This is a genomic window from Streptomyces sporangiiformans (assembly GCF_005768555.2).
Lineage (GTDB): Bacteria > Actinomycetota > Actinomycetes > Streptomycetales > Streptomycetaceae > Streptomyces > Streptomyces sporangiiformans.
This window is the reverse complement of sequence record NZ_VCHX02000083.1, coordinates 169022-226692: the sequence shown is the minus strand read 5'-3', so window position 1 is coordinate 226692 and position 57671 is coordinate 169022. Positions and strand designations below refer to the sequence as shown.

Below are 57671 nucleotides of genomic sequence, written 5' to 3'. Positions count from 1 at the left end.
CATCCCGATCAGCCTCCAGTTTTCACCGCTGTGCGATATTCGTACATGGTGTACGTTTGTTGAAAACACATGGTGTGGTGGCCTGCGGTGGGTGTCAAGGCCCGGCGTCGACCAAACCCGACCGCCGGCGAAGACACGGCACGTCGGCCACCCGGCGGACAGAACGCGGCCGCCCCCGCCGAAGTCTTTTGGCGGGGGCGGCGGTTGACCAGGGAGGAATGCGGGACGGGCGGCTCTAGCTCGGGCCCAGCAGGAACGCTCGGGCCGCTCGCGCGGCGGAGACCACTTCCGGTGTTGCCTCGTCGACGCGGTCCTGCCGGTGCGAGACGAACATGACGCAGGCGTCCAGTACGTCTCCGTCGCGGGCCAGCGGAGCGGCGACCGCGTGGGCTCCCGGTTCCACTGCGCCATGACTGGTGACCCAGCCCCTGCGGCGGGCCTCACGGACGGCGTCCGAGTCGTCGTCAGCAGGCGCCCGTCCGGCCCGGATCGCACACGGTGCGGCCCCCCGGTCCAGCGGCTGGCGAGAGCCCTTGCGGTAGGCGAGGTGATAGTCGGCGTCCTGGGGAACGGCCGTCGCCACGGCGACGACACAGTCCGGTTCCGGGAAGAACAGGATCGCCGTACCGCCGTACTGGTCCGCGAGCTGTTGCAGCAGTGGCTGGATGAACTCCGCGAGGGTGGGCCGCGAGGTGCCCGCGAGCGTATGCAGCTCCCCCCCGGGGACGTACGCGCCGTCCGCGGTCCTCGCCAGGAATCCCTCCGCGGCCAGCGTGCCCGCGAGGCGGTGGACGACGGTCCGGTGCAACCCCGTCCTGGAAGCGATCTCGGCGACCGTCAGGCCACGGGGCTGGTGAGCGACGGCCCGCAGGACGGCGAGGCCTCGGACGAGCGTCTGCGACGGTGGCTGACTGGGACGCTTCGCCTTCTCCTCGCGTTCGCCCCCTGCTCCGTTCTCCGCGCCGTTCACGGCCTCTGCCCGCACGCCGCCTACCACCTTCCGAGGTCCGCTCACGCGTTCAGCGTATGGCACGGGTCTGTTGGCCCCGGGGGTTGACGCCGGAGTCGTCCCATGCTGATGCTGTGCACTATACGCACGGATGGTGCGCATAGTGCACGGAGGAACGTCCATGACCCACGCCACCACCGTCTGGCAGGCGAACCGATCCGGCGGCCTGACGGGGGCCGAGGCCTTGATCGAGACCTCGCTCGCCGCCGGAGTCGACGTCTGCTTCGCCAATCCGGGGACCACGGAGATGCCCCTCGTTGCCGCGTTGGACTCGGTTCCCGGCACCCGCGCGGTGCTCGGGCTCTTCGAGGGTGTCTGCACCGGAGCGGCAGACGGCTACGCCCGGATCGCCGACCGGCCGGCGATGACACTGCTCCATCTGGGTCCCGGTTTCGCCAACGGCATCGCCAATCTGCACAACGCACGGCGGGCCCACTCCCCCGTCTTCAACGTCGTCGGAGATCACGCCAGTTGGCATCTCGCCTTCGACGCTCCCCTGACCTCGGACATCGTCTCCCTCGCGAGCCCTGTCTCCGGCTGGGTCGGCACCGCCGCCTCCGGCGTGGGCCTGGCCCAGCTCACCGCCCGCGCCATCGCGGCCGCCACCGCCGCACCCGGCTGCGGGGCCACGCTCATCGCCCCGGCCGACTTCCAGCAGGAAGTGCTCACGGCCCCCGTGGACGTCGAGTTGCCCCACCCCCGGAGCAGGCCGGAAGTGGCGGCGGACGTCATCGACGCCATCGCCAAGCGGCTGCGTGCCGGCGAGCGGGCTGTCCTCCTGCTGGGCGGTGCGGCACTCGACGAGCGCGGTCAACGGGCGGCGGCCCGGATCGCCGCCGCCACCGGGGCCGTCCTGTACAGCGAGACCTTCCCGGCCGCCGCCGAGCGCGGTGGCGGCCTTCCCGACCTGGACCGGCTCCCGTATTTCCCGGAGAAGGCGATCGAGGCCCTCGCCGGGGCTCAACTGGTCGTGCTGGCCGGCGCGTTGGAGCCTGTGTCGTACTTCGGCTACGAAGGGGTTCCCAGCCTGCTGGCTCCCTCCGGCACCGTGGAGGTGCTGAGCACCCCGGAGGAGGACGGCGCACTCGCACTGGAAGTCCTCGCGGACGCGCTCGGTGCTCCCGAACCCGCACCACAGCCCCGACCGGACGACGAAGGACTCCCGGACGGAGCGCTGACGCCGCAGTCGGTCGGCCGGATCGTGTCGGTGCTGCTACCCGAACAGGCCATCGTCTCGGTCGAGGGCGGCACCTGCGGCTATCCCTTCTTCACCGCGTCGTCGCGCGCCGCCCGCCACACCGCACTGACCAATACCGGAGGAGCCATCGGCCAGGGCCTGCCCGCCGCCGTCGGCGCCGCGATCGCCGCACCCGACCGCAAGGTCGTCGCCCTGCAGTCCGACGGAAGCGCGCAGTACACCATCCAGTCGCTGTGGACGATGGCCCGGGAGCAGCTGCCCGTCGTCACGCTCATCGCCTCCAACCGCGCCTACAACGTGCTGCGCACCGAACTCGGCCGGCACGGACAGAGCCGTCCGGGCCCCAACGCGACGGCGCTCACCAGCCTGGACGGACCGGCCTTCGACTGGCCCGCGCTGGCCCGTGGTTATGGCGTGCCCGGCACAAGGGTGGAGACGTGCGAGGCGCTTCGGCGCGAACTCGGCCGCGCACTCGCCGCCGACGGTCCCCAGCTCATCGAGATGGCCCTGTGAGAGGAGCCGCCATGCACAGCGCAGCAGAACCGGTCACCCGCGCGACAGACTCAGTGAGTCGGTTCCTGGCCGAGCCGCGGACCATGTTCATCGGCGGCCACTGGGTCGGGGCCCTCTCCGGCCGCTCGTTCGCGAGCATCGACCCCGCCACCGGTACGGTGCTCACCACCGTTCCCGACGGCGACGCCGCCGACATCGACCGGGCCGTCCAAGCGGCGCGCCACGCCTTCGACGACCCCGGCTGGCGTCGGATGAGCCCCATGGAGCGGGGCGCGCTGCTGAACCGTGTCGCCGACGTCGTCGAGGCGCACGCCGACGAACTGGCCCTGCTGGAGTCACGCGACAACGGCAAGCCGGTCTCGGTGGCGCGGGCCGTGGACGTGGGCACCAGTGTGAAGCTGTTCCGGTACTTCGCGGGCTGGCCTAGCAAGCTGGAAGGCAGCACGATCCCCGTCTCGCCGCGCGGCGGGCTGCGGGTGCTGAACTACACCACGCGGCAACCGGTGGGCGTGGCCGGTCTGATCGTGCCGTGGAACTTCCCCGTGTCGATGGCCTGCTGGAAGCTCGCGCCCGCACTGGCCACCGGCTGCACGGTCGTCCTCAAGCCGGCCGAGGAGACCCCGCTGTCCACGCTGCGGCTCGCCGAGCTGCTCCAGGAGGCAGGGGTGCCGGACGGTGTCGTCAATGTCGTCACCGGGCGCGGTGCCACGGCGGGCGCCGCCCTCGCCGCGCACGACGGAGTCGACAAGATCGCTTTCACCGGGTCCACCGAGACGGGCCGCGCGATCGTCCGTGCCGCCGCCGGGAACCTGAAGAAGGTCTCCCTCGAACTCGGCGGCAAGTCCCCGAACATCGTGCTTCCCGACGCCGATCCGCAGGCCGTCGCCGAGGCCGCCGCCCAGGCCGTCTTCTTCAACCAGGGCCAGGTCTGCACGGCCGGCTCCCGGCTGTACGTGCACCGCAAGATCTTCGACGAGGTGCTGGACGCCGTCGCGGAGCGCGCCCGCGGCATCGTCGTGGGGCCCGGCAGCGACCCGGCCACCGAGATGGGGCCGCTGGTCTCCGCGAGACACCACGAGAGGGTCAGCGGATACATCGCCGCCGGCCGGGAGCAGGGTGCCCGGCTGGCCGCGGGCGGCAGGCGGCCCGACCTCGACGCGCCGTACGACGGCGGCTACTTCGTCCAGCCGACGGTGTTCGTGGCGCCCGACGACGGCCTGCGCATCGTCCAGGAAGAGATCTTCGGTCCCGTGCTGGCGGCGATGAGCTGGGACGACGTGGACGATCTGGTCGAGCGGGCCAATGACTCCCCCTTCGGACTCTCAGCCGGCATCTGGACCTCCGACCTGGGCCACGCCCACCGCATCGCCGACGAACTGCAGGCGGGCACGGTGTGGATCAACTGCTACAACCTCACGGATCCCGCGTCGCCCTTCGGCGGGTTCAAGCAGTCCGGCTGGGGCCGGGAGATGGGCCGGACCGTGCTCGACCACTACACCGAGGTCAAGAGCGTCTGGGTCAACCTCAGCTGACATCCGAGGGCTCTTGTCGCCGAAACACCTTGTCGCTGAAGCCCCTCATCGCCAATCGCCTCTGTGGGAGACACGCATGGACCTGGAACTGGGCGGCAGGACCGCCATCGTCACCGGCGGCAGCCTGGGCATCGGCAAAGCCACCGCCCGCGAACTCGCCGCCGAGGGAGCGACCGTCGTCATCACCGCCCGCAGGCTGCCCCTGCTGGAAAGCACCGCCAAGGAACTCGAGGCCGAGACCGGCGGCCGGGTCGTTCCCTACGTCTCGGACACCAACGACACCGAGTCCGTACGCGCCATGGTGCGGCGCGTGGCCGACGACCTCGGGCGGATCGACATCCTCGTCAACGGCGCGGCCGCCCCTTCCGGGCTGGTGCGCAACTCGGTCGAGGAAGCCGACCCCGAACTGCTGCTGGCCGACATCAACACCAAGGTCGTCGGTTACTTCCGTTGCGCGCAGGCCGTCACCCCGCACATGAAGGCGGGCGGCTACGGCCGCATCGTCAACATCGGCGGATTGACCGGCCGTTCCAGCCACGCGCTCTCCGGCATGCGCAACCTCGCGATCGTCCATCTGACGAAGGCCCTCTCCGACCAGCTCGGCCCGTCCGGCATCACCGTCAACACCCTGCATCCCGGTGTGGTGGAAACAGAGCACATCCACGAGCTCTACGAGAAGGAGGCCGCCAAGCGCGGCATCACCGCGGCCGAGGTCGAGGCGGACTTCGTCGCCCGCACACCGATCCGCCGGGTTCTGGAGGCCGACGAGATCGCCCAGGCCGTGTGCTTCCTCGCCTCGCCGCGGGCCGCCGCGATCACCGGCGAGTCACTGGGCGTCGACGGTGGTCTCACGCGCGGCATCTTCCTCTAGCCCACGGCCACCACCCCCTCAACCCACCCGTTCGTTCCGCAGTTCCGAAAGGAAACCCACGACATGGAAGGCACCATCCTGGTCGCCACCGCGGGCCAGGGCGTTCTGCGCTCCTCCGACGACGGCGCCACCTGGTCCCGTCTGGGACTCGGGCAGGACCTGGAATTCGACGCCGTCGTCCGCTGCCTGGCCGTACACCCCGAACAGCCCGACGTCGTCTTCGCCGGCGCCGACGCGGGACTCGTGCGCAGCGCCGACGCCGGCGTCACCTGGCGCCGCGTCGACTCGCCCATGAACGACCGGACCATCTGGTCGCTGGCGATCGACCCCACCAACCCGGACACGATGCTCGTCGGAACCGGCGCCCCCTCCCGGGCCGCCATGTTCCGCACCACAGACGGCGGGGCGACCTGGGAACAACTGCCCCCTGAAATCCCGGAATTCTGCGCGGGCGTCAACCGTCCCAGGATCCTGACCTGCGTCGTCGACCGCTACGAACCCAAGAACATGTGGTTCGGCATCGAGGAGGGCGGCCTGTGGCGCAGCGGTGACCGGGGCGACACCTGGGAGCGGATCGACGGCACACCCGCCACCCTGCCCCAAGGCGTCACCAACTCCGACATCCACTGTGTGCTCGTTCTCCAGGGCCCGCCGAAGACGATCGTCGTCGCCGTCGTCAACGCGCTCTTCGTCAGCCAGGACGACGGTGCGACCTGGACCCGTACCGACTCCCGCAAGACGTTCGGCATCTACTACACCCGGCTGGTCAAGCAGCTCCCCGGCACCGACGACCTGCTGCTCGGCATCGGCGACGGCACTCCCGGGACCACCACCAGGATCCTGCGCTCCGAGGACCTGGGGCGCACCTGGCAGGACACCGCCCTGGACACGCCCGCCAACTCGACCGTCTGGGCCTTCGGCACCCACGCCGCCGGCCCACAACTGGTCTTCGCGGGAACGAAGTACGGCCATCTCTTCCGCTCCACCGACGCCGGTCGCACCTGGCGCAAGGAGTGGCGCGAGTTCAGCGAGATCACCGACGTGACCTGGACTCCGGCAGTAGCACCCGCCACGGAAGGACACTGACATTGGATCCCGACGAGCGCATACTCGACCCGAACGAGGAGCCCACGCCGATCCCCGCCGACCCGCAGGACGCTCCGAAGCCGCGGGTACGCCGTACCCATCTGTCGCTGTTCGTCCGTGACCCGGAGGCCTCGGCCAAGTGGTACGAGGACGTCCTCGGCATGGAGGTCACCGCACGCGGCCCGCAGTGGGTGTTTCTGTCCTTCGGGAAGAAGCACCACGACATCGCCCTCATCCGCGCCGAGGACGGCGCCGCCGCCGGAGGCCTCGGCCTGCAGCACTACGGTCTGGAGGTGGAGGGCGACCTCGACGAGTGGCGGCGGCTGTACGGGATGCTGCTGGCCAAGGGCGTGCCCGTGGTCAAGACCACGGATCACAAGATCGGCTTCGGCCTCTACTTCACGGATCCGGACGGCAACCGCTTCGAGTTCTTCCACGAGACGGTCACCGACGACGAGGAGGGCAAGCGCGTCCTCGGTCTTTACGGCGCACCCAGCGAACCGGTGGAGATCGAACCGCTCCGCGGTTAGTGCTGCCGCCTCCGTCCCGCCCCGCCTCTTCACGGAGCCCCCATGCCCGTATCCCATCGCCCTCCGCACCCCGAGGAAACACCCGTGCCCCAGCCCAACTTCGCCGGCTACCACATCCGCAAGTGGTTCACCCAGACCGAGGACACCCTCGCCAACGAGACAGGCGTCCTCGCGGACGGCGAGCCCGTAAGCAAGATCGTCATCGCGGCGGCGATCCACAATCCCTACGCCGGACGGTTCAGCCAGGACCTCGGCGACATCGTCGCCGATTCACCCAAGCTGGGTGAGGAGTTCGGCCGACGGATCCAGGAGGCGGCCGGCGGCCGTGCCGTCCAGAGCTACGGGAAGGCGTGCCTGGTCGGCACGGCCGGCGAGTACGAACACGGCAACGCCTTCCTCACAGCGGTCTTCGCGGACCCGGTGCGCGAGGCGGTCGGCGGCGGGAAGGCGTGGGTGCCCTCGACCGGAAAGCGGGGCGGGCCCGGTACCGTCCTCGACGTTCCGCTGGCCCACAAGGACGCTCTCTACGTCCGTTCGCACTACGACACCGTCACGGTGAGCTTCTCCGACACCCCGAACCCGGACGAGGTCGTCGTCGTGTTCGCGTTCGCCACGCGTGGCCGGCTGCACGCCCGGCTGGGCGGCATCAGCGCCGACGAGGTGCAGGGCCAGGACGGGCTGCACTGAGATGGCCGCCGACACCACCGCAGTGGGGCAGGACCGCTTCATCACACTCAACGGCCTGCGCACGCACTATGTCGAGTGGGGCGACGAGGACCTGCCCGCGATCGTCATGCTGCACGGACTGCGCAGCTACGCCCGGACGTTCGAGCCTCTGGCGCAGCGGCTCGGCGACCGCTACCGCGTCCTGGCCCCGGACGCTCGTGGGCGAGGTGAGAGCGACTGGGATCCGCGAGGCGAGTACTACCCGGAGTCCTACGTCGCCGATCTGGAGCAGTTCACCGACCGCCTCGGCCTGGACCGGTTCGTGCTGCTGGGCCATTCCATGGGCGGCACCACCACGTACGTCTACGCCGCGCGTCACCCCGAGCGGGTGGGCGCGGCGGTCGTCGAGGACATCGGACCCGGCTCATCGCAGTCCGGCGAGGGAGCCGAGCGCATCAAACGCGAAGTGGCCAACACTCCCCGGGACTTCCCCAGCCGGGAGGCGGCCCGCGCGTACTGGCGCGGCATCCGTCCGCACATCTCCGAAGACGCCCTCGAATCCAGGGTGCGGCACACGCTCGCTCCGGACGACGAGGGACGGTGGCGCTGGAAGTTCGACCTGGCGGGCATCGCGGCAGCCCGCCTCGACCCGGATCCGGCCCGGCAGGTGGACCTGTGGCCGTACGTCGAGTCCCTTCGGTGCCCGACCCTGGTCGTCCGGGGCGGGAAGTCGGACTTCCTCCCCGCCACCACCATGGCCGCGATGGCGCAGCGCAACACGCGCATCCACACGGTGGAGATCCCCGGGGCAGGCCACTACGTGCACGACGACGCCCCGGATCTCTTCCATCACCGCCTCACAAGATTCCTCAGGAGTTCGGAGGTTGTCCGATGACCGAACCCGTCGAACACCGCACCCAGGTCGCCGTCGTCGGCGCCGGGCCCGTCGGAGCGACGGTCGCGAACTACCTCGGCCTCTACGGTGTGCGCACCCTGCTGATCGACCGCAGTGAGGAAATCGTCGACTACCCGCGCGCGGTCGGCATGGACGACGAGTGCCTGCGCAGCTTCCAGGGCATCGGGCTCGCCGACGAGATGCTGGCCGACATGATCCAGAACGTTCCGCTGAGGATGTTCGCCGCGAACGGCGTCTGTCTCGCCGACATCCGGCCGGAAACCAAGGAGTACGGCTGGCCCCGGCGCAACATCTTCATGCAGCAACTCGCCGAGCGCACGCTGCGCGCCGGCCTGCAACGCTATCCCCACGTCCGGCCTCTGCTGGGGCACGAACTCATACGTGTGGAGCAGGACGGCACCGAAGCACGGCTCCACGTCACAGGCCCCCAGGGCGAACGCGTACTCGTCCACGCCGAGTACGTGGTCGCCGCCGACGGCGGCCGCAGTACCGTACGCGAGCAACTGGGCATCCCGTTGAGCGGCGACACCCACCCGCGCAAGTGGGTGGTGATCGAGTGCGACAACGATCCACTCGACGCCCCGTACACCGGGCTGCACGGCGACCCCAGGCGCCCGTACGTCTGCCTGGACCTGCCCTACAACTACCGCCGCTGGGAGTTCATGCTGTTCCCCGGCGAGGACGCCGAGGCCATGCTCCGGCCCGAGAAGGTGCGCGAACTCCTCACCGGGCACGTGCCCGACCCCACGGCGCTCAACATCATCCGAGCCCGCGTCTACACGCACCATTCGCGGGTCGCCGACCGCTTCGTGGACGGCCGGATCTGCCTCGTGGGCGACGCCGCCCACCTCATGCCCCCATGGGCAGGGCAGGGCATGAACACCGGCATACGGGACGCGACCAATGTGGCCTGGAAGCTGGCGGCGGTCGTCACCGGCCGCGCCCATCCGAGGATTCTCGCCACATACGACACCGAGCGGCGCGAGCACGCCAGGACGATGGTGAAACTGTCGGACGCCCTCGGCCGGTTCCTTTCACCGACGAGCCCCACCGTGGCCCGGGCCCGCGACACCCTGCTGCGCGGGCTCACGGTGGCACCGTCAGTGCGCGACTGGGTCATACAGATGCGGTTCAAGCCCGTACCCCGGTACAGCGAGGGCATCATGCTGCACCGCCACGGGACCGTGCGGAAGAGTTCGCCGACGGGCCGGATGCTCATCCAGCCCAGGGTCGAGATCGCCGAAGGGCGGGTGCTGCCGCTCGACGAGACACTCGGCGAGTGGTTCGCCCTCATCGGCTACGGCACTGATCCGCTCGTACATCTGGATGCCGGCTCCCGTGCCTTCTGGGACCGTATCGGCACCCGCTACATCACCGTCGTCGAATCCCGCTCCGGTCGGTCCCGTACCGAGCGGCGCACGTCGATGACCGACTCGGTGACGGTGGAGGACGTCGACGGCACGCTGCGGGACTGGTTCGCACAGCACCAGGGCACCGTCGCCGTCGTCCGCCCCGATCGCTATCTCGCGGCCCTGACCGATCCCCGCGACCTGGCGGCGGTGAGCGACGCCTTCGAACGACTGGTCGCGCCTTCGCGGTCCGCGGAGTTCAAGGATGCCTGGCGCTCGGTTCCCGTTGCGGAGGGAGAGGCGTCGTGATCATCGAGCAACGTGACTACCTTCTCAAGCCGGGGGCGGCGGCGAAGTACGTCCGGCTGTGGGAACAGTACGGCCGCGAGCCCCAGGAACGGATCCTCGGCAACCTGCTCGGCTGCTGCACCACCGAGGTCGGTGAACTCAACACGCTGGTCTACTTCTGGGGTTTCGAGAGTCTGGAAGACCGTGCCAAGAGGCGTGCCGAACTGGCGGACGACGACGACTTCGCGGCCTTCCGAGGCCGCGTGCGCGAGCTGCTCGTGCGCCAGACCAACCGCCTCCTCAGCCCCGCCACAGCCCACATCCGTACCGTCCTGCACGAAGGAGGCCGAGGATGACCGCCGACACGGCCCCCGCGAAGGCCGCACAGGAGTACATCGACGCCATGGCCCGCGACCGCGGGTACGTCCTCGACTACCACAAGGTCATGGCGCGGCACGACTTCGATGTCCTGCAGGCGACGAACGGCCTGGTCGAGGCGGCCTATCTGAGGCCCCGTGCGCTGGATCGCCGTACCAAGGAGCTGTTGTTCATCCTCAGCCTCACCGTGATGAGGGCCGGCAAGGGACACATCCAGAGCCATATCCGGGTGGCCCTCGACCTCGGGGTCACGCCGCAGGAGATCCTGGAGGCGATCGAGATCGCCCTCCCGGAGGCGGGCATCGTCGCGTTCCAGGCAGGCCTGGAGGCCTGGCGGGAGACGGTCGGTGCCACCGGAATCGAGCCGAGGGCCGCCGTTCACGAGGGCGGTTCCGGCACGACGGAGTGAGCGGCACGGATCCCGGTGCTGCAGCGCCAGGAGGGGCGGTCTCCAGGAGACCGCCCCTCCTGGCGTGCCCGGCCAGAGGCCGGTGGCGGAGGGTTGCGCCTGCCAAGCGGTACAGGAACCGGACAACCGCGCTTCGGTGACGGGCTGCGGTGATCATCCGTCAGGAGCTCCTGGTCGGTGTCCACACTGCTCGCGGCGACGGGAGCTCTGCCGGAGCCCGGGCCTGTCCGGGTGATTGACCTGCCGCCTGGCGGGCGGACCGCGTGGCCGTCATAGGTTCCCCGGGCAGCGGGCGCAGATGTGTCAGAGAGAGGAGGACACCTCGTCCGTCTGCACCGCTGCCTGAGCGTGAGCCGGACTGCTTCCAGCACCCTGGCCGCGCTGCACGAGGCCCAGAAAGACCCCCGCGACGAACACCAGTAGGACACAGAGCTCCAGGAGCAAAGCGGTGTCGCCGGAAGCGCTGATCAGCGTGGGGAAGTTGGCGATGGCCATGATCATGACGCCGAGCAGAAGCAGAACGGAGGCGCTCGGCGCGATCAGCGTGTGCCACGAGCGGGTGTCCAGGCGAGTCCGCCGGAAGAAGACCACGACGGAGAGCGACGTGAGGATGTACAGCACCAGCAGGGACAGAACCGCCACTCCACCACCCCAGGTGAGCAGTGTCACCACCGGATCGGCGCCGGCGAGGGCGAACGGCACAACCATGCAGAAGGCGAGGACGGTCTGCGTCAGGCTGGCGGTGTGGGGCGCCCCCTGACGGTTGGTGTGCGACAGCCAGGCGGGCAGGACTCCCGTGGTGCCGAGCGAGTGGAGGTAGCGATTGATGGCGTTGTGGAATGCGAGTATCCCCGCGAGCAGCGAGGAGACGAGCAGTACGGCCATCGTGTCGGTGGCCCACGGGCCGAGGGAGTCGGTCACGGCAGCAAGCACCACCGACGTGGCTTCGCCGTTCTGCAGCGCGCTGCGGGCCGCGCCTCCCACATTGTCCGCGCCGTAGTGACTCACGACCATCCAGGAGACGAAGCTGAAGAACACCGAGATCACAACGACGGAGAGATAGGTGGCCCTCGGCACGGTGCGGGCGGGATCCTTGGCCTCCTCCGAGTAGATGGCCGCGGACTCGAAGCCGATCATCGAGGCGATCGCGAAGGTCAGTGCCACTCCCGGCGCGCCGGCGAAGAACGCGGAAGGTGCGAAACTGCCTGCGAAGTCCAGTCCCTGAGGACCTCCGCCGCTCACGAACTCGTGGAACGCGAACGCCACCAGCAGCGAGCTTTCGGCCACGACCAGAACCGCCAGCAGCTTGGCGCCCAGCTCGATGTTGAGCGAGCCCAGAATCTGCACAAGGATCATCGTCGCCACCGCCCAGACCCACCAAGGCAGGTCGAGGGACAGGTACTGCTGGAACAGGCCCTTGACCACGACACCGTACAGGCCGTACATGCCGGCCTGAGTGGCGCCGTAACAGAGCAAGGCGGTCTGTGACGCACCGACTCCGACGACCCTGCCCAGCCCGCGTGACACGTAGGCGTAGAAGGCTCCCGCGTCCGTGACGTGCCGGCTCATGGTGATGAACCCGACGGCGAATACGGCGATGACGGCGCCGACGACCAGATAGCCCGCCGGTGCTCCGCCACCGTTGCCCAGGCCGAGCGGCACCGGCAGTGTGCCCACGATGCCGGTGAGAGGGGCCTGCGCGGACAGGACGAAGAAGAGGATTCCGGCCACACCGACCGCACCACGGCGAAGGTGCGTGCGGTGCCCCGGATCGTGTGACTGCTGGGACAATGGGACTCCTTGATGAGTACGGACCGCGGCCCGGACGGGAAACGCCGCGCGGGAGAGGGCGTCCAGGCTGAGGCCGACTTTCGCGGAGTTCCCGTGTCGGTTCCCGTGTGACACCGCCGTGCGGATCTGTGAGGGACACTGTCCTGCGGACCGCGCCGCGGGAGGGTGCGGAACCGTGCACGTGTTTTCGCCACTGCATGCACAGGAGCCCACGCGGGCATGTGCTCCGACGGCTCCTCCACGAGGGCATGAACGTCCCACCGGTGAAGCCGAGTTGTCGGTACCGTGGCGGTACAGCACCGACCAGATGGAGCGCGTCCATGCGAACCGTCGTGACGACCGAGAATGTCTCCCCGGGTGAGCGCTTCGACTTCTGGGTCGACGAGATATCCCGTCTGTTGTTCGTGCCGCTGGACACCGCGCAGACGACTGCCGACATCTTCCACGGCACGGCCACCGACGGGCGTGTCGGCGCTCTGCAGCTGAGTTCGCTGAGTGCGGGACCCCTCCGTGTACGTCGGACCGCGTCGCTCGCCGCGCGGTACGAAGAGGACTTCTACAAGCTCAGCCTGCAGGTCTCGGGCACCGCGGTGATCGAGCAGGACGGCATGCGCAGTCGGCTGACGCCGGGTGACCTGGCGCTGTGCGATACGTCGCGCCCGTACAGCTTCACCTACGAGAGTCACTTCAGCACGGTCCTGATGCTGTTGCCGCGCTCGCTGATCCCTCTGCGACCCGAGACCTTGCGCGCTGTGACCGGGAAGAACATGGCTGCCGACAAGGGCGTCGGAGCGGTCGTGGCGCCCTTCCTGCAGTCGCTGACCGAGCAGAGCGCGCACTGCGCGGGCCCCGAGGTGTCACGGCTGGCCGACGGAGCCGTTTCCCTGGTCACGGCTCTGCTGTGCGAGCGGCTCAATCGGACGACACCGGTCGCGCCTCACCTTGCGACCACGCTGCGCATCCGTGACTACATCGAACGTCATCTCGCAGACCCGGATCTCACTCCCGATGCCATCGCCCGGGCGCACGCGATCTCGCGGCGGTATCTCTTCAAGCTGTTCGCGGAGGAGGAGACGACGGTCGCCGGCTGGATCCGCACCCGGCGGCTGGAGCGCTGCGCCCGCGACCTGGCCGACCCGGCCACCAGGGATCAGCCGGTGGCCGCCATCGCCGCACGCTGGGGACTCCTTGACGGCCGTCACTTCGCCCGCGTCTTCAAAGCGGCCTACGGCGAAACCCCACGGGACTACCGGCGCCGGGCCACTGTGGACCCGACGTCCGCGCGAGCACCCATGACCAGTGGTTGACCGCACATCGCGGAGCGACGCTCGACGAGTTACCTGACCGGCCGTGACACTCCCCCAGCCCTCCGGGCCGGGCCCAAGACATGGCACCCAGGCACCCGCACGGAGTCACTGAGATGCAGGGCCCGATCCCCCGATCCACGGCCGTCTCCAGTCCGTGCACACAGATGTGGCGTGGGGTGCACGGACGTTGCGGAGCGCGATGCCCGGGCCGAAAAGACCTGCCCGGGGTCTGGACGGGACACAGGTCCCACGTTTTTTATCTACACACGTTGAAAAAACGGCAGTCGCCTCACTCAAAGGAACGCCATGACCTCCGACACTCAGCACCCTCTCGCGCCGCTCACACCGAGTGAGATCACGGCCGCCCGCACGATCCTCGCCGAAGCCGGCCTGCTGGCCGACACCAGCCGCTTCGCATACCTCGGCTTGGAGGAGCCGGAGAAGGATGTCCTGATGACCCATGCCCCCGGCGACGCGATCGACCGCCGCGTACGGGTCATGCTGCACGACGCCGCGGGCGCTCCCGCACATGACGTCGTCCTCTCCCTGACCCGCGGCACGATCGACTCCGATCGGACTCTGGACGCCACCAAGGACGGACAACTCCCCGTGCTCGAGGAGGAGTTCGACCTGATCGAGGAGATTCTGGCCACTGACGAGGAGTGGGTCGCGGCGCTAAGGAGGCGTGGTCTGGACGGGGCACGGGTGCGCGTCGCTCCACTGTCCGCGGGTGTGTACGCGGACGAGTACCCCGACGAGTCCGGACGCCGTATCCTGCGCGGCCTCGCCTTCGTCCAGGAACACGCGAAGGATCATGCCTGGGGGCGTCCCGTCGACGGCCTCGTCGCCTACGTCGACGTACTGAACAAGACCGTCGACCGGGTCATCGACATCGGCCCCGTCCCGGTTCCCGACGTGTCCGCCAACTTCGACGACCTGGCCGTCACCGGCCCTCCACGCAGCAGCCAGAAGCCCCTGGAGATCACCCAGCCCGAGGGGCCGAGCTTCACCCTCGACGGCGGCTTCCTGCAGTGGGAGAACTGGTCCCTGCGTATTGGCTTCGACGCCCGTGAAGGCCTGATTCTGCATCAGATCGCGTTCCACGACCGGGACCAGGGACGCGACCGTCCCATCATCCATCGCGCTTCGATCGCGGAGATGGTCGTCCCTTATGCCGACCCCTCGCCGGTCCGCTCCTGGCAGAACTACTTCGACACCGGCGAGTTCCTGATCGGCCGCATGGCCAACGCCCTGGAACTGGGCTGTGACTGCCTGGGCGAGATCACCTACCTGGACGCCGTCATCGCCGACGAATCCGGCGCGCCGCGCACCCTCACCAACGCGATCTGCCTGCACGAGGAGGACTACGGCATCCTCTGGAAGCACACCGACCTGTGGACCGGCTCCGCCGAGACCCGCCGCCAGCGCCGGATGGTGCTCTCCTTCTTCACCACCATCGGCAACTACGACTACGGGTTCTACTGGTATCTCTACCTCGACGGCACCATTGAGTTCGAGGCCAAGGCCACCGGCATCGTGTTCCCCTCCGCCTACCCGGGAGGCGACTACCCCTACGCCACGGAGGTCGCTCCCGGAGTCGGCGCCCCATACCACCAGCACCTGTTCTGTGCCCGCCTGGACATGGCCGTCGACGGCTCGAAGAACCTGGTGGAAGAGGTCGACGTCGTACGCGTGCCGATCGGCCCGGACAACCCGCGAGGAAATGCGTTCACCCTCCGGCGCACGCCGCTGCGGACCGAGTCCGAGGCCCAGCGCACCGCCGACATGAGTGTCGACCGTGTCTGGCACATATCGAACCCGGAATCGCTCAACTCCGTGGGTTCACCAGTGGGTTACACCCTTTACCCGGAGGGCAGGCCGACGCTGCTCGCCGACCCCGGCTCGTCCATCGCCGCCCGCGCCGCCTTCGCCGCCAAGCATCTGTGGGTCACCGCGTACGACTCCGCCGAGCGTTACCCCGCCGGCGACTTCGTCAACCAGCATCCCGGAGGCGCTGGCCTGCCTGCCTATGCCGGTGCCAACCGTGGTCTCGACGGTCACTCGCTCGTCGTCTGGCACACGTTCGGCCTCACCCACGCACCCCGTCCCGAGGACTGGCCGATCATGCCCGTCGACTACACCGGCTTCAAGCTCAAGCCCGCCGGTTTCTTCGACCGCAACCCCACACTGGACGTTCCTTCCAACGCCGGCAGCTCACATGGCTGCTGTGATGCATGAGCTGCTCGCTGTGGCGGGCCTGGCGGCAGCTGCTGTCTGCCTGGCCGGTCATCTACCGGGGCCTGTACGCGGTTGGGGGCCGCACGCCGTCGCCATGGCTGTGATGGCGGTGATGGTCATCCCGATCGGGCGATCACGCGAGGCACTCCTGATCGGCGCAGCCGCCGTGGCATCGGCCTGCGTGTGGCGGGTGTGCGCCGGGTGCCCGGGTCGCGGCAGATCCGCCGAGACGGCAGACCTCGCCGCCATGGCACTCCTGACGGCAGCCACCGCACCCATGGGAATGGCCATGGAACACCACAGTGCCGGTGCCGGTGCCGGTGCCGGTGCCGGTGCCGGAGCCGGAGCGGGCGGTCTCGCCCTGCTCGTAGTCGCCTGCTGGGCGGTGACGCGGGCCGGAGGAATCATGGTCACGCAGCTGCGGGGCGCAGACGGCGCCGTGGCCCGGCAACAGGACGCCGGAGCCCTGGTCATGGTCGCGACGATGACCGCCATGGCATTCTGAACTGCCGTCGGGGGGAGCCGATCACATCACCGGGAGGGAGATCCCGAGCCCATGCCGAAGATCGTCGACCATGACGCACGCCGTCGTGAGATCGTCGCGGCGGTCTGGGCACTGATCGCCCGCCGCGGTCTCGGCGCCGTCACCATGCGCGATCTCGCCGCCGAGGCCGGGTACGCCAACGGTGCCCTCGCACCGTATTTCCACAGCAAGGACGAGATCCTGCAGGCCGCCTTTCAGCACGCTGTCGAGAGCACCAACGTCCGTGCCGAGAAGGCCATCGGTGATGCCACCGGGCTCGTCGCGCTGCGCCGCCTGTGCCACGAGATCATGCCGCTCGACGAGAGACGCCTGCTGGAAGCCCGGGTGGTCGTCGCCTTCTGGGACCGGGCCCTGCACGACCCGCGGATGGCGGCCGTCCACGCGAGCGCGATGGACCAGTGGCGGCAACGGATGAGCCAATGCCTGGCCCAGGCCCGGGCAGCAGGCGAGATCGCGGACGATCCACGGGACGAACAGAGCGCTGACACCCTGCTCGCCGCCCTGACCGGCTTTCAGGTCAACGCGCTGCTCGTCCCGCACGCCACCACGCCCGCACGCCAGCAGGCCGCACTCGACGGCCTGCTGGCGGCCCTGTAGCGCCGTTCGCGCTCGCGTGCGTTCCAACCCCCCGGGCGGCGGCGGGGCGTGCCCCACCGCCCGGCGGGGCAGTGCCTCCTTGTGTCGGATACCGGCCCACCTGAGCGATCCACAGCCTGGAGGCATGACACAGAACGCAGACGTCACAGCGCCCACTGCCCCCCTCACGGGTCCCCAGGCCAGAGGGCGGGGAGTCCTCGGCCGGCCGGCTGATCGGGGTGGATCTCGCCCGCGGGCTCGCCGTCTTCGCATCACGACCGTGCGTCGGGCGCCGTCCACTAAGGCATACACCCTCAGTTCGACGCCGTCGGCCCAGGCTGAGACCGGACGCTGGCCTTCGGCGGCGAAAGGGATGACGGAGCCGGGCAGGCCGGCAACGGCAGGGCGTGGAAGCCGTGCTGCTCGCTCACCCAGCGGGGGTGTCGCAGGACAGGAACTACACCGTTTCCGGCAACCAGCTCACCCTCACGGCACGTTGTCGCCTTTCCTCATCCCCTCGCCTGCCGCCGCCGCCATTCGCACCTGGCGGTGGAAGCCACGCAGTGCGTTGGACACGACGCCACCACAGAGTTGTCAGGGACATGCATGCGTCCTACAGTCCGTCAGAGACAGGGTATGGGAGCGCTCCCAGCGTAGGGAGGGGAAGCGCCCCTACCCCCATCTCCGGCCGTACCTCAGGAAGAGGGCCCCGCATGCGACCGTTACCGCACCTTCCCCGCACCGTGCGCGGCACGTTGGGCACGCTCGTCACCGCGCTCGCCGCCGTCGGGGCGCTCTTCGCCGCCACGCCCCCGGCCCAGGCCGACACCACGGTCTGCGAACAGTTCGGCTCGACTGTCATCCAGGGGCGATACGTCGTCCAGAACAACCGCTGGGGCACCAACGAGCCCCAGTGCGTCACCTCCACCGACACCGGCTTCCGGCTCACCCGGGCCGACGGTTCCGTGCCCACGAACGGCGCGCCGAAGTCGTACCCGTCCCTCTTCAACGGCTGCCACTACACCAACTGCTCGCCAGGGACCAACCTCCCCGCGCGGCTCGCCGACATCTCCAGCGCGCCGAGCAGCATCTCGTACGGCTACGTCGGCGACGCCGTGTACAACGCCTCGTACGACATCTGGCTTGACCCGACGCCCCGCACGGACGGCGTGAACCGGACCGAGATCATGATCTGGTTCAACAAGGTGGGCCCGATCCAGCCCATCGGCTCCCAGGTCGGCACGGCCACCGTCGGCGGACGCACCTGGCAGGTGTGGTCGGGCAGCAACGGCTCCAACGACGTGCTGTCCTTCGTCGCCCCGTCGGCGATCGGCAGCTGGAGCTTCGACGTGATGGACTTCGTCCGGCAGGCCGTAGCCCGCGGACTGGCACAGAGCAGCTGGTACCTGACCAGCGTTCAGGCCGGCTTCGAACCCTGGCAGAACGGCACCGGGCTGACCGTCAACTCGTTCTTGTCGACCGTCAACACGGGTGGTGGACCGGGCGGCCCGGGCGGCGCCACGACCTGCGAGGTGTCGTACGCCACGAACGTGTGGCAGGGAGGCTTCGCCGCGAACGTCACCGTCGCCAACACCGGTTCGGCACCTGTCGACGGCTGGCGCCTCGCCTTCACCCTGCCCTCCGGCCAGCGCATCACCAGCGCCTGGAACGCCGCCGTCTCCCCGTCCTCGGGATCCGTCACGGCGAGCGGCCTGACGCACAACGCGAGCATCGCCCCCGGCGGCAGCCAGACGTTCGGGTTCCAGGGCACCTACAGCGGCGCCTTCGCCGCGCCGGGCGGGTTCAGCCTGAACGGGACCACCTGCACCAGGACGTGACGTGACCGGCACCGGACGCTTGCGTGCCGTCCGGCCCCATGACAGCCATCCGCGGCGACGGCCCTCGCCGCGGATGGCACCAGGAAGACAGACCGTCTGCTCAAGTCCACACACCTTGGCCGAACAGCCGGCGGCGCCCCTGGCTCCGATGTCTCCGGCCGAACCACCTGGTCACTTCGGTGCACTCCCTGTGACAGCACAGGCAGTGCCGTTGAGGGTGTAGGAGGTGGGCGGGGCGGTGTTGCCGGTGTGGGCTGCCTGGAAGCCGATGTCGACCGAAGCGCCTGGAGCGATGGTGGCGTTGTGGGAGGCGTTCCGGGCCGTCACCCGGCCGGAGGCGGCGGAGTAGTCCGCGTTCCAGCCGGAGGTGATGGTCTGGCCGTCGGGCAGGGTGAAGACGAGGGACCAGCCGTCGATCGCGGTGGTGCCGACGTTGGCGATGGTGATGCTCGACGTCAGGCCGGTGTTCCAGGCGCTGACGGTGCCGGTGACCCGGCAGGTCGCCGTCCCCGGCGGCGGGTTGGAGGTCTGGAACTGCGTGAAGAACTTCCAGACCTCTTGCGGCACCCAGGTCCTGGAGCCGCTGTCACCGGCGGCCCCGTCCTGTGGAGCGGGGATGTGCCCTTCGTCGAACGCGGCCCAGGCGACCGGATGTCCTGCGGAGCAGCCCGAGTAGGTGGTGACCCGGTGCGTCAGGCTGCCCTGCGCCGGCTCCGGCGGGTTCTGAGGGGTGCAGCCGTTGTTCCTGACGAACCTGTCCCGCATCGCCCGTCCGCCGGAGATACCGAGGACACTGTCCCTGAGGCCGTGCACTCCGAGGTAGGCGATCGGCTGGGTGCCGCCGCTGCACCCGCTGAGCTGTCCGCCACCCAGGACCGCGACCGCGCGGAAGACCGTCGCGCGGGAACACGCGAGGGCGTACGACATGGCGCCGCCGTAGCTGAAGCCCGTGGCGAAGCGCTGTGTCGTGTCGACGCACAGGTCCGCCTCGATCCGCCTGATCATGTCGTCGACGAAGGTGACATCCTCCCCGCCGGCATTGGCCCAGCCGTTGTTGAGTCCTTGGGGTGCGACGAAGATGGCGCTGTTGTTCGCCAGTCGCTGGAGCCCGTAGTAGGCCCAGGTGCCCGTTTCCACGGTGCGGCCCGTGGCTACGTCAGTGGAGGTGCCGCCCAGCCAGTGGAACCCGAAGACCAGCCGGTGGGCGCGGTTGCGGTCGTAGCCGTCCGGGATCCGCAGGATGAAGCTCCGGTTCTTGCCGTTGCTCTGGATCGTGTGCGTACCGCTCGTCAGTGTGGGGGTTTTGCCGCATCCGGGGCTCGCGGCAGCGGTACCGACGGTTGCGGCAGCCGTGCCGGAGGCCGTGAGCGGCGTGTTCTCTCGGTGGTCACTGCCCAGCGCCGTGCCTCCCATGGTCAGGACGAGCAGCACCGCGACCACGGGGGGCCATAAATGGAATCTTGAGGACCTTTTCATCAGGCAACTCCCCTTCTCCTGCCGGAACATCGCCATGTGCGGACAAAGATCTGAAGTGCGCGACGCGCGAGGTCGCGACGAGTAGCCGCTGCCGCCGGCGGCTGAGGCCACGCGTGTGGTGAAGGAGGAGGCGCCTGAGCCGTCGGCCGGTGTGCGGCATCCCTCACACGCGGGTCCACTTCTGGTTGGCCTGGCCGTTGCAGGTCCACAGGACCAGCGGGGTCCCGTTGGCGGTGCCGGCCCCGTTGACGTCGAGGCACAGCCCGGCATGGACGTTGCGGATCGACCCGTCGGAGCCGACGGTCCACTTCTGGTTGTTCTGGCCGTTGCAGGGCCAGGTGATGACCCGGGTGCCGTTGGTGGTGCCCTGGTTGTAGGCGTCCAGGCACTTGTCGCCGAAGACGCGGATCTCGCCGTCGGCCCACGTGGTCCACAGCTGGTTGGCGGCCGTGTGGCAGTCCCAGACCAGTGCTGTGGCCCCGGCCGCGGTGGAGGCGTTGTCCACGTCCAGACAGCGGCCGGATGCGTTGCCGCGCAGCCGCGAGGTGGTGGCGGTCTGCGGGCTGCCTCCGGTCACCCGGAACACGGCCACGCCGTGGGCGGGGACGCTCGCCGAGATCTGCCCGGACGTGCTCGACGTGCCGCCGGTCCACAGGTCCGTGAGCGTGAACTGCCCACCGGACAGGCCGACTTGCGCGGCCGAGGTGGTGACCGTCGAGGTGCTGCCTCCCCTGTTGAACAGGCCCACCGCGACCGAGCCGTCGGACAGGCGCTTGGCGAACACCTCGGTGCTGCCGTCGTCGCGCACCCTGCGCCCGCCCGCCCCGAGCGGGTCCTGGTTCACCGCCAGCAGACGCGGGTTGCGCAGGATCGCGCTCACGTCGCCGGACATGGTGCGGATGTCGTTGCCGGCCATGAGCGGTGCGCTCAGCAGCGCCCACAGGGCGAAGTGGGAACGGGACTCGGTCAGTGACAGGCCGGGGCGTCCGACGACCAGCATGTCCGGGTCGTTCCAGTGTCCCGGGCCCGACTGCGCCGCCAGCGGCGCGGTGACGTCCAGGACGTTGCCGACGCCCATCGGATAGCTGTTGGTGTTGCCGTTCTGCCAGATGTCGAGCAGGTCCTCGGTCGTCCGCCACAGGTCGGCGACCTCGCCCCAGTTGTAGGTGGCGCCGGTGATGGCGTGGAAGCTGTTGGGGTTGATGCTGTAGACGATCGGCCGCCCGGTGGCGCGCAGGGCGTCGCGCATGAGCGAGAAGCGCGCGACCTGCTCGTCACGGGTGCCCTCGGAGGAGCACCAGTCGTACTTGAGGTAGTCGACGCCCCACGAGGCGAACGTGGCGGCGTCCTGGGCCTCGTGCCCCCTGCTGCCCGTCGACCCGGGATAGGCGCCGGTGGTCTGCGCGCAGGTGCGTGCGCCCGGCACCTGGTAGATGCCGAACTTGAGGCCCTTGCTGTGGATGTAGTCCCCGAGGGCCTTCATCCCGCTCGGGAACTTGGCCGGATTGGCCCGCAGGTTGCCTGCCGCGTCGCGCTGTGGGTCGAACCAGCAGTCGTCGACCACCACGTACCGGTAGCCGGCGTCCCGCATGCCCGAGGACACCATCGCGTCGGCGGCCTGGCGAACCTGTGCCTCGGTGACCGAGCACCCGAAGCTGTTCCAGCTGTTCCACCCCAGCGGTGGAGTAAGCGCCGGACTGCCGGGCGCGGCCGAAGCGGTGGAGTGGGCGGAGGCCGTCACGGACGCGGTGACCGTCAGCGCGGCGGCCGCGAGGAGGTGGAGCAGTCGTCTGCCTGATCGTCTGGGCACCGGGGTTCCTTTCCCGGAAGGGCACCACGGGCGGGTGATGCGCAGCAGATGTCACGTTCATGACACAAAGAAATGGAGATCCAGGGGTTCGCAATTTCGAACGCAATTCAGAAAGTCAGGGCGCCACGGATACTAGATAAACGTCCCAACATGTCAACACCATTCGACCTCCGCACTCCGCCCTGCGGCCACCGACGACCGAAACAGCCCACGCCGATCTGCGACATTCGGACATCGGTCCTGCGGCGACTGCCACCAACCCGATCCCGAATGTTTTCGATGCAGCTTCACCAACCCGATCCCGAATGTTTTCGATGCAGCTCACGATGCGGGGAGTATTGACGGGATCCACCGACCTCCTATTATCCAGGGTGCTCGACAAGCCAATCTGCGTTCGACATCACGAACTTGATGGATCGATCGGGTCACTCCGCGCCGCATGGACAAGGCAAGACACTCCCGCGTAACGCACGCCGGCAAAAGGAACTCCGCAGCCATGAGGCCTGCGGCGGCGACATGCACCAACCGCAACGGCCGGGCTACACAAGGAGAACGCCACACATGGATTTGTCATGCCCCCATCAGCACATGCCCCGTCGCCGCGCGCTGGCGGCCGCCACCGGCCTGGCCACCGGCGCCTTCCTTCCTCTGGCTGGAGCTACCCGCACTGCCGCCTCCACTCCTGCCCAGGGGTCGGCCCTCGCGGCTGCCGCGGCGTACACGAACCCGGTGATCTGGCAGGACTTCGCGGATATCGATGTCATCCGCGTCGGCGCCACCTACTACGCCTCGGCCTCGACGATGCACTACTCGCCAGGCGCACCCGTCCTGCGTTCGTACGACCTGGTGAACTGGGAGGTCGCCGGTCACTCGGTGCCGGTCCTCGACTTCGGCGCCAAGTACGACCTGAACGGTGCCCGTGGCTACGTCCGGGGTATCTGGGCGTCGTCGCTGGCTCACCGCCCGAGCAACGGGACCTTCTACTGGCTCGGCCAGATCGACTTCGCCAGGACGTACATCTACACCGCCACCGCGGTCGAGGGACCGTGGAGCAGACTCACCACGATCAGCACGCCGTACTACGACGCGGGGCTGCTCGTCGACAGCGACGACTCCCTGTATGTGGCGTACGGGAACACCACCATCAGCGTGGCCCAGCTCTCGCGCGACGGCCGCACCCAGGTCCGCACGCAGCAGGTGTTCACCACCCCGTCGAGTGTCGGCACCCTGGAGGGGGCCCGCTTCTACAAGATCAACGGGCAGTACTACATCTTCCTGACCCGCCCGGCCAACGGGCAGTACATCCTGAAGTCGTCGAGCGGCCCCTTCGGTCCGTACACGATGCGGCAGGTCCTCCTCGACCTGCGCGGGCCGATCCCCGGCGGTGGCGTCCCGCACCAGGGCGGGCTCGTGCAGACGCAGAGCGGCGCCTGGTACTACATGGCCTTCGTGGACGCCTACCCCGGCGGCCGGGTGCCTGCCCTGGCGCCGGTCACCTGGACCTCGGACGGCTGGCCCGTCGTGCAACTCGTGAACGGCGCGTGGGGCACCTCGTATCCCAGTCCGGCCGTGCCCACTCCGCCCCGCCCGGTCACCCCCATGGTCGGCGTCGACACCTTCGATGGCACGGCCCTCAAGCCGAGGTGGGAGTGGAACCACAACCCGGACAACACCAAGTGGTCGGTCAACAACGGCCTGACCCTGCGGACAGCGACCGTGACCAACGACCTGTACTGGGCCCGCAACACCCTCACGCACCGCATCCAGGGCCCCACCTCCACCGCCACTGTCCAGCTCGACCACTCGGCGATACGGGACGGCGACCGGGCCGGACTCGCGCTGCTGCGTGACTCCTCCGCGTGGATCGGCGTCAAGCGCGACGGCGGCGCGACGCGGGTGGCGATGGTCAACGGGCTGACCATGGACGGCAATTGGAACACGACCGGCACCGGCACCGAGGTCGCGAGCGCGACCGTCTCCGGCGGCCGCATCTGGCTGCGCGCTGCCGCGGACATCCGCCCCGGCGCGGCACGCCCCGGAACCTTCTCCTACAGCACCGACGGCACCACCTTCACCCGCCTCGGATCCGCCTTCTCCATGGGCAACGACTGGCGGTTCTTCATGGGCTACCGATTCGCCCTCTTCAACCACGCCACACAGGCACTCGGCGGCGCGGTCCGCGTCATGCGGTTCGAGCTGTCCGTGCCCTGAACCGATCCCACCGACCGCACCAACCCAACCCCCCGCCAACCGTACGAGGAGAACCATGAACCCGCTGAAACGGCTCGGCCGTCGCCGAGCCTCGGTGTTATCCCTGCTGGCCGTGGCCGCCCTGGTGACGTCAGAGGCCGCGACCGCCGCGCCCGACGCGCCCGACGCCGCCCGGGCCTCCACACTCGGCGCTCAAGCCGCCCAGTCCGGACGCTACTTCGGAACCGCCGTGGCCGCCGGACGGCTCGGCGACGGAACGTACACCGGGATCCTGGGCCGCGAGTTCAACTCGGTCACCCCCGAGAACGAGATGAAGTGGGACGCGACCGAGCGGTCCCGCGGACAGTTCACCTTCGGCGCCGCCGACCAGATCGTCAACCCTGCGACGGCCCGCGGTCAGCGCGTGCGCGGCCACACCCTGGTCTGGCACTCCCAGCTGCCCGGCTGGGTCAGCTCCATCAGGGACGCGAACACGCTGCGCGGCGTGATGAACAACCACATCACCACGGTGATGAACCGCTACAAGGGCCGGATCCACTCCTGGGACGTGGTCAACGAGGCCTTCGCCGACGGCGGCAGCGGCCAGCTGCGCAGCTCGGTCTTCCGGGACGTGCTGGGCAACGGCTTCCTCGAGCAGGCCTTCCGCACCGCGCGCTCCGCCGACCCGGCGGCCAAGCTCTGCTACAACGACTACAACATCGAGAACTGGAACGACGCCAAGACCCAGGGCGTCTACCGCATGGTGCGCGACTTCAAAGCGCGCGGCGTGCCCATCGACTGCGTCGGCCTCCAGGCCCACTTCGGCACCGGCGGCCCGCCCGCCAGTTTCCAGACGACGCTGTCGAACTTCGCCGCCCTCGGCGTGGACGTCCAGATCACCGAGCTGGACATCGCACAGGCACCGCCGAACGCGTACGCCAACACCGTCAGGTCCTGCATGAACGTGGCGCGCTGCACCGGCATCACCGTCTGGGGCATCCGCGACAGCGACTCCTGGCGCGCCGGGGAGAACCCGCTGCTGTTCGACCGCAACGGCAACAAGAAACCGGCCTACCAAGCAACGCTGTCGGCATTGGGCGGCACAGCCGCGACACAGCAGGCCACCACCGCCCGTTCGCCCCGGTCCGCCGCCGCGCCGGCCGCGCTGCCCTCCCGCTTCTCCTGGAGTTCCAGCGGGACACTGATCTCACCGAAGTCGGACGCCACCCACAACATCGCCGGCATCAAGGATCCGACGGTCGTCCGGTACAACGGCAAGTACCACGTGTTCGCCAGTACCGCGAGCTCCTCCGGATACAACCTGGTGTACCTGAACTTCAGCGACTGGTCGCAGGCCGGTTCGGCCACGCACCACTACCTGGACCGCAGCGCCATCGGACGTGGGTACCGCGCCGCGCCGCAGGTCTTCTACCACGCGCAGCAACGCCTGTGGTACCTCGTGTACCAGACCGGCAACGCCTCGTTCTCCACCAACCCCGACATCAGCAACCCCAACGGGTGGAGCGCGCCGCGCAACTTCTACTCGTCGATGCCGGACATCATCAGGCAGAACATCGGCAACGGCCACTGGGTCGACATGTGGGTGATCTGCGACAGCGCCAACTGCTACCTGTTCTCCTCCGACGACAACGGGCACCTGTACCGCTCCCAGACGACCGCCGGCCAGTTCCCGAACGGCTTCACGAACACGGTCATCGCGCTGCAGGACTCCAACAAGTACGCCCTCTTCGAAGCGAGCAACGTGTACAAGGTGCAGGGCTCCAACCAGTACCTGCTCCTCGTCGAGGCCATCGGATCGGACGGCCGACGCTACTTCCGCTCCTGGACGACGGGCAACCTCGCCGGCTCCTGGACACCCCTGGCCGCATCCGAGAACAACCCCTTCGCCAGGGCGAACAACGTCACCTTCCCGTCGGGAGCCTGGACCAGGGACATCAGCCACGGCGAGATGATCCGTGCCGGCTACGACCAGACACTCACCATTCCCGCCTGCCGGCTCCAGTACCTCTACCAGGGCATGAACCCCAACGCGGGCGGCGACTACAACACCCTCCCGTGGCGGCTCGGCCTGCTCACCCAGACCAACTCCACCTGCTGACCGACCGCAGGCCCTCGGCTCACGCCGGGGGCCTGTCCCTCATGGGACGACGCAGCCTGGTGACCGCTGAGGCGGTTGCGGCGCACAGGTGCCGCAGGAACGGGCACGGTTGGCGGCCCCTGCACCGGACGACGGAGAAACCGCGGCGCGCCGGCACAGCCATCACAGGCCGACGGCCCGGGTGCGGGACAGCCTCGCCCAGGTAGGACGATCAACGGTCCGCGACGACGGCACGGTAGGCGGCAGCGGGGCGGGGCCCATGGATTGCGCTGAGGCTTCGATCGCGCCCGTCGGGCCCCCGCGCGTCAGGCCAGGCCGAACCGCTCGGCGTGCACCTGCCGGTGGGGAACCTTCAGCCTGCGCAGGGTGCTGAGCACGGTCGAGGTCATCGCGGGCGGGCCGCAGACGTAGACGTCGCGTTCTGTTATGTCGGGAACCAGGGCGACGAGACTGTCGGGCTCGAACGGCGGGCTCGTCTCCCCTGTACGTCCGGTGAGCAGGTGCAGCCGCCCGCCGCGGTCCGCGATCAGGGCTCGTACCTCGTCGACCAGCACGGCGTCGTTCTCGCTGCGCACCCGGTAGAGCACGACGACGTCCCCGGCGGGTTCCTCCTCCAGCAGGGCTCGAACCGGCGTGATCCCCACTCCTCCGGCGATCAGCAGTGCACCGGGCCGCGTTCGATGCAACGAGGTGAACGCCCCGTACGGCCCCTCGACGAACGCGCGGCTTCCGACCGGGATGTGCCGCAGGCCGGCGCTGGTGCTGCCGACCGCCTTGGCGGTCAGGCGCAACGTTCGTCCGTCGGGTGCCGCCGACAGCGAGAACGGATTGGCCAGCCACCAGTGGTTGTGCCCGGGGAACCGCCAGATGCAGAACTGGCCGGCCCGGGCCGGCAGCCTGTCGAGGTGGCGGCCGGTGACGTGCACCGACACCACCTCGTCCGACTCCGGCACCACCGCCGTGACCTCGAATCGGTGATAGGCGTTGCGCCACACAGGCATGACGATCCGGCCCGTGACCAGGGCACCGAACGCGAACAGCCACAGGGCCCACCAGTAGATCATCGCGGGCGCGGAGGAGCTGAAGGTCGTGGTCTCCTGCAACTGGTGGACGAATGCCAGCCCCAACGCCAGGTACAGCAGCAGATGCAGGCCGTGCCAGGTCTCATACCGAAGCCGCCGTCTGACATTCCGGGCGGACACCGCGGCGACCACGACGATGATCGCCGCGGCCCCCATCCCGAGCAGCGAGGCGGGCACTCCGGCCAGTGCGAAGAACGTCTTCGTCATCGACGCGTCATCGAGCCTCGCGTAGCCCAGCACCACCAGCACGGCGTGGGTGAGCACGGTCCACAGCAGGGTGAAGCCGACCCACCGGTGCCACACCGTCAACCGGTCCATGCCGATACGGCGGTCGAGCCACGGCAGCCGGGCCACCAGGAGCAGTTGGAACAGCATCAGTACGGCGGCGTGCAGGCCGAAGAACTTGGCGACCGTGAGCACCCCGTTCTTGCCGGTCCCGGCGGTGAGGAACAAGGCCTCGACGATCAACAAGTTGACGATGACAAACATCCACAGCGCCCAGCGCGCCGCAACGACCGGAGGTATGGTGCCTGTCCGCACCTGTGTACTCGTCGCCTCCACCGCTTTCCCTTCTTATGTCCATGTGACGCGTTCGCGCCCGGAACCCGCGAGGTCGCGAGGAGCCGAGCGTCCTACCTGATACGGCCCCGGCCGCGGCAAGATTACGGAACTTGACGTAGAGAGGGCTCTACTTGGCCTCGACCGTTCTTGTTCCGCGAACCTCGCCCGACGGCCGTCCCGGCCGCCGTCGCCCGGTACGTTGAGTGATTAACGTCTTAACCACAAGCGGTCGCAGGGCTGTCGGGGTACACATGAAGAGCACGCACGTCTGGCGCCGTCCCACGCTCGGCGCCGTGGCCGCACGGGCCGGGGTGTCCACGGCCACGGTGTCGAACGCACTCAACAGCACCGGGCGGCTGTCGGAGGCGACCAGGCAGCGCGTGCTCGCCGCGGCACGCGAACTCGGTTACGCCCCGGCCAGTACGGCCCGGGCCCTGGCCCACGGCGGCAGCGGAGTGCTCGGCCTGACGATGACCACGTACGGCGACCTTCCCGTCCCGTACACCGAGATCCCGTACTACGCACAGCTGGCGCTGGGCGCGATGGCTGCGGCGCACGAGCGCGGCTACATGCTCATGGTGATGCCGAGTTCGTTGTCACCGTGGATGTGGCTCAACACGCCGATGGACGGCGTCATCCACGTGGCACCGCGCGCCGAGGACCCGGTGCGTTCCCTCCTGCGGGAGCGTGGCATCCCGATGGTCAGCGAGGGCCGGCCGCCCCAGCCGCGCTGGGGCGACGCGTGGGTGGAGACCGACCACGAGGCGGGCCTGCGCCTCCTGCTCGACCACCTCGCTGAGGCCGGCGCCCGGCGGATCGGGCTCTCCCAGCCGCTTCACGACGACGAGTACCCGGGCCAGGTCGGACGCGCCTACGCGTCCTGGTGCGCCGAACGCGACATGCCCGCCCTCGTCGAGGAGTACGCCTCCATGCCCGACTACTTCACGGCTGAACGGGACGCGGTCAGCCGGCTGCTCCACCGCGATCCACGACCGGACGCCGTCATCGGCATCTACTCCGACTCCGGTCACAACATCCTCGCCGCCGCCCGGGACCACGGGCTTCGGGTGCCGCGGGATCTGCTGGTGGCGTGCATCAGTGAGGATCCGGATTACGCGATGACGACCCCGCCCGTCACCACGATCAGCCTCCGTCCGGACCGGGTGAGCGACGAAGCGGTCGACCTGCTGATCGCTCTCATCAACGCCCGCAGCGGTGTGGACCGGCGTCGGCTCGTGCAGCCGGTGCTGGCCCCTCGCCGGTCCACACGGCGCCCGGTGCGGCAAAGGAACGGCGCACGGTGACCGCAGGGCCCCGGAACGCATCACGGTGAGCCCCGTGGCTCGCGGAGTCCGGCTGCCGAGCCGTCCAGGAACAGGGAGACGGCAGCCCATGGGGCTCCCTGCTGTGGCCGGGAGCCCCATGGAAGGAACGCAGGTCAGCCCATGCCCTGGAGGCGCCAGATCTGGTTCCTCTTGTTGTTCAGCACGCTCGCCGGGTCGCAGGGCCACTGGTGGATCTTCGCGCCGGGTGCGGTCGAGATCTGGCTGACGTCGACGCACTTGCCGCTGTGCACGGCGACCAGCTGGTAGTCCTTGCTGTTGCCGAGTGCTGTGACGGGGCTGAGGGTGAACATCTGGTTCGTCTGGCCGTTGCAGGTGTACTGCTGGACGGCCGCGTCATCAGCCGTGGAGGCGCCGGAAACGTCCAGGCACTTGCCGCTGTGCTCGTTGACCACGGTGTAGGTGTTCGCGCGGCCGGCGACCGGCTTGAAGTCGAGCATCTGCTGGTAGCCGCCCTCGCAGTGGTACTGCTGGTACTGCGTGCCGTTGGCGGTACTGAGGTTGGTGTCGTCCAGGCACTGACCGCTGTGCTGGGCCACCGCGACGGTGGAGACGGTGGTGTTGGACGGCGGGAGGAGGGTGACGGTGTAGGCGTCCGAGGCGTCTGTCCACGGCACGCTCACCGAGGCCGAGTTGCCGCTGACCGTCAGAAGCTGATCTGAAACGGTGACCGGGCCCGTCACCGCGGCGCCACCATTGTTGGGGATGCGCTGCAGGACCGCGCGAACCCGGCCGTTCTCCACCACCGAGGTGGTGTCCAGGCGGTCGAGGTTGACGGTGACCGTGCCGGTATTGCCGTTGCTGCCCAGCAGAATCTTCGCGTTCCGCGCGGAGTTGTCCTTCGTCGCCAGCCCGTCGGTGTTCGTACCGGCCGTGAACTTCACGATGTTCCCGGTCTGCGAGCCGTAGTAGCGGTACAGGAACCACTCCCCCAGCGGCAGGTACTGGCTGCCGGTCTTGGTGAGCAGTTTCGCCTGGAAGTCGTGCAGGTTCGCGCCCGACGCCCAGTTGGCGCGCAGACCGTCCGCTCCAGCCCGCTCGAGGCGCGAGATGTACCAGCCGCCACGGCCGGGGTTCTGCTCGTTGGTGCTGGCGTACTCGTTGACCTGGAACGAACGGCTCGTCGTCATCGACCGTGCCGACAGCTTGGACCTCAGGGAGCCGCTGTCGGCGACCGGGTCACCGGGGAGATCGTGCCAGCTGTAGACATCCGGCTCGACGTTGTTCGACTTCACGTAGTCGAGGTACGTGTTCCACCAGGTGTTGGTGCTCGTGGGCCTGCCGCAGGTGCTCGCCCCCACGATGACCGCGCCCGGGATGGCGGCGCGGATCTTCTGGTAGGCGCGCTTCCACATCTCCAGGTACTGCGGCTGGCCGGAACCCCAGAACACGCTGCAGTCGGGCTCGTTCCAGATGTCCCACTGGATGTCGGTCATCCCCGCGGCCCGCACGTCGGCGAGCAGGCGGTCGTAGAAGGCGTCGAAGCGGGACCAGTCGCCGTTGTCCCCCGGGAAGGTGGGGGTGGTGGTGCCGTCGGCGCCCCACAGGTCGTGCGGCAGCATGACGAACGTTCCGCCCAGCGCCTTGGTGCGCTTGTACTGGGCGAGCGTGGCGTTCCACCGGCGGTCGTACTTGCCGGCGACCCACCCTCCCGGGTTGTCCAGTTGGGCGCCGCCGGCCCGCATGAACTTCCACTTGATGTCCTTGTAGAAGTGGTCCTGGGGCAGCGAGCCGTTCTCGGTCATCCCGTAGATGGTGCCCGAGGCCCGGTAGGTGGGGGCGCCCCCAGCGGTGGAGAAGTCGACGGCGACGGTGGTGTCGGCTGCCTGGGCCGACGTGCCGGGCAGGACGACGGCCGCGACCGACGCCAGCAGCGCGGCGAACGCGGTGGTCCTGCGCAGGCGGCGGCCGCCTGCGGAGCCAGGTCTGCCGTTGCGTCTGGGCGGAGGAAGGATGCGGGACATACGCATGTGGTCTCCCGAGAAAGTGGGTGTTGCCTGGGTGGGGCCCAGGTGGTCGTTCAGCCGCCGGTGTGTGCGGCGGATGTGGGTGCCGTGCGCCGGAGTTCGTGGGCTTCGGCGAGGAGGAGGTAGGCGGCGGCGGTCCAGGTGTAGGCGCGGTCGCGCAGGCCGGTGCCGGTGAGGGCGTCGAAGTTCTCCGCGAAGCCGTGGGTTTCGCACAGGGCCCGGAAACGGGCGCTGATCTCGTCCGCGAGACGGTGGTGGCCGCTGCGGCGCAGGCCGTCCTCGATGAGGACGGTGGCGGGCGCCCAGATCGGGCCGCGCCAGTAGCCGTCGGCGCGGTAGTGGGGTGAGTCGGGCAGTTCGGTGGCCAGTCCGTACGGGGTCAGGTGGGCCTCGATACGGGCCGCCAGGACGCTGCTCACGCTTTCCGGCAGGTGCTCCCCCAGTGCCATCGGCATCAGGTCCAGCAGGCTTGAGCTGCTCCAGGTCTGAGAGCTGTCGACGCCCCTGGCCACGAACCGCTCGCCCGTCCACAGTTCGTCGAGCATCGCTGCCTGGGTCGCCTCGGCGGTGCGGGTCCAGTGGCGGGCCTCGTCGGGACGGCCCAGTTCGGCGGCCAGGCCCGCGAGTTCATGGAGCTGGAGGGTGAGGAAGGCGGCCAGGTCGGCACTGACGACCACGCGCTCGGGGTCGAAGGTCGTGGCGTTGTCCCAGCCGCTGTCGTTGCCGTGCTGGTAGTGGGGCAGGGCGGCACCCGGGGCGCGGCGTGCGGTGAGCCAGAAGTCCGTCCAGCGTCGCAACTGGCGGTAGATCTCGGTGAGTTCCGTACGTCCGAGGGACTCGGGGAGCCGTCGGCGCAGGTGGGCCAGGGTCCAGCCGTGGATGGGTGGTTTGACGAAGTTGTAGAGGACCTCCGAGTGGGTCACCGAGTCGGGCAGCGCCCCGCTCTCGTCCTGGTGGTCGAACGGCAGCGAGAACTGGTCGAAGGCCAGATCGGGTGCTCCCGGCGCCAGGGCGAGGGCGTTGAAGCAGTGGTCCCAGCTCCAGACCTTGTCCATCCAGTGCTTGGACATCAGCACCGCGGGCCGGGTGACCAGGGCTGCCGGGCGGACCGTCGCCGACCACAGGACGTACGCGGCGAGTTCGGCGGCCGGGGTACGGGAGGAGCGCCAGGGGGCCACCGCCTCGACGAAGGCGGCAAAGGCCCCCTCCTGCGCGAACACGACCTCGCCGAACGTCATGCGGGAGGCGTAGGGGCGTCGTGCGCTGTCCAGTTCCTCGACCGCCGCTTCCCAGACTCCGCCGGCGTCCGCGGTGATCGTGAGCGCGCGGTCGCCGCTGCCCAGCGCCTGACCTCCGGACGCCTCGCCCACGCCCGACAGTACGGTCACCCGGTAGCGGCGTCCGGTCTCGTACGAGGTGAACATGTACGCCCCGTCCACGGGGTCGCGGTAGAAGTACGTGCCCGTGAAGGGCGTGAGGGTCTGCGCCGCCGCGGTGATGCGCAGGCCCAGCCCCTCACCGCGCAGGCGGACGGTGTCCGGTGACGCGTAGACGAGGCCGATGCGTCCGCCGTCATGGACCCATCTGAGCCGGCTCGGTGTCGCCTCGACACGGGTCTCGGCCCGGTCGCCCGTCATCGCGTCGAGGGGCACGAAGCGCAGGACGGCGTGCATGCCGTTCTGGTGGGAGACCAGGTGGAGGTCCTCGGCGTGCGTCTTCTCCGCCACCACGGGCGAGATGCCGAACCAGGAGCCGTGCGTGCTGAACGGAATGTCATGGATGGAGAAGGCCGGGCCGGATCGGACGGCGGTCATTAAGGGGCACTCGTTTCTTCAGCGGGGGTCACCGGCGATGGGCCATGCGGTGGCCAGGAGGGAGTCGGTCCGTCACGTCAGTCCTTGACGGCTCCGGCGGTGACGCCGGCGGCGACGTAACGCTGGGCGAGGACGAGGATCACGGTGGCGGGCAGCGAGGCGACGACGGCGGTGGCCATGATGGCGTTCCACTCCTGGTTGTTGTTGCCGATGTACTGGTAGATGCCGAGGGTGATCGGCTCGTGGGCCCCGCCGTTCGCGAGGGTGCTGGCGAAGACGAAGTCCGACCACGACCAGAGGAACGCGAACAGCGACACCGTGACGACGGCGTTGCGGCTCATGGGCAGGACGACGTACCAGAAGGTGCGCAGGGCACCGGCTCCGTCCGTCTTCGCCGCCTGGAGGAGTTCGCCGGGGATGCCGGACATGAACGCGGTGAAGATCAGGACGGCGAACGGGACGGCCAGCGTGGAGTCCGCGACGATCAGGCCGGGCACCGACTGGAGCAGGCCGAGGCTGAGGTAGATGGCGTAGAAGCCCATCGCCATGATGATGCCGGGGATCATCTGGGCGACCAGGAAGAGGAAGCCGATCACGCCGCCGCCGCGTGGCCGCAGTTTGGCCAGTGCGTAGCCGGCGGGCGCGGACAGCGCCACGGTCAGCACGACCGTGCCGAGACCGATGACCAGGCTCGTGGCGAGATAGGGAAGCTGCTGGTCGAGTACGGCGCGGTAGCCGTCCAGGGTGCCGTGGACGGGGAACCAGTCCGGCGGCGACTTGCGCATGTCCTGGTCGCGGGTGAAGGACACGTTGAGCATCCAATAGACCGGGAAGAGCATGACCGTCGTGAGCAACAGGCCCGTGGCCGTCTTCCACCAGCCGGCCCGTCCGCGGCGCCGGCGGTGTGTGCTGGGGGCTGTCATGAGACTGGTCATGAGGCGTACTGCTTTCGCTGGACTCTCAGGTACACCAGGCCGAGGACGAGGGCCGCGACGACGAGCAGGTTCCCGACGGCCGCACCGGGGCCGAAGGCGGGGAGCAGGTTGCCGAAGCCGAGCCGGTAGGACCAGGTGGCGAAGGTGGTGGACGAGTCCGCCGGACCGCCCTTGGTCATGATCCAGATGATGTCGAAGACCTTGAGCGTGTAGACCAGGCCCAGCAGGAGGGTGATGGCGGACACCGGGCGCAGCAGCGGGAAGGTGATGTGCCTGAAGCGCCGCCAGGCGCCGGCGCCGTCGAGGGCGGCCGCTTCGTAGAGGCTGCGGGGGATCGACTGCAGACCGCTGTGGAGCACGACCAGGTTGAACGGCACGCCGATCCAGATGTTGGCGATGATCACCGAGGTCAGCGACCACGAAGGTGAGGTCAGCCAGTTCACCGGATCGATACCGAAGGCGTGCAGGGCGGAGTTGACGACACCGGAGTCGCTGTTGAGCATCCACGACCAGGTGGAGGCCGACACGATGAGCGGCAGCAACCAGGGCACCAGGAACAGGGCCCGCAGCGTCGCGGAGAGCCGGAAGTGCTGGTTGAAGAAGACCGCGAGGGCCAGGCCGATGGCGTATTGGAAGAACAGGCACACGGCGGTGAACACCACGGTGTGCATCAGGGCGGGGCCGAAGGCCGGGTCGTCGAAGACGGTCCGGTAGTTCTGCAGACCGGTGAACGGCGCGTTGCCCTGGACGAAGGAGCGGACGGTGTAGTTGCGCAGGCTCAGGTCGACGTTGCGGTAGAGCGGATAGGCGTAGAAGAGGGCGAGGTAGACGGTCACGGGGGCGAGGAATGCCCAGGCGGCCCACTGCTGGGATCTGGGACGGCGCCGGGTGGCGGTGCGAGCCCGGGGCGAGGCGGCGGTGGCCGCCGCCCCTTTCCGTTCGCGTACCGGCCGGCGGTCCGGCAGTTGCGTCGTTCGGTTCACAACAAGACCTGGTTTCGGGCTACTTGACGGCGTCCTGTGCCGCGGTGAGAGCGGCCTTCGGCGACTGCGACCCGCTGAGGGCGGACTGGACCGCCTTCCACAACTGCTCAGAAATCTTGGGGTACTTGGTGCCGAGGTCGTCACTGGTGCGTCCCTTGGCCGCCTTGACCGCCTCGACCCAGGGCTTGAGCTTGGCGTCGGAGGCCACCTGCTTGTCCTGCACCTCGCCGGTGGGGGCCACGTACGACAGGGTGGTGTCCGTGTCGTACAGGTTCTCGGTGCTGGTCAGGCAGGACACCAGCTTCCGCGTGGTGGCGTAGCGACCGGTGTCGCTCTGGACCGGGACGGTGACGAACTCGCCGCCCGTCGGGGCCGCGGCGTTGCCCCCGTCGGCGCCGGGGATGGGCAGAACGCCGTAGTCGAACCCGGCCTTCTCGGCGCCCGCGAGCTGCCAGGTGCCGTTCTCGGCGAACGCGTAGTCGCCGCTCGCGAACTCCTGCCAGCTGGTGGTCTGGGTGTTGTTGATGACCGAGTTGGGCGCGTAGCCCTTCTTCAGCCAGTCGTTCCACAGGGACAGCGCCGACACGCCCTGGGAGGAGTCGAGTTCGGTCAGCTGCGCTCCCGAGCCCCAGAACCACGGCAGGAACTGGAAGCTGCCCTCCTCGGTGCCGATCGCGGAGAAGGTGACGCCCTTCTTCCCCGCCTTCTTGACCTTCGCCAGCGCCGCCGTCAGTGACTTCCAGTCCTTGACCGAGGCGATGTCCACGCCCGCGGTTTTGAGGACGTCCTTGTTGTAGTAGAGGGCGAGGGTGTTGGCGCCGATGGGCGTGCCGTAGGTCTTGCCGTCCGCCTGACCGGCCGCGAGCAGGTTGGGGTCCGCCTTGGAGGTGTCCACCTTGTTCTCGTCGGTGGTGGTGAGCGCCCCGGCCTCGGCGAGGGTCGACACCACCGGGTTGTCGAGGATGAGGACGTCCGGGGAGTTGTCCTGCTGGGCTGCCAGCAGTGCCTTGTTCGTCAGGTCGCTGGTGTCGAAGGCCGTCCGCTTGATCTTGACCCCGGCCTTGCTGCCACAACTGTCCAGCAGCTTCGCCCAGTCCGAATCCTTGGCGAACTGCGGATAGGGGTCCCAGATGGTGTAGTTGCCGCCGTCCGCCGCCTTCGCGGACGGGGTGTCGTCGCCGGAGGAGCAGGCGGTGGTGCCGGCGGTGAGGGCGACGACGGTCATGGCGGTGGCGGTGACACGGCGTCTTGTGGGTCTGTTCATGGGACGTTCCTCTTGTTGCGGGTCAGGTTTGGATGTGGGCATGCCAAGCACACGAATGACTGCGCGCGATACAGCCGCGCACAACTCAGCCATTCCGGCGCTTGAGGAGCGGGGTCCGGGGGCCGGCCCCGAAACGGGGTTGAAGGGGCGAAGCCCCGGGGATGAGGGGGGTCCCCCTGCTCGAGCGAAGCCGAGAGCTTGGGGGAGGGTAGGGGCGGCGGGGGCGAAGAACGCCTCCGACGCGGACAGTTGCGGCTCCGACAGTGGGCAGCCGGTCGGGGCAGCCGGTCAGGCGTTCAAGTCGGAGCCGGGGGTCGCGGGCGCAGCGGTGCCGGCGGGTCCGGTGCTGGCGCGGAGCGAGATCGGCGGAGCGAGCAGGTGGTGGCGAGGCGGTGCGTCAGGGTGGTCGAGCCGCTCGACGAGCAGTTCGACGGCCAGACGCCCCATCTGCGCCGCCGGCATGTCGGCCGCCGTGAGCTGCGGTGTCACCGTCTCGGCCCACCGGGCGGCCACGACGCCGGTGACGGAGAAGTCGCGCGGCACATGGCGGCCCGCATGGGCCAGGCCGCGGTAGAGGCCGCCCAGTGCGGCTTCGTTCAGCGTGACGAGGGCCGTGGTGGCGGGGTCGTCGTACAGGATCCGCTCCAGGCAGGCCTGGCCCGAGGGAGCGTCGTCCCCGCAGGTGTACGTGCGGACGGTGAGCCCGCGCTCCGCGGCGGCCTTGGTGAAGCCGTCGAGTCCTCGGTGCGCGGATTCGTACCCGGCGCGCAGGAGCCGCTCGGGCCGGTTGACGAAGGCGATCCTGCGGTGGCCCAGGTCCGCGAGGTGGTGGACACAGGCCGCCGCCAGCGCGGTGTGGTCCAGGCCGACCCACCAGTCGCTCTCCGGCTGCGCGGTACGGCCGATGCAGACGGCGGGGAAGTTCTCGGCGAGGAGGTGGTCGACCCGGTCGTCCTGAAGCCTGATCTCCATCAGGATCGCGCCGTCGACGCGTCGCTCGCCCAGAAGCCGCTGGAATGAGCGGTCGCTGTCCACACCGCTGGGTGAGAGCAGTACGTCGTAGTCGTGGGCAGCCGCGGCCTCCACCACGCTGCCGATGAAATCGAGCTGCATTCCGGTGTAGTGGTCGCCGGCCGGCGGGAAGACCAGACCGATGGTGTTGGTCCGGCCGTTGGCCAGGGCGCGTGCGCTCGCGTTGGGCCGGTAGCCCAGGTCGTCGATGACGCGCTGGATCTTCTCTCGGGTGTGGTCCGACACGGCACGCTTGCCGCTCAACGCGTACGACACGGTGCTCCGCGAGACACCGGCCCGCTTGGCAATCTCACCGATGTTCACGGAACTCCTTCGTCGAACCGGTTCGCTGATCCCTGAGAGAGAGGATCGTACCGGTCGGGGGTGCTGAGGGAACGAAAGGGCGATGATCCCGGTTGTCGAACCGGTTCGCATGAAGGGAAGGTAAGAAGCCGACCGGGCAGGTGTCAATGCCTTGCGCACACTTTCCGAAACACTCGGGAAGCCCGACGCGCCGCACGCGACAACCACCGTCCATATCCCGTGCCATCGCTCTGACCGCCAACTTTGATCTCTCCTGCGGCCCACGCCGCACCGGAGGTCCGCCCGCACCGGGGCGGAGAGATCGTGTCGGGAGTATTGCTGGCCCGATTCACCGGTGCTAGCTTCCGGCGAACCGGTTCGACAAGGGCGCGGGACACCACTCCGCCGTCAAAGACACCTCCCCCATGACAGCGAGCCATGTGCGCAGCATGTGTCGAACCGGTTCGAATCGGCGATCGAGACAGACCAGGCCGCCGAACCACCCCCTTCTTTGCGCCCCCAGGGACAACACGGAGACTTCAGTGCCACGCAGAAGAAGAACAGCAGGAGCAGGCGCCGCGGCGGTGACGGTCCTCGCCACCGTTCTCGCCTCAACCACCGCCGGCAGTGCCGGGGCGGCGGAGCCGGAACGGCTCGTCGTGGACCTCGCCACCGACACCGGCCCCTTCCACGGCGGGGCTTCCGGCTCGCTGTACGGCATCTACGGCGACGGAGTGCCGAGCCGCAACCTCCTCGAGGGCATGCACGTCCGTACGGTGTCGACGAAGGCGCAGGACGGGCCCCAGCACCCGGGGGCCGACGCCCTCGAGGTCCTGCCGCCGTTCGTGGACTCCGGCGGCAAGGACGTCTACATCTACATGACCGACATCTACCGCGGCTTCCCCTACCAGTGGCCGGGCGCGGACGGCCCCGCGCGGCTCGCCGACTTCAAGGCGAAGATCAAGAAACAGGTCGAACAGGTCCTGACCATGGGCGACTACAAGGACCACGTCGTCTACGTGCCCTTCAACGAACCCGAAGGGAACATGTTCGGCACCGGTGACTGGAGCTACAACAAGGTCTCCTGGCTCAAGGACCCGCAGCACTACTTCGCGGCGTGGAAGGAGACCTACCAGCTCATCAAGAGCCTCGACCCGAAGGCGCGCATCGCCGGACCCAATACCAGCGTGCTCTACGACCAGGTCAAGGGCTTCCTGCAGTACGCCAAGGCCAACGACGTCGTCCCTGACGTGATGACCTGGCACGAGTTGTCGTCGCCCGCCGCGGTCCGGACGAGTGTCGCCAAGTACCGGCAGTGGGAGAAGGAGGTCGGTATCGAGCCGCTGCCCATCAACGTCAACGAGTACGGCCACAACTACCATCTGTCCGTGCCCGGCCAGGTCGTCCAGTGGGTCTCCGCCATCGAGGAGTCCAAGATCGACGCCGACCTTGCGTACTGGAACATCGACGGCAACCTCAACGACTCGGCGGTGGAGGCGAACAAGGGCAACGGCCAGTGGTGGCTGTTCAATGCCTATGGCCAGATGACCGGACACACCGTGGAGGTGACCGCCCCGCACCCCAACGTGCAGTACACCCTCCAGGGTGTCGCCACGCTCGACGAGGGCAAGAAGCAGTCCCGGGCCATCTTCGGCGGCAAGAGCGGCGACGCGGACGTCGTCTTCCAGAACATCGACCCCGAACTGTTCGGCACGACGGTGCATGCCACCGTGCAGGAGATCCCGTGGACCGGGCAGGTCGGCGACTCGGCCCAGCCGCTGCGGCTCGCGGACCAGGACATCCAGGTCGGTACCGACGGCACCGTCACCCTCCCGATGACCGGTATGAACGAGATGTCGGCGTACCAGGTCATCCTCTCCCCCGGCGGAAACGGCGGAGCACCGGCCGAACCCTCTGTGAGCTGGCGGAAGACGTACGAGGCGGAGAACGCCGCCTACACCGGCGGCGGCTACTCCAAGAACGGCCCTGAGGGATCGCCCCGCCAGGTCGGGAAGTTCGCGACTTCGGGCGCCTACAACGTGGGAGGCCTGCGCACCGGCTCCGACGGAGTGCTCGCCTTCGACGTGGAGGTCCCGCAGGACGGCACGTACGACCTGAGCGTGTTCGCCAACTCCTACAACCTGTACGACCGGGTGAAGGAACAGGGCCCCACCAATGTCTTCCTGCGCGTGGACGGCAAGGATCCGCAGGAGCTGCGGCTGCCGCTCGGCTACAAGTGGGTGGTCTGGGGCCACACCGATACTTCGGTTAAGCTGACTGCCGGCAAGCACCGGATCACGCTCGCCGCGAAGGACCCGGACCTGGGCGTCACCAAGGGCGACGCGATCATCGACAAGATCGACCTGTCGCTGCGCGACGAGCGCGTGACCGCGCCGGCGATCTACGAGGCGGAGTACGCGACCCTCTCCGGAGCCCGGCCCGACTACAGCCGCTCCGGCGCGTCCGGCCCCGGCACGGTGCCGCTGCCCAAGGACGCCTCGACAACCTTCTGGGTGCACGCGCCTTCCGACGGCGAGGCGACCGTGTCCGTCGACCATCTCGGCGGCGGCCGGGCGGGCCTCTCCCTCAACGGCGAGGAGCTCGACGTTCCCAAGGTCGGGGGCGGCAAGAAGGGCACGGACGACATCCGGGTGTTCCTGTCCGGCGGCGTCAACAAGATCACCGTCACCGGTGCCTCACGCGAACTGGCCCTGGACCGCCTGCGCGTCACGCCTTCCCACGGCACCCTGGTGCCGACGGTCTACCAGGCGGAGGACGGCACAGTCAGCGGCGCCGCCAAGGTGACCGACGCCTACGGCTTCGCCTCCGGCGGGAAGGCGGTCACCGATGTCGGCGACGGCAAGGCCAACGGCCTCACCCTCGACGTCGTCGCCGAGCGCTCCGGCCGGCACGCGCTGACCATCCGCTACTCCAACGCCGAACAGGCCCCGGCCACCCACTACAACCCCGACCCGGTAGCCCGTCACGCCGACCTCTCGGTCAACGGCGGACCGGCCCGTCGCGTCCTCTTCCCGACGACCTTCCACTTCAACAACTTCTGGGACCTGACCGTCCCGGTCACCCTGGAGAAGGGCACGAACCGGCTCACCTTCACCGCGGAGGAACTCCCCGACTTCAACGGCGACACCCACAACCAGTACGACCAGCGATCCCCGTACGCACCCGTCATCGACCGGGTCGCCGTCACACCGCTCACGCAGAAGTAGCCTGCGAACGTCCCGGGAGGCGCCGGTGGATGACCGGCCGTCCCGGGACCCGTGCATCCGCACCCGTGCACCCGGGCCCGGCGGTCCGGGGAACCCCGACCTTGGGTCCGCGGATCGTTGGGCGCGGCCACGGACGGTCGCGGAACTGATCAGGCCTCGGAGCCCTCTCCGCGGCGCTTTCGCTCGGCGATCATCTCGATCAGCTCGTCGGCGCTCGCCCGGGTGTGACGTTCCACTTCGGCCTCGATGACTGCGGGGTCGCCGCCGAGAATGGCGTCGATCAGCTGTTCGTGGACGTTCAGGGCCCGGTCGGGATCGGACCGCGTGCTCTCGTCGACCGTGATGGCGACGTTGATCTGGGCTTCCACGGTGGGCCAGAGCCTCTTCAGCATGGTGTTGTCGGAGCCGTCCCAGATGGTGCGGTGCAGGGCGATGTGTGCCTGGTGGAGGCGTGCGGCGTCCTGCGATCCGTGCGCGTCGCGGTACTCCTGCCACGCGGCCTCCAGCGCTGCCCTCCGGGAGCCGTCGGGGTCGTCGGCCAACGCCCGCGCCGCGAGTGTCTCCAGGGCCACGCGGACGGCCGCGATGTCGGTGATGAACTTCTCGTCGATCGACGTGACGACGACTCCGCGATAAGGCTGCTGCTCAAGGAGCCCTTCGTGGATCAACTGGTAGATGGCTTCGCGCAGGGTCGGGCGGCTGACGCCCAGCTGCTGGGCGATGTGGACCTCGCGCACCCGCTGGCCGGCCTCCAGCTCGCCGGCCATGATGGCGCGGCGGAGCTCGTCCACCACGGCATCGCGGCGCGTCTGGGTGGTGACCGGCCTAGGACCGGCGGCCTGCGCTGCGTGCTCGCTCATGCATCCTCCGCAGATTGTCAGACCGCATTCTATGGGAGCGGTGGAAGGGACGACGGGCACGCGGCGCGGTTCAGAACCGGATGGCGTCGATGAACGCCCTGGGGCCCGGTGTACGGGGATGGGTGAAGGCCCCGCTGGGCAGGGCGTCCTACTTGTTCGGTGCAGGTGCCGTTCGACTTCACGACGATGGTCGCAGGCGCGTCGGCACAGCATGGCGACCCAGCACGCTGGTTCTCTTGCGCAAGCCGGCGTTCGTGCCCGGCCGTTGCTCTCCTGGCGGTGGCTACGACTCCAGACTCTCGGCGCCGGTCATATCGTGGGCCATGTCCCGCAGATGATCGAGAAAAGTGAGGGTGGCCGGATGCGCGGGAGTGCGCGGCCAGACCAGGCGGACCGTCACAGGGGGTGCGTCCGAGAGTGGCAGGTAGCGGACGCCGGGATGCGGATGGCTGTGCTCGGTGGCCTCGGCGGTGACACCGACCGCCTCTCCCGTGGCGATCACGGTGAGCCACTCGTCGACGTTGGCCACCTCGAACGTCCGAGGGCGTCGCCCCTCGTGCCAGAGACCGGCCGTGGTGGCGGCGGTGGCACACAGCACGACCGACCGGTCGGCGAGATCGGCCAGGCGCACGGCTGGGCGCCGGGCGAGCGGATCATCCTCGGGTACGGCGGCCAAGCGCCTCTCCCGGTACAGCGGCCACACTTCCAGCCCGGCGCCCGGGGCGGGCATGGTGCGCAGGAGTGCCGCGTCGATCTCCCCGCGACGCAGAGCCGCCTCCGGGTCGTCGCCGCGGTGCACCCGCAGCGGGGTGCCGGGGTGTTCCTCGCGCCAGGTACGCAGCAGCGGCACGGTACGGTCACCGAGCGCGGCCCAGGCGAAACCGATACGCAGCGGCCGCACCCCCGCCGCGACTTCCGCCAGCGCGTCGTCCAGCTGATGGAGAATCAGGTGGGCGCGCTCGTACAGCCGTTGACCGGCTTCGGTGAGGGCCAGGGCGCGGGTGGTGCGCTCGACCAGGCGCACGCCGACCCGGCTCTCCAACTGCTCCAGAGTGCGCGAGAGAGCGGGCTGGCTGATGTGGAGCACGGCCGCGGCACCGGTGATGGTGCCCTCGTCGCCGATCGCGGCCAGCGCCCGCAGGTGCCGTAGCTCCACATTCATAACCCTGGAGCATAAGTGCTTTACAGAAGGCATTTCCCGCACACTGCCGACCGGGCCTAGCGTCGCAGCCATGAAGATTCTTCTCATCGGCGCCACCGGCACACTCGGTACGGCCGTCCACAAGGCGCTCGGCGATCGCGGACACGAGGTCCTGACCGTGGGACGCGGTGGCGGTGACCTGCGCTACGACATCACCGACCCGGTACAGATCACCGAACTGTACGACCGGGCCGGCCGGGTGGACGCGGTGGCGAGCGCCGCCGGTGACGTGCCGTACAAGCCGGTCACCGAGATGACGCCCGAGGACTACCTGGCCGCCTTCCGGGGCAAGGTGCTCAGCCAGATCGACCTGGTGCGACAGGGGGTTCCCCACATCGCGGAGCGGGGCTCCTTCACCGTGATCACCGGCATACTCGCCCGCGAACCGATCCCCACCGGCAGTGCGGCCTCCATGGCCAACGGCGCCCTGGAGGCATTCGTGCGTGCCGCCGCAATCGAGATCGCCCCGCAGCGCATCAACGCGATCAGCCCCACGGTCTTCACCGAGAGCCTCGCCGACTACGGCGACTACTTCCCGGGCATGGCGTCGGTCGATCTCGCCGACGTCGCCCAGGCGTACGTCCGTTCCGTCGAGGGCGCCCAGACCGGGCAGATCTACGCTCCATAGTGGTCATTTCCGCAGCTCAGGGCCCCCGTTTCAGTGGGGGCCCTTCTGCGTGTGCGCTCGCGCATGTGCGCGGCGGCCGCGGGATGCAGCCTCCGGGAGGCAGGAGCAAGCTCATTCGGAACAAGTTCACCGCGGCTTATTGACTGCGCCGGGCGCCGAGCTTAGCGTCACCTCCAGGCGCAGATTGTTTGACAATCTGCGAACCATCCTCGGGATTGCCGCCCCGCTGCAAGAGGCGCCGGTCGCGCCCTGTCAGGAGGTACACGACTCCATGCGCATCATCGTCGTCGGCGCCGGGGCCGTCGGCCTGGCCAGTGCCTATCGGTTGGCCAAGAGCGGCTGCGAAGTGGTGGTACTGGACGCCCGGCGCGCGGGCTCCGCCGCCACGCACGGCAACGCGGCCAAGATCGCACTGGCAGAGAGCGGACCGGTGCCGGCCCCCGGAGTCATCCTGCAGTCCCTGAAGTGGATGCTGAAGCCGGACAGCCCGCTGTACGTCAAGCCCTCGCTCGCCCCGGGCTTCGTGAAATTCATGCTGAGCATGGCCCGGCACTGCACGGCCCGGGACTTCCGCCGCGGGCTGGAGATCCAACTGCGCCTTGCCGAGGGGACCATGGACCTCCTCGACGACTGGACCCGGGACGGCGTCTCCTTCGAGATGCACAAGGCCGGCGTCCTGTTGGCCTTCGAGACCCGGGACCGTTACGAGGAGCAGTGTGCCTCCCTGGATGTCTTCGAGCGGTTCGGCATGCTGCCCGAGCACCTGCACGGGGACGCCGTCCAGGCCAGGGAACCGGTGCTGAACGGCCGTATCCGCCACGGCCTGTTCTTCCCGGACGACCGGCAGGTCGAGCCCGACTCCCTGACCCAGGGCCTGCTCAAGCGCTGCCAGGAGCTGGGCGTGCGGATCCACGAGCACACACCGGTACGCCGTTTCCTGCGCCGGGGCGGCACTGTGACCGGAGTTCTCACCGACAAAGGCGAGTTCACCGGCGGCAGCCTGCTGCTGGCGTCCGGTGTCTGGGCCGGACGCATGTCCCGGGCCCTCGGCGTGTCGCTGCCCATCCGCCCCGGCAAGGGCTACAGCGTCGACTACTCCCCCGCGCCCGTGCCGCTGCGCACTCCCCTGACCCTGGAGGACGCCCGGGTCGCGGTGACCCCACTGAACGGATTCCTGCGCCTGGCCGGGACGATGGAGTTCGGCGGCCTGGAGGAGAGCGTCAACCCGCGGCGCGTCGCCGCCATCAAGCAGGCCGCGGCTGACTCCCTGACCGGCTGGGACAACCCTCCGGGAGAGGCCGCCCCCTGGGCGGGCCTGCGGCCCATGACCCCGGACAGCCTGCCGGTCATCGGCCGGCTGGACCCGCTGCCCAACGTCTACGTCGCCTCGGGCCACGGCATGCTGGGCCTCACGCTGGCCCCCGCGACCGCCGAGATCATCACCGAGGCCATCACCCGGCAGCACCTCCCGGCCACCGCCGAGGCGGTCTCCCCCCCGCCGCTTCACCCGCAGGTGACCTTCCTTCCGCAGCATCCCTTCGTTCCGATCTCAGGAGATCTCCCATGAGCGCCCCGCAGTTCACCGGCATCCTCGCCGCCGCCGTCACCCCGCTGACCGCGGACGGCTCCGCCATCGACGCCACGGGCGTCCAGCGCCAGGTCGACCACATCATCTCCGGCGGCATCCACGGTCTCGTCCCCGGCGGCAGCACCGGCGAGTTCACCACGCTGACCTCGAACGAGCGCAAGCAGGTCACCGAGCTGTATGTCGAGGCCGCTGCCGGACGCGCCCCGGTGGTCGCCGGAACGGCCGCGCTGAGCACGGCCGAGACCGTGGAGCTGAGCGTTCACGCCGAGAAGGCCGGCGCGTGCGCCGTCATGATCGTGCCGCCGTTCTACGACGCCCCGTCCTTCGAGGAACTCCTCGCCTACTTCGGCACGGTCTCGGAGGCGGTCGGCATCCCGATCATGTACTACAACATCCCCTCCGCAAGCGGCGTTCAGCTCACTCCGGAGCAGCTGGCGCAGCTGGCCCGCGAGACCGCGGTGACGTCCTACAAGGACACCGGCGGCGACTTCGCCTGGCTCTCCGCCGTCCAGCAGCAGCACGCACAGGACATCACCACCCTCAACGGCTGGGACACCCTCACCTTCGCCGCCCTGGCGAGCGGAGCCAAGGCCGGCGTGTGGGGCACCGCCGGCGTGATCCCCCGGCTGTGCGCCGGCCTGTACGACGCCCTCGCCGTCCGGGCCGATCTGCACGCCGCACGCGAGCTGTGGGCGAAGATCTTCCCGATCTGCCGGTTCCTGGAGTCCCACAACTACGCCTGCGGCATCAAGACCGGGCTCGACCTCGTCGGCGTGAGCGCCGGCCCCACCCGCCGGCCCGTCCTGCCGCTGGCCCCCGAGTACCGCGAGGAGCTGCGCACCCTGCTCACCGCCGCCGGCGTCGAGACCGTCGACGCCGCCGTGGCGGCGTAATGGCCGCGCACCGCCGCATCCACGCGATCGACGTCCACGCCGAGGGCGAACCCGGGCGTGTGCTGATCGGCAGCCACCTGCACGTCCGGGGCGCCACCATGGCCGAACGGCTGCGGTACTGCGAGAAACACCTCGACGACCTGCGCCGGCTCCTGCTGCGCGAGCCGCGCGGCTACCCGGCCCTGTGCGGCGCCCTGGTACTGCCCCCGGCCGACCCGGCAGCCGACTTCGGCCTGGTCGTGCTGGAACAGGGCGGCTTCCGCCCCATGTCCGGCTCCAACCTGATCTGCGCCGTCACCGCCCTCGTGGAGACGGGCGCGGTCCCGGTCACCGAGCCGGTCACCGAACTCACCGTGGACACCGCGGTCGGCCTCGTCCGGGTCCGCGCCGATGTCGAGGGCGGCAGGGCCACCCGGGTCACCTTCGCCAACGTGCCCGCTTTCGCGATCGCCCTCGACCACGTCCTGGAGCTGCCCGAATACGGGCCCGTGCAGGCCGACATTGTCTTCGGCGGTCAGTTCTACGTCCAGGCGCGCGCCGCGGACCTCGGCATCCGACTCGATCCCTCCGCCGCCAAACAAATCGCCCGCGCCGGAGCGGTGCTGCGGACCGCAGCCCAGCAGCAGTTCCCGGTCAGCCACCCGCTCAACCCCGGCGTCAACCGGATCTCCCTGACGATGATCCACGCCCCGTCCGCGACGCCGGGTGCCTCCGGCCGCAACGTGGTCGTCCTGCCGAACGGCGAGGTGGACCTTGCCGACCCGGCGACCTGGACCGGCACGCTTGACCGCTCTCCCTGCGGCACCGGCACAAGTGGTCGCATGGCCGCCCTGCACGCCCGCGGCGAACTCCCCCTGGACACGCCGTTCGTCCACGAGTCGATCCTCGGCACCACCTTCACCGGCACGCTCCTGGACACCACCCGCATCGGCCCCTACGAGGCCGTGCTGCCGACGATCAGCGGCCGCGGATGGATCACCGCCTTCAGTCAGTACGTCCTGGACGAGACCGACCCCTTCCCGCACGGCTACACGCTCGGCGACCTGTGGGGCGAGCAGAGCTCCGGCCCCGAGACCCGATCGGAGAAGTGACTGATGGAGACCACCGGACAGCAGTTCATCGCGGGCAAGCGCCGCTCCGGCACGTCCGGCGAGCAGTACTCGGTGACCAACCCGGCCAACGGCGAGGTCCTGGCCACCGACACCCTGGCCGGCCCGGACGACGTGCACGAGGCGGTGGCCGCCGCCCGCGCCGCTTTCGCCGCATGGTCGCGCACCACCCCCGCCGAGCGCTCCGAGGCGATGCTGCGCTGGGCGGACATCCTCCAGCACCGCGGCGAGGAACTCGCCCGCACCGAAAGCCGCATCGGCGGCAAGCCGATCAGGCTGACCCGCGACTTCGACGTCCCCGGCACCATCGACAACGTCCGGTTCTTCGCCGGGGCGGCCCGCAACCTGGAAGGCCGCGCCTCGGCGGAGTACTCCGCCGAACACACCTCCACCATCCGCCGCGAACCCCTCGGCGTCATCGGCTCCATCGCCCCCTGGAACTACCCGCTGCAGATGGCCGCCTGGAAGGCGCTGCCCGCCGTCGCCGCCGGCAACACCGTGGTCCTCAAGCCCTCCGAACTCACCCCGCTCACCTCAGTGATGTTCGCCGAGGCGGCTCAGGAGGCCGGCATCCCCGACGGCGTCATCAACATCGTCACCGGCAGCGGACCGGTCGCCGGCCAGGCCCTCGTCACCCACCCCGACGTCGCCATGGTGTCCTTCACCGGCTCCACCGCGGTCGGCCGCCGAGTCGCCGCGCAGGCGGCCGGGTTGGTCAAGCGCGTCCACCTCGAACTCGGCGGCAAGGCCCCGTTCCTCGTGTTCGACGACGCCGACCTGGAAGCCGCCGCCCGCGGCGCCGTGGCCGGAGCCCTCATCAACGCCGGCCAGGACTGCACCGCCGCCACCCGCGCCTACGTCCAACGCCCCTGTACGAGGCGTTCGTCGAGCGGGTGGCCGCCCTCATGGACGGCGTGCGCCTGGGCCCGGTCGACGACCCCGCCACCGACATGGGCTCCCTGATCTCCCTGCCACAGCGCGACAAGGTCGCCGCCATGGTCGAGGCCGCCCGCCAGGCCGGAGCCACCATCGTGCGCGGCGGGAGGATCCCCGACGGGCCGCTGGGCCGGGCCGCCTACTACGAGCCCACCCTCATCACCGACGCGGCACAGGACTCCCCCGTCGTCCAGCGGGAGATCTTCGGTCCGGTCCTCGTCTGCCTGCCGTTCGACGGCGACGACGACGCCATCCGGCTCGCCAACGACTCTCCGTACGGACTGGCCGCCTCCGCCTGGACCGGCAACGTGTTCCGCGCCGGACGCGCGAGCCGCGTGATCCAGGCGGGCTGCGTCTGGATCAACGACCACATCCCGATCATCAGCGTGATGCCGCACGGCGGCTACAAGGCCGCCGGCTTCGGCAAGGACATGTCCGCCTACTCCTTCGACGAGTACACCAACGTCAAGCACGTCATGTCGGAGATCACGGCGAGCAGCACAAGTCCTGGCACGACGTGGTCTTCACTATCGACCACATCGGGCCCGTCAGGTCGGCGGCCGAGCAGGTCGGGGACCACGTCCCCTAGTAGCTGTCGTAGCTGGGCTTACCGTTCGGCCGGTAGACGCCGACGATGGTGCCGCCCTTCGTCGTCGAGACGCTGACCGGCTCCAGCGCAGTGGGGATCGCTCCGTCGGCGAACAGCCGCTTGCCGGTGCCGATGATCACCGGATGGATGGTCAGCCGGTACTCGTCGACGAGGCCGTGCTGCATGAGGGTCTGGGCGAGGTCGCCGCTGCCGACGACGTTGATGTTGCCGCCGTCGGACGCCTTCAGCTTGCGTACGGCATCGACGATGTCGCCCTCCAGCAGCGTGGAGTTCTGCCACTCGACGGACGTCAGGGTCCGAGACGCCACGTACTTGTGCATGCCGTTCATCCGATGGGTGAACGGGTTGTCGGGATCGGCGGTCGGCCAGTACGACGCGAAGATCTCGTACGTCTTACGGCCGAGCAGCATCGCGTCGGAGTGCTCGTACCAACCGGCGATGGCCGCGCCGACCTCGTCGTCGGCCACCGGTTTCTGCCAGCCGCCGTGCTCGAAGCCGCTCTCAGCGTCCTCGTCCGGACCGCCCGGCGCCTGCATGACGCCGTCCAGCGTCAGGAACGTGCAAACGATGATCTCGCGCATGGTGCGCTCCCTTCGTCGACTGGTAGACCGCACAACTGCCGAAAACTCATCGGCGGAACTTCCACGGCGCAGCACAAGGGCCGTCGTTTGGATCAGCCCGGCTGTGAGGTGCGGTACCTCTTGGCCGACCCGAGCGGGGTCTGGTGCGTGCAGCCGCAAGACGGAGGAGGGCGTCAATGCGGAGCAGGCAACCGATGACGGCCCGCAGATGGGCGACGTCGACGAGCGGGGCGTAGCCGCCGACTAATTATTCAGGCGCTTGTCTCATGTCAAGCATGTTGACAGTTGTCCAGGTGTCGTATTCTCGCGGCGTGAGACAGGATGACGAGGGGCCGATCGCCGCGAACGCAATGGACCGGGTGAGCTGGGCGCTGCGGCGGGCGGAGTGGGCCGTGCAGGCCCTGAAAGAGCAGCGGCTACGGCCGTTGGGCATGGCGGCCGCGCAGTACTCCCTGCTGATCTCCGTCCATACCGATCCCGGCCTGACGGGCGCGGAGCTCGCCCGCCGCCTGAACGTCACCCCGCAAGCCGTGGCCTCCCTCGTGGCCCGGCTGGAGCAGCGGGGCCATCTGGAACGCCAACCGCACCCGCGCCACGGCCACGTGCAGGAGCTCCATCTCACCGACGCCGGCCGCGACGCCCTGCGCCAGGCCGATGCCGTGATCGTCGAGATCGAACAACGGATCGCCGAGAAGCTGGGCCCCGAGGACAGCACACGGCTGACGGCGCTGCTCGATCAGGTGGCCGATGCTGTCCGGGAGGCGTGACCAGTCCGACGTACCGGCACATCCCGTCGTCGGGGGTGTCCCTCTCACCGCCCATGCCGCTGACCGCGTACGGCGACGCATACCGCTCCAGTCCCAAGGAGTACCGGTGGAGTTCCCCACGCTCGATCGCCTCGACCTGCAAGTGCTGCACGCGCTGCAGCTCGACGGGCGCGCACCGTTCAGCCGTATCGCGACCGCCCTCGGAGTCTCCGACCAGACCGTGGCCCGGCGGTACCGACAGCTGCGCACGACCGCCAACGTGCGTGTGCTCGGTATGACGCACGAGAGCCTGCTCGGCCGGCAGAACTGGATCGTACGACTGCACTGCGTCCCTGATGTGGCGGAGCAGCTCGCGGACGCACTCGCCAAGCGCCCCGACACCCTCTACGTGAGCCTGATGTCCGGTGGCACCGAGGTCTTCTGCGGCATGAAACCGCGCAGCCTGAAGGAGCGGGACGAGCTGCTGTTCGACCGGCTCCAACGCACCCCGCAGATTGTCACCGTGACCGCCCATTGCCTCCTGCACCGCTTCTACGGCGGCCCCCACGGCTGGCTCAACAAATCCAACGCACTGACCCCTGACCAGGAAGCCGCTCTGCGACTGCCGACTCCGGTGCCGCTCGATGCTCCCGTCACCCTGGACACGGCCGACGAGGCGCTCCTCGCGGTGCTCCGCCGCGACGGCCGGGCCACCCTCACTGAGCTGCAGAGGGCCATCGGCCAATCGGAGCCGGCGGTCAAACGGCGGCTCGAGGCCCTGCGTTCCACCGGCGTGCTGTACTTCGACGTGCAGTGCGACCACGCGCCCCTCGGACACGGCGTCGGCGCCATGCTCTGGCTCACTGTGGCGCCTCGCGCCCTCGCCGACGCCGGCCGTAGCCTGGCCGCGCACCCGGAAGTGCATTTCGCCTCTGCCACCACCGGCCAGGCCAACATCGTCGTCGCCACCCATCACCGAAGCCCCGACGAGCTGTACACGTACTTGAGCGAGAAGATCGGCGTCCTCGACGGCATCCAAGCGGTCGAGTCGGCCCTCATCCTGCGTCAGATCAAGCAACTCACCTACGAACCGAACCGAACCGCTGACCGCGGCACGTGATCAGGGGCCCGCTCAGCTCTCCGAATGAGCCAGCTCCACGTCGAACTCACGTCCCGGGCCGTCCACGGCGACGGGTGTGGCCACGGGCGGATAGCCGCCGGCTATCAGCGAGTAGTCGCCCGTGTCCAGGTCAGTGAAGGCATAGACACCGTCCGGCCCGGTAGTCGCGGTGCCGACCACGTTCCCGGCCTGGTCCACGAGGGTCACCCGCGCGTCCGACAGCGGCCGGGCTTCGGCGCCCGCCCGCACGGTGCCCCGAAGCACTGCCCCCGGCCACAGCGACACGTCCAGACGGGCGAGCCGAGGCCCGGACACCCGCACCGGGAGGGCTACAGGCCGGAATCCGGCGGCGTTCACCACAACCGTGACGTCGCCTTCCGGCAGCTCGCCGAACGCGAACCCGCCGGATGCGTCGGTCGTTCCGGCGGCCAGTGCCTCTCCCCGCACGTCTGTCACCGCCACCGTCGCACCCTGCACGGGCAGCCCGTCCCCGGCCGTGACCACCGTGCCGGCCAAGCCGCTGATCACGGAGAGAAGGACGTCGTGGGACAGCGGCTCCTCACCCACCATCACGGTGGATGCCTGCGGTTGGTGGCCCTCCGCCGCCGCGATCAGGACATACGAACCCGCCTCCGGCGCGGCCAGGCCGTAACGGCCTTCTGCACGCGCCACGGCCCGGCCCAGCTGCCGCCCGGTCAGCGAGATCAGCGTCAGCGTGGCTCCCTCGACGGCATCCCCGGCCGCGTCGCGTATCCGGCCGTACAGGACAGGACCCGAACGGCCGTCAGACACGACACCGCCCCCGCCGGTTGCGGAGCCGGGTGCGCGCAGCAACTGCCCGCTCTCCCCCGTCAACTGGCCGCTCTCCCCCGACCGCCCCCGAGCCTGCGCACCGACCAGCACCGGCTCCGGCTCGAACTCCACGGAAGGCTCGGCGTCCTCGCGCGCCACGTGATCCGCAGCACTCGCGGCAGGCGTCGTAGCGTGCTGGGGGCGTCGCAGCAGTACGGCGCCGACGAGTGCGGCGAGCAGGGCCAGGGATGCCGCCACGATCAGGCACAGCTGAAGGCCGTCGAGGAAGGACTCGGACAACGCGCCCATGGCCCGCCCGGTGTCCTTGCCGAGGTTCATCCGGGCCACCGCTCCCAGACCGTCGGCGGTCACGGCGTCGGTGATCCGGTGTGCCGCGGGCCCGGTGACGCCGGCGTCGCGCAGGTGGCCGGGCAGGACGTCGGTGCTCTTGGTCGTCAGCAGGGTGCCCAGTACGGCCGGGCCCAGCGCGCCGCCGACCTGCCGGAAGGCGTTGTTGCCCGCCGACGCCATCCCGGCCAGGTGATGCGGCACCGCCGCGACGGCGGTGGCGGTCATCGGGGTGATCACCAAGCCCAGGCCGAGGCCGAGCAGGGCCAACCGCCAGGCCAGCGGACCGAATGCGGTGCCGGCGTCGACCGCGGTGAAGGAGAACAGCGCGCCCACGGTGGCCAGGAGGCCGGTGGTGATCATGACTCGGGGCGATATCCGGTGCATCAAGCGGCCTGCCAGCGCGCCCACGACCAGACACACCACAGAGGTGACCAGGAGCCGGTAGCCCGCGTGCAGGGTGTCGAGGCGCTGCACCATGCCGAAGTAGAGGCTGAGGACGAAGAAGAAACCGATCAGACCCAGGAACGTGATCATGGCGATGAGGGTGGTCGCGCTGAAGGCCGCGCTGCGGAAGAGCGACAGGTCCAGCATCGGGCTGGGGCTGCGTCGCTCGGCCAGGACGAAAGTGACGGCGCTGACACCCGCCAGCGTCAGGGCCGCGATCACCCGTCCCTCGGAGAAGGAGGCGGCACCGCCCTCGATGACGCCGTAGACCAGCGCGGTGATCGTCACCGCTGCGGTGATCTGGCCGGGCCAGTCCAGTCGGCGCTCACCGGGGGCGCGGGAGTCGGTCACCAGCGGTGCCGCGACCGCCAGGCTGACGATCGCCGCCGGTATGGACGGCAGATAGATCCAGCGCCAGTCGAAGTGCTCGAGGATCACGCCGGCGATCATGGGGCCGACCGCCAGCGCGGCCATCAGGGACGCCGCCCAGAGCCCGACGAACGTGCCGCGCTTGCGCGGGTCGGGCACGGCATGGCTGATCAGCGCAAGCGTCGAGGGCAGCAACGCCGCCGCGCCCAGACCGGCTACCGCCTGGCCGACCCACAGGACCTCGATCGAGTGAGCCCCGAGGGCGATGGCGGCTCCCACACCGGCCAGGGCGAGGCCCGCCAGGTACACCTTCTTGCGGCCGTGTACGTCGCCGAAGACACCGGCGGTCAGGATGAGAGCTGCCATGGGAAGCACGAACGCGGACTGGACCCACGCCAGTTGGGAGGTCGACGCATGCAACGCGCCCTGAATGGCAGGCAGGCTCACCGACACGGTGGTCACTGGCAGATAGGCGACGAACACACCCAGACAGGCCATGACAAGTGTGGCCCCTCGCCGTTCTCGAGGCTCGTTCACCATTGGCGTGACGTTCACGGAACACTCCCTTGTGGCGCGGCGACGCCGCACTCGGCTTACACGCCGACACCTTTCGGCCACCCTTCCTTCGAAGCCAGCCACAGCCTCCAGAACTGGGAAAACCGACATCCGGAGCAGGATTGCGAAGGATTTCCGACAGGCTCGACATGATGATCCCGGCCGAGAGCGTCACCGCTCACCATGTGGTTTCCGCCAGGTCATGATCTCGGTTGCCGGAAGACGCTCCGCGAAGCGGTTCTCCGATGCCGCTTGCTGCAGCACCGCGCGCAGCTCCCGCTCGAAATCCTCCAGCCTTTCGCCGAACAGGTGCGGCGCGGAGTCGGATCGGGAGAACACCCACGCAACGATGTCGTCCGTGGTGCGGTCGACCACTTCCCCGGCCGGCACCACATGGTGTTGGAAGTTCTCGAATCCGGCCCGTTCCACGACGAGGTCCTCCCGGTTCGGCGTGCCGTTGACGAGCTTCCCCTGCCCGGCGCGGCGCACCGGGCCCAGGTACCGGCGCACCAGATCGCTGATCTCTTCGTACGGGGGTGCGGGCAACGGCAGCGGCGTCGGTTCGGCGGGCGGATTCTTGAGGTCGCCCATGTGGACGAACGCGCCTCCCGGCTCCAGCATCTCCAGCACGGTCGCCGCGACACGATCGCGATCCGTCCAGTGGAAGGACTGGGCGAACACCACGACCCGGAACTCACCCAGCCCCGCCGGTAGATCCTCGGCGCGGGCGGCTGCCCAACGTGCGTTGGTCACCCCGCGACGCCTGGCCTGTCGCTGGGCCTCGGCCAGCATGTCCTCGTCCGGGTCGACGCCAACCGCCTCGGTGAAGAACCGTGCCATCGCGAGCAGCACGGTGCCCGGGCCGCAGCCGACGTCGAGGAGTCTGCCCCGGCCGTCAAGGCCGAGGGCCGTGGCCAGTGTTTCGGCAAAGCCCGGAGCGTACGGGAGGCGACCGCGCTCGTAGTAGGCCGCGCTTCCCTGGAACAGGGTGCTGTCCCACTGCCATCCATCAGGCATCTCAATTCCACTCCACGAGTTGGCGAAGCCGCGCCGGGCGCTGTTCCCCGCACCGGCACGCGTAGTTCTACTGGACGCGCGGCTTGGGCAGCAGAGACGGTTGACGCTCCAGCACGCCCGCCTGCGTCCGCACACGTGACCCGCGCTCACTCAGCATCGATACTGCCGAGAGCAGACTTCCGGAACCCCACACGTCAGCCGCATCTGACGCCCCATCGTCAAGGTCTGCACCCGCGAAAAACACATGTCAGAGGCTCATCTCACCAGGAGGCACCCATGAAGATGCTCATCAACGTCGCGGAGACGGTCGTCGCGGACGCGCTGCGGGGGCTGGCGGCCGCCCACCCGGAGCTGACCGTGGATGTGGAGAACCGGGTGATCGTACGGCGCGATGCTCCGGTGGCCGGACAAGTGGGACTCGTCTCCGGCGGCGGGTCGGGGCACGAGCCGCTGCACGGCGGATTCGTGGGACCGGGCATGCTGTCCGCGGCCTGTCCGGGCGAGGTGTTCACCAGCCCGGTGCCGGACCAGATGGTGCGGGCGGCGGCCGCTGTGGACAGCGGTGCCGGGGTGTTGTTCATCGTGAAGAACTACACCGGTGACGTGCTCAACTTCGACATGGCCGCGGAACTCGCCGAGGACGAGGGCATCCAGGTGGCCAAGGTGCTCGTCAACGACGACGTGGCCGTGACCGACAGCCTCTACACCGCCGGGCGGCGAGGCACCGGCGCGACGCTGTTCGTGGAGAAGATCGCCGGCGCCGCGGCCCAGGAAGGACAGCCGCTGGAGCGCGTCGAGGCGCTGGCCCGTCAGGTCAACGAGAACTCCCGCAGCTTCGGCGTCGCACTGAGCGCTTGCACCACTCCGGCCAAGGGCAGCCCCACCTTCGATCTCCCCGCCGGAGAGCTGGAGTTGGGCATCGGGATCCACGGCGAGCCCGGCCGGGAACGGCGCGCGATGATGACGTCGCGGGAGATCGCCGACTTCTCGGTGAACGCGGTCCTGGAGGACCTCAACCCCGATAGTCCGGTCCTGGTCCTGGTCAACGGCATGGGCGGGACACCGCTCCTGGAGCTGTACGGCTTCAACGCCGAGGTGCAGCGCGTGCTGATCGAGCGCGGTGTCGCCGTGGCGCGCACGCTCGTCGGCAACTACGTCACCTCGCTCGACATGGCCGGAGCCTCGGTGACCCTGTGTCAGGTCGATGAGGACCTGCTGCGGCTGTGGGACGCTCCGGTGCGGACGGCGGGCCTGCGCTGGGGCATGTGAGACTGGTCAACTTCCTTACCACGCGAGGAGATCCTGTGCTCGACGCCGACTTCTTCCGCCGCTGGATGGCGGCGACCGCCGCGTCCGTCGACCGTGAGGCGGAACGGCTCACCGCCCTCGACTCACCGATCGGCGACGCCGACCACGGCAGCAACCTTCAGCGCGGCTTCACCGCCGTGGCGGCGGCGCTGGAGAAGGAGGCGCCGGACACGCCCGGCGCCGTCCTCACGCTGGCCGGACGGCAGTTGATCTCGACGGTGGGAGGTGCGTCGGGTCCGTTGTACGGCACGTTGCTGCGCCGCACCGGGAAGGCGCTCGGTGACGCGGCCGATGTCAGCGAGGAACAGCTCACGCACGCGCTGCGCACCGGCGTGGAGGCGGTGATGCAGCTCGGCGGGGCGGCGCCCGGCGACAAGACCATGATCGACGCGCTCGTTCCCGCGGTCGACGCGCTCGGCGAGTCCTTCGCCGCGGGGCGGGCCGCCGCCGAGGAGGGCGCCCTCGCCACCACGCCCCTGCAGGCCCGCAAGGGCAGGGCGAGCTATCTGGGCGAGCGGAGCATCGGGCATCAGGATCCCGGTGCCACCTCCTCGGCGCTCCTTCTCGCGGCGCTCGCGGAGGCGGCCGATGAGTGACGCGGCGAGGGGCTCGGCGGGCGCGGAGAAGCTGGTGGGGATCGTGCTCGTGTCGCACAGCGCCGCGGTGGCCGCCTCGGTCGCCGAGCTGGCGGCCGGGCTCGCCGGCGGCGGCACGACCGCTCCGGTGGCCCCGGCGGGCGGCATCGAGGGCGGGGGCTTCGGCACCAGCGCCGAGCTGATCTCCGCCGCGGCCGCCTCCGTGGACCGCGGCGCCGGTGTCGCCGTCCTCACCGACCTCGGCAGTGCCGTCCTCACGGTCAAGACGCTCCTCGCCGAAGGCGACGAGCTCCCCGCCCGCACCCGCCTCGTGGACGCCCCGTTCGTCGAGGGCGCCGTCGCCGCGGTCGTCACCGCGTCGGCGGGAGCGGACCTGGCGGCGGTGGAGGCGGCGGCTTCGGAGGCGTACGCCTATCGGAAGGTGTGAGTGAGGCGGTCACGGGTGCCGCCACACGCCATCCATGGTCCGCCGGACGAAGGAATCCGTCACCTGCCCGGTCCCGGCCCGCATGCGGAGCCGGGCAAGGACACGTTGGCTCGTTCCGAAGGCAGCACGGGCGTTTCCCAACCCTCGGCGGCGCATGGGATGTACCGCCAACCGTGCCGTCGGAGGGCAGTCATATGCGTACTAAACAGATGCTCGTCCGCTCCGGCCTGACCGTGGCGGCCGCGGCGCTGCCGCTGACCTTGACCGCCGTGCCCGCCGCCGCGGTGAACACGCAGATCACCGTGACCGCCAACGGCTCGACGGTCCAGGTGAACACCACCGTGTGCACCACCGGCGGCAGTGCCTCGCTGCTCTCCAGCGGCCAGGTCAACTTCACCCAGGGGCGCCAGGTGCCG

The 57671-nt window shown here is 69.3% G+C and carries 45 protein-coding genes and 1 pseudogene (1 of these 46 cut by a window edge); 30 read left to right on the top strand and 16 right to left on the bottom strand.

Annotated features, from left to right (window positions below):
* Nucleotides 1-235 precede the first annotated feature (235 nt).
* Complete coding sequence (locus FGD71_RS09820) at nt 236-1015, bottom strand: IclR family transcriptional regulator (protein ID WP_162931083.1); 780 nt, start codon at nt 1013-1015, stop codon at nt 236-238.
* Between the two features lie 115 nt (nt 1016-1130).
* Here FGD71_RS09820 and FGD71_RS09815 point away from each other — a divergent pair, with 115 nt between their 5' ends.
* The 10 genes from FGD71_RS09815 (at nt 1131) to FGD71_RS09770 (ending at nt 10745) form a co-directional block, all read left to right on the top strand.
* Complete coding sequence (locus FGD71_RS09815; protein WP_119100002.1) at nt 1131-2720, top strand: acetolactate synthase large subunit; 1590 nt, start codon at nt 1131-1133, stop codon at nt 2718-2720.
* A gap of 11 nt (nt 2721-2731) precedes the next feature.
* Complete coding sequence (locus tag FGD71_RS09810) at nt 2732-4252, top strand: aldehyde dehydrogenase family protein (RefSeq protein ID WP_119100001.1); 1521 nt, start codon at nt 2732-2734, stop codon at nt 4250-4252.
* Nucleotides 4253-4328: 76 nt separating this feature from the next.
* On the top strand, nt 4329-5123 hold the full coding sequence (locus tag FGD71_RS09805; RefSeq protein WP_119100000.1) for an SDR family NAD(P)-dependent oxidoreductase: 795 nt from the start codon (nt 4329-4331) through the stop codon (nt 5121-5123).
* Between the two features lie 63 nt (nt 5124-5186).
* Nucleotides 5187-6209 (top strand): WD40/YVTN/BNR-like repeat-containing protein, encoded by a 1023-nt coding sequence (locus FGD71_RS09800; RefSeq protein WP_119099999.1) that lies wholly within the window; start codon nt 5187-5189, stop codon nt 6207-6209.
* 2 nt (nt 6210-6211) lie between these two features.
* Nucleotides 6212-6739 carry a VOC family protein gene (locus FGD71_RS09795; protein WP_240436494.1) on the top strand — a complete coding sequence of 176 codons (528 nt, stop codon included), beginning with the start codon at nt 6212-6214 and terminating at the stop codon, nt 6737-6739.
* An 84-nt stretch (nt 6740-6823) separates the two neighbouring features.
* The gene (locus FGD71_RS09790) at nt 6824-7426 is read left to right on the top strand and encodes an amino acid synthesis family protein (RefSeq protein ID WP_240436493.1); all 603 of its coding nucleotides are present in this window, start codon (nt 6824-6826) and stop codon (nt 7424-7426) included.
* Nucleotide 7427: 1 nt separating this feature from the next.
* Entirely contained in the window at nt 7428-8300 is an 873-nt protein-coding gene (locus FGD71_RS09785; protein WP_119099997.1) for an alpha/beta fold hydrolase, read from the top strand.
* Entirely contained in the window at nt 8297-9979 is a 1683-nt protein-coding gene (locus FGD71_RS09780) for a bifunctional 3-(3-hydroxy-phenyl)propionate/3-hydroxycinnamic acid hydroxylase (RefSeq protein ID WP_119099996.1), read from the top strand. Before FGD71_RS09785 ends, FGD71_RS09780 begins: the two co-directional genes overlap by 4 nt.
* Complete coding sequence (locus tag FGD71_RS09775; RefSeq protein WP_119099995.1) at nt 9976-10314, top strand: NIPSNAP family protein; 339 nt, start codon at nt 9976-9978, stop codon at nt 10312-10314. The genes FGD71_RS09780 and FGD71_RS09775 overlap by 4 nt, the downstream gene beginning before the upstream one ends.
* Entirely contained in the window at nt 10311-10745 is a 435-nt protein-coding gene (locus FGD71_RS09770; protein WP_119099994.1) for a carboxymuconolactone decarboxylase family protein, read from the top strand. Before FGD71_RS09775 ends, FGD71_RS09770 begins: the two co-directional genes overlap by 4 nt.
* A 303-nt stretch (nt 10746-11048) precedes the next feature.
* On the opposite strand, the gene FGD71_RS09765 is transcribed toward FGD71_RS09770, so the two are convergent.
* Nucleotides 11049-12536, bottom strand: coding sequence for an APC family permease (locus tag FGD71_RS09765; protein WP_119099993.1), 1488 nt, complete (start codon nt 12534-12536; stop codon nt 11049-11051).
* 320 nt (nt 12537-12856) lie between these two features.
* Here FGD71_RS09765 and FGD71_RS09760 point away from each other — a divergent pair, with 320 nt between their 5' ends.
* The 5 genes from FGD71_RS09760 (at nt 12857) to FGD71_RS09740 (ending at nt 19039) form a co-directional block, all read left to right on the top strand.
* Entirely contained in the window at nt 12857-13843 is a 987-nt protein-coding gene (locus tag FGD71_RS09760) for an AraC-like ligand-binding domain-containing protein (RefSeq protein WP_162931082.1), read from the top strand.
* Nucleotides 13844-14149: 306 nt separating this feature from the next.
* The gene (locus FGD71_RS09755; protein ID WP_119099991.1) at nt 14150-16081 is read left to right on the top strand and encodes a primary-amine oxidase; all 1932 of its coding nucleotides are present in this window, start codon (nt 14150-14152) and stop codon (nt 16079-16081) included.
* Between the two features lie 94 nt (nt 16082-16175).
* Nucleotides 16176-16586, top strand: coding sequence for a hypothetical protein (locus FGD71_RS09750; RefSeq protein WP_119099990.1), 411 nt, complete (start codon nt 16176-16178; stop codon nt 16584-16586).
* Nucleotides 16587-16637: 51 nt separating this feature from the next.
* The gene (locus tag FGD71_RS09745; RefSeq protein ID WP_119099989.1) at nt 16638-17222 is read left to right on the top strand and encodes a TetR/AcrR family transcriptional regulator; all 585 of its coding nucleotides are present in this window, start codon (nt 16638-16640) and stop codon (nt 17220-17222) included.
* A 692-nt stretch (nt 17223-17914) separates the two neighbouring features.
* Nucleotides 17915-19039: a glycoside hydrolase family 12 protein gene (locus FGD71_RS09740; protein ID WP_119099988.1), complete on the top strand. Its 1125-nt coding sequence runs from the start codon at nt 17915-17917 to the stop codon at nt 19037-19039.
* A gap of 171 nt (nt 19040-19210) precedes the next feature.
* Here the strand turns inward: FGD71_RS09740 and FGD71_RS09735 are convergent, their stop codons facing one another.
* Nucleotides 19211-20470 (bottom strand): CE1 family esterase, encoded by a 1260-nt coding sequence (locus tag FGD71_RS09735; protein ID WP_181359159.1) that lies wholly within the window; start codon nt 20468-20470, stop codon nt 19211-19213.
* A 208-nt stretch (nt 20471-20678) separates the two neighbouring features.
* Nucleotides 20679-22325 carry a glycoside hydrolase family 27 protein gene (locus FGD71_RS09730; protein ID WP_119099986.1) on the bottom strand — a complete coding sequence of 549 codons (1647 nt, stop codon included), beginning with the start codon at nt 22323-22325 and terminating at the stop codon, nt 20679-20681.
* 588 nt (nt 22326-22913) lie between these two features.
* On the opposite strand from FGD71_RS09730, the gene FGD71_RS09725 reads away from it, so the two are divergent.
* Together FGD71_RS09725 and FGD71_RS09720 are read left to right on the top strand one after the other, a co-directional pair.
* Nucleotides 22914-24536, top strand: coding sequence for a glycoside hydrolase family 43 protein (locus tag FGD71_RS09725; protein ID WP_181359158.1), 1623 nt, complete (start codon nt 22914-22916; stop codon nt 24534-24536).
* A 55-nt stretch (nt 24537-24591) separates the two neighbouring features.
* A complete protein-coding gene (locus FGD71_RS09720; RefSeq protein ID WP_119099984.1) occupies nt 24592-26634 on the top strand; it encodes a glycoside hydrolase in 2043 nt (680 codons plus the stop codon).
* Between the two features lie 305 nt (nt 26635-26939).
* On the opposite strand, the gene FGD71_RS09715 is transcribed toward FGD71_RS09720, so the two are convergent.
* The gene (locus tag FGD71_RS09715; RefSeq protein ID WP_240436492.1) at nt 26940-28205 is read right to left on the bottom strand and encodes a ferredoxin reductase family protein; all 1266 of its coding nucleotides are present in this window, start codon (nt 28203-28205) and stop codon (nt 26940-26942) included.
* Between the two features lie 323 nt (nt 28206-28528).
* On the opposite strand from FGD71_RS09715, the gene FGD71_RS09710 reads away from it, so the two are divergent.
* The gene (locus tag FGD71_RS09710) at nt 28529-29581 is read left to right on the top strand and encodes a LacI family DNA-binding transcriptional regulator (RefSeq protein WP_119099983.1); all 1053 of its coding nucleotides are present in this window, start codon (nt 28529-28531) and stop codon (nt 29579-29581) included.
* 134 nt (nt 29582-29715) lie between these two features.
* Here FGD71_RS09710 and FGD71_RS09705 read toward each other — a convergent pair whose 3' ends face one another.
* From FGD71_RS09705 to FGD71_RS09680, 6 genes are all read right to left on the bottom strand, one after another.
* On the bottom strand, nt 29716-31590 hold the full coding sequence (locus FGD71_RS09705) for an RICIN domain-containing protein (protein WP_240436491.1): 1875 nt from the start codon (nt 31588-31590) through the stop codon (nt 29716-29718).
* A 50-nt stretch (nt 31591-31640) separates the two neighbouring features.
* Nucleotides 31641-33401 (bottom strand): amylo-alpha-1,6-glucosidase, encoded by a 1761-nt coding sequence (locus tag FGD71_RS09700; protein WP_119099981.1) that lies wholly within the window; start codon nt 33399-33401, stop codon nt 31641-31643.
* 77 nt (nt 33402-33478) lie between these two features.
* Nucleotides 33479-34336, bottom strand: a complete 858-nt coding sequence (locus FGD71_RS09695) for a carbohydrate ABC transporter permease (protein ID WP_240436490.1) — start codon at nt 34334-34336, stop codon at nt 33479-33481.
* Entirely contained in the window at nt 34333-35319 is a 987-nt protein-coding gene (locus FGD71_RS09690; protein ID WP_119099979.1) for a carbohydrate ABC transporter permease, read from the bottom strand. Before FGD71_RS09690 ends, FGD71_RS09695 begins: the two co-directional genes overlap by 4 nt.
* A 19-nt stretch (nt 35320-35338) precedes the next feature.
* Nucleotides 35339-36583 carry a sugar ABC transporter substrate-binding protein gene (locus FGD71_RS09685; protein WP_119099978.1) on the bottom strand — a complete coding sequence of 415 codons (1245 nt, stop codon included), beginning with the start codon at nt 36581-36583 and terminating at the stop codon, nt 35339-35341.
* A 288-nt stretch (nt 36584-36871) separates the two neighbouring features.
* A complete protein-coding gene (locus tag FGD71_RS09680; RefSeq protein ID WP_119099977.1) occupies nt 36872-37918 on the bottom strand; it encodes a LacI family DNA-binding transcriptional regulator in 1047 nt (348 codons plus the stop codon).
* Between the two features lie 563 nt (nt 37919-38481).
* On the opposite strand from FGD71_RS09680, the gene FGD71_RS09675 reads away from it, so the two are divergent.
* Nucleotides 38482-41124 (top strand): carbohydrate-binding protein, encoded by a 2643-nt coding sequence (locus FGD71_RS09675; protein WP_119099976.1) that lies wholly within the window; start codon nt 38482-38484, stop codon nt 41122-41124.
* Nucleotides 41125-41273: 149 nt separating this feature from the next.
* On the opposite strand, the gene FGD71_RS09670 is transcribed toward FGD71_RS09675, so the two are convergent.
* Together FGD71_RS09670 and FGD71_RS09665 are read right to left on the bottom strand one after the other, a co-directional pair.
* Nucleotides 41274-41984, bottom strand: a complete 711-nt coding sequence (locus FGD71_RS09670; protein ID WP_162931081.1) for a GntR family transcriptional regulator — start codon at nt 41982-41984, stop codon at nt 41274-41276.
* Between the two features lie 283 nt (nt 41985-42267).
* Nucleotides 42268-43146, bottom strand: coding sequence for a LysR family transcriptional regulator (locus tag FGD71_RS09665; protein ID WP_119099974.1), 879 nt, complete (start codon nt 43144-43146; stop codon nt 42268-42270).
* Nucleotides 43147-43216: 70 nt separating this feature from the next.
* Here FGD71_RS09665 and FGD71_RS09660 point away from each other — a divergent pair, with 70 nt between their 5' ends.
* The 5 genes and pseudogenes from FGD71_RS09660 to FGD71_RS09640 all read left to right on the top strand — a co-directional run bounded on the left by FGD71_RS09660 (nt 43217) and on the right by FGD71_RS09640 (nt 48928).
* Complete coding sequence (locus FGD71_RS09660; protein ID WP_119099973.1) at nt 43217-43813, top strand: short chain dehydrogenase; 597 nt, start codon at nt 43217-43219, stop codon at nt 43811-43813.
* A gap of 271 nt (nt 43814-44084) precedes the next feature.
* Entirely contained in the window at nt 44085-45380 is a 1296-nt protein-coding gene (locus tag FGD71_RS09655; protein ID WP_119099972.1) for an NAD(P)/FAD-dependent oxidoreductase, read from the top strand.
* Nucleotides 45377-46294 (top strand): dihydrodipicolinate synthase family protein, encoded by a 918-nt coding sequence (locus tag FGD71_RS09650; protein ID WP_119099971.1) that lies wholly within the window; start codon nt 45377-45379, stop codon nt 46292-46294. Before FGD71_RS09655 ends, FGD71_RS09650 begins: the two co-directional genes overlap by 4 nt.
* The gene (locus FGD71_RS09645; protein WP_119099970.1) at nt 46294-47385 is read left to right on the top strand and encodes a proline racemase family protein; all 1092 of its coding nucleotides are present in this window, start codon (nt 46294-46296) and stop codon (nt 47383-47385) included. Before FGD71_RS09650 ends, FGD71_RS09645 begins: the two co-directional genes overlap by 1 nt.
* A gap of 3 nt (nt 47386-47388) precedes the next feature.
* Nucleotides 47389-48928, top strand: a pseudogene (locus tag FGD71_RS09640) (gamma-aminobutyraldehyde dehydrogenase).
* On the opposite strand, the gene FGD71_RS09635 reads toward FGD71_RS09640, so the two are convergent.
* Nucleotides 48925-49530: a dihydrofolate reductase family protein gene (locus FGD71_RS09635; RefSeq protein WP_162931080.1), complete on the bottom strand. Its 606-nt coding sequence runs from the start codon at nt 49528-49530 to the stop codon at nt 48925-48927. The pseudogene FGD71_RS09640 and the gene FGD71_RS09635 sit on opposite strands and share 4 nt — an antisense overlap.
* A gap of 311 nt (nt 49531-49841) precedes the next feature.
* Here FGD71_RS09635 and FGD71_RS09630 point away from each other — a divergent pair, with 311 nt between their 5' ends.
* On the top strand, nt 49842-50297 hold the full coding sequence (locus tag FGD71_RS09630) for a MarR family winged helix-turn-helix transcriptional regulator (RefSeq protein WP_119099968.1): 456 nt from the start codon (nt 49842-49844) through the stop codon (nt 50295-50297).
* A gap of 106 nt (nt 50298-50403) precedes the next feature.
* Nucleotides 50404-51396 (top strand): Lrp/AsnC family transcriptional regulator, encoded by a 993-nt coding sequence (locus FGD71_RS09625; RefSeq protein ID WP_119099967.1) that lies wholly within the window; start codon nt 50404-50406, stop codon nt 51394-51396.
* 12 nt (nt 51397-51408) lie between these two features.
* Here the strand turns inward: FGD71_RS09625 and FGD71_RS09620 are convergent, their stop codons facing one another.
* Both FGD71_RS09620 and FGD71_RS09615 read right to left on the bottom strand, forming a co-directional pair.
* Entirely contained in the window at nt 51409-53850 is a 2442-nt protein-coding gene (locus tag FGD71_RS09620) for a DHA2 family efflux MFS transporter permease subunit (RefSeq protein WP_240436489.1), read from the bottom strand.
* A gap of 228 nt (nt 53851-54078) precedes the next feature.
* On the bottom strand, nt 54079-54924 hold the full coding sequence (locus FGD71_RS09615) for a class I SAM-dependent methyltransferase (protein WP_119099965.1): 846 nt from the start codon (nt 54922-54924) through the stop codon (nt 54079-54081).
* 276 nt (nt 54925-55200) lie between these two features.
* Here FGD71_RS09615 and dhaK point away from each other — a divergent pair, with 276 nt between their 5' ends.
* The 4 genes from dhaK to FGD71_RS48615 form a co-directional block, all read left to right on the top strand.
* Nucleotides 55201-56193: a dihydroxyacetone kinase subunit DhaK gene (gene dhaK, locus FGD71_RS09610; RefSeq protein ID WP_119099964.1), complete on the top strand. Its 993-nt coding sequence runs from the start codon at nt 55201-55203 to the stop codon at nt 56191-56193.
* A gap of 35 nt (nt 56194-56228) precedes the next feature.
* On the top strand, nt 56229-56828 hold the full coding sequence (gene dhaL / locus FGD71_RS09605) for a dihydroxyacetone kinase subunit DhaL (protein WP_119099963.1): 600 nt from the start codon (nt 56229-56231) through the stop codon (nt 56826-56828).
* Entirely contained in the window at nt 56821-57255 is a 435-nt protein-coding gene (locus FGD71_RS09600; protein WP_119099962.1) for a PTS sugar transporter subunit IIA domain-containing protein, read from the top strand. Before dhaL ends, FGD71_RS09600 begins: the two co-directional genes overlap by 8 nt.
* Nucleotides 57256-57449: 194 nt before the next feature.
* Nucleotides 57450-57671 carry the start of a hypothetical protein gene (locus FGD71_RS48615; protein WP_119099961.1) on the top strand. Its footprint extends 321 nt past the window's final position, so the window shows 222 of its 543 coding nt (coding positions 1-222); its start codon is at nt 57450-57452; its stop codon lies beyond the right edge, outside the window.

Bases quoted from the DNA above. Each gene is read 5' to 3' on its own strand.
- FGD71_RS09745 (WP_119099989.1), top strand. From the start codon at position 16,638: ATGCCGAAGATCGTCGACCATGACGCACGCCGTCGTGAGATCGTCGCG.
- FGD71_RS09720 (WP_119099984.1), top strand. From the start codon at position 24,592: ATGAACCCGCTGAAACGGCTCGGCCGTCGCCGAGCCTCGGTGTTATCC.
- FGD71_RS09660 (WP_119099973.1), top strand. From the start codon at position 43,217: ATGAAGATTCTTCTCATCGGCGCCACCGGCACACTCGGTACGGCCGTC.
- dhaK (WP_119099964.1), top strand. From the start codon at position 55,201: ATGAAGATGCTCATCAACGTCGCGGAGACGGTCGTCGCGGACGCGCTG.
- FGD71_RS09755 (WP_119099991.1), top strand. From the start codon at position 14,150: ATGACCTCCGACACTCAGCACCCTCTCGCGCCGCTCACACCGAGTGAG.
- FGD71_RS09685 (WP_119099978.1), bottom strand. From the start codon at position 36,583: ATGAACAGACCCACAAGACGCCGTGTCACCGCCACCGCCATGACCGTC.
- FGD71_RS09695 (WP_240436490.1), bottom strand. From the start codon at position 34,336: ATGACCAGTCTCATGACAGCCCCCAGCACACACCGCCGGCGCCGCGGA.
- FGD71_RS09770 (WP_119099994.1), top strand. From the start codon at position 10,311: ATGACCGCCGACACGGCCCCCGCGAAGGCCGCACAGGAGTACATCGAC.
- FGD71_RS09710 (WP_119099983.1), top strand. From the start codon at position 28,529: ATGAAGAGCACGCACGTCTGGCGCCGTCCCACGCTCGGCGCCGTGGCC.
- FGD71_RS09805 (WP_119100000.1), top strand. From the start codon at position 4,329: ATGGACCTGGAACTGGGCGGCAGGACCGCCATCGTCACCGGCGGCAGC.
- FGD71_RS09650 (WP_119099971.1), top strand. From the start codon at position 45,377: ATGAGCGCCCCGCAGTTCACCGGCATCCTCGCCGCCGCCGTCACCCCG.
- FGD71_RS09615 (WP_119099965.1), bottom strand. From the start codon at position 54,924: ATGCCTGATGGATGGCAGTGGGACAGCACCCTGTTCCAGGGAAGCGCG.
- FGD71_RS09785 (WP_119099997.1), top strand. From the start codon at position 7,428: ATGGCCGCCGACACCACCGCAGTGGGGCAGGACCGCTTCATCACACTC.
- FGD71_RS09760 (WP_162931082.1), top strand. From the start codon at position 12,857: ATGCGAACCGTCGTGACGACCGAGAATGTCTCCCCGGGTGAGCGCTTC.
- FGD71_RS09665 (WP_119099974.1), bottom strand. From the start codon at position 43,146: ATGAATGTGGAGCTACGGCACCTGCGGGCGCTGGCCGCGATCGGCGAC.
- FGD71_RS09800 (WP_119099999.1), top strand. From the start codon at position 5,187: ATGGAAGGCACCATCCTGGTCGCCACCGCGGGCCAGGGCGTTCTGCGC.
- FGD71_RS09645 (WP_119099970.1), top strand. From the start codon at position 46,294: ATGGCCGCGCACCGCCGCATCCACGCGATCGACGTCCACGCCGAGGGC.
- FGD71_RS09740 (WP_119099988.1), top strand. From the start codon at position 17,915: ATGCGACCGTTACCGCACCTTCCCCGCACCGTGCGCGGCACGTTGGGC.
- FGD71_RS09700 (WP_119099981.1), bottom strand. From the start codon at position 33,401: ATGACCGCCGTCCGATCCGGCCCGGCCTTCTCCATCCATGACATTCCG.
- FGD71_RS09725 (WP_181359158.1), top strand. From the start codon at position 22,914: ATGCCCCGTCGCCGCGCGCTGGCGGCCGCCACCGGCCTGGCCACCGGC.
- FGD71_RS09810 (WP_119100001.1), top strand. From the start codon at position 2,732: ATGCACAGCGCAGCAGAACCGGTCACCCGCGCGACAGACTCAGTGAGT.
- FGD71_RS09600 (WP_119099962.1), top strand. From the start codon at position 56,821: ATGAGTGACGCGGCGAGGGGCTCGGCGGGCGCGGAGAAGCTGGTGGGG.
- FGD71_RS09620 (WP_240436489.1), bottom strand. From the start codon at position 53,850: ATGGCCTGTCTGGGTGTGTTCGTCGCCTATCTGCCAGTGACCACCGTG.
- FGD71_RS09750 (WP_119099990.1), top strand. From the start codon at position 16,176: ATGGCTGTGATGGCGGTGATGGTCATCCCGATCGGGCGATCACGCGAG.
- FGD71_RS09655 (WP_119099972.1), top strand. From the start codon at position 44,085: ATGCGCATCATCGTCGTCGGCGCCGGGGCCGTCGGCCTGGCCAGTGCC.
- FGD71_RS09780 (WP_119099996.1), top strand. From the start codon at position 8,297: ATGACCGAACCCGTCGAACACCGCACCCAGGTCGCCGTCGTCGGCGCC.
- FGD71_RS09670 (WP_162931081.1), bottom strand. From the start codon at position 41,984: ATGAGCGAGCACGCAGCGCAGGCCGCCGGTCCTAGGCCGGTCACCACC.
- FGD71_RS09815 (WP_119100002.1), top strand. From the start codon at position 1,131: ATGACCCACGCCACCACCGTCTGGCAGGCGAACCGATCCGGCGGCCTG.
- FGD71_RS09635 (WP_162931080.1), bottom strand. From the start codon at position 49,530: ATGCGCGAGATCATCGTTTGCACGTTCCTGACGCTGGACGGCGTCATG.
- FGD71_RS09715 (WP_240436492.1), bottom strand. From the start codon at position 28,205: ATGTTTGTCATCGTCAACTTGTTGATCGTCGAGGCCTTGTTCCTCACC.
- FGD71_RS09705 (WP_240436491.1), bottom strand. From the start codon at position 31,590: ATGCGTATGTCCCGCATCCTTCCTCCGCCCAGACGCAACGGCAGACCT.